The organism is Amycolatopsis melonis (assembly GCF_040064235.1).
GTDB classification, from domain to species: domain Bacteria; phylum Actinomycetota; class Actinomycetes; order Mycobacteriales; family Pseudonocardiaceae; genus Amycolatopsis; species Amycolatopsis melonis.
In genome coordinates, this window is the sequence record NZ_JBDZYD010000001.1 from 592,423 (window position 1) to 650,093 (window position 57,671).

Sequence of the window (57,671 nt, forward strand, 5' to 3'; positions counted from 1 at the left end):
CTGGGCGAGGCCCGGTATTGCCGGACGACGGTCGTGGCGGCAGGCGGATTTGGTCCCCGGCGAAAGGGACTTCGTGCCCTGACCGGCCAGGACGCGCCCCGGCCATGCTGGTCCCGACCCCCGAGGAGGACCTGATGACCGCAACCGCGCACCGGCCCGTGCTGGCCGGGGTGGACGCTTCGGCGGCGTCGATCGCCGCCGTGCGGTGGGCGGCCCGGGAGGCCGGGCGGCGCGACACCACGCTGCGGCTGCTGCACGCCTGCGTCTTCGACAGCGCCTCGCCGCGGGACCAGGACGAACTGCTGCTCGAACACGTCCACCGCTTTCTCCGCCGCGCCGCCGCGGTCGCCCGCGAATGGGCGCCCGGCGTGCGGATCGAGACGGCCGTGCGGCTCGGCCTCGCGGCCGACCTGCTGCTCGCCGACGCGGCTGACGCGGCGCTGATCGTCCTCGGGTCGCACGGCCTCGGCGGCCTGCGTGGCGCGCTGATCGGCTCGGTCGCCCTGCGTGTGGCCGCGGAGGCGTCCTGTCCCGTGGTCGTGGTGCCGGGACACCAGCCGGGCCGGACCGGGCCCGTCGTCGCCGGTGTGGACGCGTCCGAGTCCAGCGAGCACGCGCTGCGGTTCGCCTTCGAGGAGGCCGCCGTGACACGGGCGCCGGTGCTCGTCGTGCATGCCTGGCACGACGGCGACGGCGACGGCGTCGCGGAGCAGCAGGAGCTGGACACGCGCGTCGCGAGCTGGCGTGCCAAGTACCCGGACCTCGAGGTCTTCACCCAGGCCGTGCGCGACCGTGACCCGGCCCGCGCCCTGCGGCACGCCGCGCCCGACGCCCGGCTGGTCGTCGTCGGGACGCGCGGCCGCGGCCCGGTCACCGGCGGGGTCCTGGGCTCGACCGGCAACGCCCTGCTCGCGCACGCGGCCTGCCCGGTCGCGGTCGTGCACTGAAACTCCAGGAGAGGAGCCGTCGTGAAGGCACGCGACATCATGACCAGGCCGGTGGTGCGCGTCGGCCCCGCGACGCCGGTCCGCGAGGGGATCGTGCTGCTCACCGAGCACTGCGTCGCGGCGCTGCCGGTGGTCGGCGAGGACGACACCGTGCTCGGCGTGTTCACCGAGGCGGACGCGCTGCGCAGCGGGATCGCCGGCGCGGCACCGGACGCGCTGGTCGCCACGGCGATGACCGCGCCGGCGGAGACGGTCGGCCTCGGCACCGACGTGGCCGAGATCGCCCGCCGCATGCTGGGCGACCGGCTGCGCAGCATCCCGGTGGTCGACGACGACGGCGTGCTCGTGGGCATCGTCAGCCGCCGCGACATGCTCAGCCCGCTGGTACGCCAGGACGACTCGATCGCCTCGCACCTCAACGCCCTGCTCGCCGACTACAGCGGCCACCGCGACCGGTGGCTGCTTTCGGTGACCGGCGGCATGGTGACGATCCGCGGCGCGTTCACCGACGAGGCCGAGCGCCGCGTCGTGACGGCGCTGGCGAAGACGGTGTACGGCGTGGTCGGCGTCGAGCTGGCGGATCTCCTCCACCAAGAGGACAGGCATGCCCGCGTTCACTGACCACGCGATCGTCGCCGGGATCGACGGCTCCGCGTCCGCGCGGCGGGCCGCCGTCTGGGCCGGTGCCGAAGCCGTCCGGCGCGGGCGGCCGCTGCGGCTGGTGCAGGTCTACGCGCTCCCGCAGGTGAAGGCGCCGGTCGCGTTCGGGGCGCACGACCAGGTGCGGGCCGGCCTGGCCGGGCGGGCCGCGGAGTGGCTGGCCGAAGCGGAAGCCGCCGTGCTGGCCGAACATCCCGGGCTGGAAGTCGTCGCCGCTGCCCGCGAGTGGAGCCCGGTGACGGCGCTGGTCCAGGAGTCGCAGCATGCCGAGCTGGTCGTGCTGGGCTCGCGCGGGCTGGGCGGGTTCACCGGCCTGCTCGTCGGTTCGACGGCCGTCGCGGTCGCGGCGCACGCGCACTGCCCGATCGCCGTCGTCCGCGGCCGCACCCCGGACGCTCCGCCGCCGCACACCGGGCCGGTGATCGTCGGCACCGACGGCTCGCCCGACAGCGAGGCCGCGATCGCGTTCGCCTGCGAGGAGGCGCGGCTGCGCGGCACCGCGCTCGTCGTGGTGCACACCTGGAGCGACGTGCTCGCCGACGGCATGCTGCGCCCGCACCCGCTGGCGGAGGACCCGGTGCGGATCGCGGCGGAGGAGCGGGCCAGGCTCGCCGAGCAGGTCGTGGGCTGGCAGCGCAAGTGCCTGGACCTGCCGATCGAGCTGGAGGTCGTCCGCGGCCGCCCGGTGCGCACGCTGCTGGACCGCGGCGAGGACGCGCAGCTGATCGTGGTCGGCAGCCGTGGCCGCGGCGGGTTCACCGGCATGCTGCTCGGCTCGACCAGCCAGGCGCTGATCGCGCATTCGCCGTGCCCGGTCGCCGTCGTCCGGCCCTAGCAGACGGTCGCCGGGACGTCGGTCCTTTGTGGACTCCGCTCCCGCGAAGGGACGTAAGTCCCCGCGAACGGTGACCGACGCCAGCGGTTCTCCGGCCCTCGCCTCCCTACGTTGGAAGGTGACCCCGAAAGGCAGGAACCCCGATGCGAGCACGCGACCTGATGACCGCGCCGGTGATCACCGTGCATCCCTGGACGTCCGCGAAGGAAGCGGCCGGACTGCTGGCCGCGCACGGTTTCACCGCGCTGCCCGTCGTCGACGACGATGACCGGCTGGTCGGCATTGTCACCGAGGCCGACCTGATCCGCGGCCGCATCCCGGCCGATCCCCGTTACGTCCACGAACCCCGCGAAGCCACGGCGGGCAAGCCGGTGGGCGACCTGATGACCAGCCCCGCCACCGCCATGGACGGCGGCACCGACCTCGCCGAGCTGTGCCAGGCGCTGGTGGACGCCCGGATCCGGGCGATGCCGATCGTCGACGGCGCGGCCGTCATCGGCATCGTCACCCGCGGCGACATCGTGCGCGTCCTCGCTCGCGATGACAGCGAGATCGCCCGGGATGTCAAGCACCGCTTGGAAATCTACGGCGGGAGCGGCCGCTGGCAGGTCGGTGTCCGGGACGGGTTCGTGCACATCACCGACCGGTTCGACGACGACACCGACCGGCACGTCGCCCAGCTGCTGGCGCTCGCCGTGCCGGGCGTCGTCGCCGCCGACACCGCTTACGCGGGTGAGGAGCAGACACGATGACCGCACACGACCCGAGGATCACCGTCGGCGTCGACGGTTCGGCGGGCTCGGCCGCCGCTGTCGCGTGGGCGGCGAGGATCGCCTCGCTGCGGCACCTTCAGCTGAAGATCGTCCACGGCCTGCAGATCGCCGGGCTCTACTACGGCGGCGGCATGACCGGCATCGGCGCGGCGACGCTGTTCGAGGCGGTGCAGGCCGACGGCGAACGGGCCGTCGCCGAGGCCCGCGCGCTCGCCGCGTCGATCGACGAACACCTGGTCGTCGTGACCGAGCTGCGCAACGATCCGCCGGTGCCGACGCTGATCGAGGAGTCCCGGCACGCCCGGATGCTCGTCGTCGGCCGGACCGGCCGCGACGGGTTCGCCGACATGCTGATCGGCGGCACCGCGGCGGCGGTCGCCGGGCACGCGCACTGCCCGGTCGCTGTCGTCCGCGGCACGCTCAGTCCGGGCAGCGGACCGGTGGTGGTCGGCATCGACGGCACGCCCAACAGCGAACAGGCCGTCGCGATCGCGTTCGAGGAGGCTTCGCTGCGCGGTGTTCCGCTGGTCGCGGTGCATGCCTGGAACGACGTCACCTATGAGGACGCCTTCGGCAGCGCGCGCATCCTGACCCAGCCGGAATCCCTCGAAGAGGGGGAGGAACGGCTGCTGGGCCAGCGGCTCGCGGGGTGGCAGGAGAAGTACCCGGACGTGGAGATCCGGCGCCTGCTCGTGCGCGACCGGCCGCGGCACGCGCTGCTGGACCTCTCCGCGGAAGCGCAGCTGGTCGTCGTGGGCAGCCGGGGCCGTGGCGGGTTCACCGGCATGCTCCTGGGTTCGACCAGCCAGGCGCTGGTCCAGCACGCCGGCTGCCCGGTGCTCGTGGTCCGCCCGGAGCCGGCGGCATGACCGCCGTCGACGAACGCCCGGACGTCCTGGACCGCACCGAACTTGCGCAGGTGGATGCCCTCTGGCGGGCCGCGAACTACCTGTCGGCAGGCCAGATCTACCTGATGGCCAACCCGCTGCTGCGCGAGCCGCTGCGGCCCGGGCAGGTCAAGCCGCGGTTGCTCGGGCACTGGGGGACCTCACCCGGCCTGAACTTCGTCTACGCGCACCTCAACCGCGCGATCCTCGCCCACGACCTCGACGCCATGCTGGTCACCGGCCCCGGCCACGGCGGCCCGGCCCTGCTGGCCAACACCTGGCTCGAAGGCAGCTACACCGAGGCGTGGCCCGAGGTGACGCAGGACGCCGCAGGGATGGCGGAGCTGTTCCGGCAGTTCTCCTTCCCCGGCGGGGTGCCCAGCCACGTCGCGCCGCAGGTGCCCGGCTCGATCCACGAAGGCGGCGAGCTGGGTTACTCGCTCGCGCACGCCTTCGGTGCCGCGTTCGACAACCCGGGCCTGCTGGTGGCGTGCGTGGTCGGCGACGGCGAGGCCGAGACCGGACCCCTTGCGACATCGTGGCACGCCAACAAGTTCCTCGATCCCGTCCGCGACGGCGCGGTGCTGCCGATCCTGCACCTCAACGGCTACAAGATCGCCAACCCGACCCTGCTGTCCCGGATCCCACCGTCCGAACTGGACGCTTTGCTGCGCGGCTACGGCTACGCCCCGATGTACGTCGAAGGCAGCGACCCGGCGGCGATGCACCAGGCGATGGCCGCCGCGCTCGACTCGGCCGTCGCCGACCTCGGCCGCCGTCCGATGATCGTGCTGCGCAGCCCGAAAGGCTGGACCGGTCCGTCCGTTGTGGATGGTGTGCCGGTGGAGGGCACGTGGCGCGCGCACCAGGTCCCGCTGTCGGAGGTCCGGACCAACGCGGATCACCTGAAGCAGCTGGAGGACTGGCTGCTCTCCTACCGTCCCGCGGAGCTGTTCGACGAGGCCGGCCGTCCGGTCGCCGACGTCACGGCGATGATCCCGGCGGGACAGCGGCGGATGGGTGCGAACCCGCACGCCAACGGCGGCGTGCTGCTGCGGCCGTTAACGGTGCCGGACCCGGCGGCCCACGCCGTCGCGGTCACTACACCGGGCGCGACAGCCGCCGAGCCGACCCGGGTGCTGGGCCGGTTCCTGCGGGACGTCTTCGCGCTCAACGCCGACCGGGCGAACTTCCGCCTGTTCGGCCCGGACGAGACGGCGTCCAACCGCCTCGACGCGGTCTACGACGTCACCGCCAAGCAGTGGCAGGCGGGCGTGGCGCCGGTCGACGAGCACCTGGCCCGCGACGGCCGGGTGCTGGAGGTGCTGTCGGAGCACCTGTGCCAGGGCTGGCTGGAGGGCTACCTGCTGTCGGGCAGGCACGGGTTGTTCTCCTGCTACGAGGCGTTCGTGCACATCGTCGACTCGATGGTCAACCAGCACATCAAGTGGCTGCGGGTGCACCGGCAGATCCCGTGGCGGCGCCCGGTGGCGTCGCTGAACTACCTGCTGACCTCGCACGTGTGGCGGCAGGACCACAACGGGTTCTCCCACCAGGACCCGGGTTTCGTCGACCACGTCGCGAACAAGAGCGCCGAGGTCGTGCGGGTGTACTTCCCGCCGGACACCAACACGCTGCTGGAGGTCGCGGCGCACTGCCTGCGGTCCCGGGACTACGTGAACGTGATCGTGGCGGGCAAGAACGACACGCCGAACTGGCTCGACGCCGAGCAGGCGGCGCTGCACTGCGCGCGCGGGGTGAGCATCTGGGAGTGGGCGAGCACGCACACCGACCGCGAGCCCGACGTCGTCCTCGCCTGCGCGGGAGACGCACCCACGCTGGAGGTCATGGCCGCTGCGAAGATCCTTCGGCAGCAGCTGCCTTCGCTGGCTGTGCGTGTGGTGAACGTCGTGGATCTCATGCGCCTGCAACCGGAGTCGGAGCATCCGCACGGACTTTCGGACCGGGAGTTCGATGCGCTGTTCACCCCGGACCGCCCGGTGATCTTCGCCTACCACGGCTACCCGTGGCTGATCCACCGGCTGGCCTACCGCCGGGCGAACCACGCCGGGCTGCACGTGCGCGGCTACACCGAGCACGGCACGACGACCACGCCGTTCGACATGCTGGTGCTCAACCACCTGGACCGGTTCCAGCTGGTGATCGACGTGCTCGACCGCGTCCCGGGCCTCTCCGCGACGGCCGGGGTCCTGCGGCAGAAGATGACCGAGGCCCAGGGACGGCACCGGCGGTGGATCCTGGCCCACGGCGAGGACCTGCCGGAGATCCGGAACTGGACGTGGGAAGGCTGACGATAGGTTCTGGTTCGTGACCGAACCTGCGCACGTGACCCGGACCCGGGCTTCCTACGACACGATCGCCGACCGGTATGCCGAGGCGCACCGCGACGCGCTGGCGGGCAACCCGTGGGACCGCGCGATGCTGGCCACGTTCGCCGAGCTGGTCGGCACCACCGGCCCGGTCGGCGACCTGGGCTGCGGCCCGGGCCGGATCACCGGACACCTGGCCTCGCTCGGCCTGGACGTGTTCGGGATCGACCTTTCCCCGGGCATGGTCGACGCGGCCCGCCGGGCGTGTCCCGGACTGCGGTTCGAAGTCGGCTCGCTGGAGGCACTGCCGCTGGACGACGGGACCCTGGCCGGCGCGCTGGCGTGGTATTCGCTGATCCACACCCCGCCGGAGGTCCTGCCGGCGGTGCTGGCAGAGCTGGCGCGGGTACTGGCCCCCGGCGGACGGCTGCTGACGGCGTTCCAGGTCGGGGACGAGCGGCTGAGTGTTTCGCAGGGCTTCGGCCGCGAGGTCTCCCTCGACGCCTACCGCCTCCGGCCGGACTTCGTGGCCGAGCTGCTCACCGGCGCGGGGCTGGAACTGGAAGCCCGGCTGGTGCGGGAGCCACTGCCGTCCGAGAAGGTGCCCCAGGCCTACCTGCTGGCCCGCAAGCCCGCCTGACCCTTGCCACACTCCGCCTTTCCCTGGCTGTGAAGGACACGCGAGGCTAAGCGACAGCCGGGGAGCGGGTGACCGGACGTCATGAACGAGTCGTTCACCTCGTCTGACGTCATGAACGAGTCGTTCATGACGTGGAGGAGCAGGCTCGCCGGGTCCGGTCTCCGGGGCTGCCGGCTCACGCTGAGCTGAAGGGCACCTTCCTCTCATCTGGTGCACTGATGGGCACTTTCCTTGCGTCACATGCAAGGAAAGTGCCCTTCAGCACCTGGGACGCGAGGCTAGGCGACGGCCGGGGCCGCGGTGACGTTCACCGCCGGCAACTCCGCGAACTCCGCCGGCCGGTGGGTCACCACCAGTGCCGACCGGCCCTCGGTCGCCGCGAGGATGTCCGCCGCCAGTGCCGAGGCCGTCGGGGCGTCGAGGTGGGCCGTCGGTTCGTCCAGCAGGAAGATCGGGCGGTCCGACAGCACCGCGCGGGCCACGCCGATGCGCTGGCGCTCGCCGCCCGAGACCGGGGTTCCGTGGGCTCCCAGCCGCGTGTCGAGGCCGTCCGGCAGGTCGGACAGCCACCGCGAAAGCTGCGCCCGGCCGAGCGCCGTCCGCAGCTGCGCGTCCGAAGCGTCCGGGCGGGCCAGGCGGAGGTTCTCCCGCAGCGTGCTGTCGAACAAGTGCGTTTCCGGGCCGCACCAGGCCACCTGCTCGCGGACCGAATCGCCGGTGAAGGTCAGCGTGTCCACGCCGTCGAGCAGCACCCGGCCCGCGGCAGGGTCGAGGTGGCGCATCAGGGCCGCGAGCACCGTGCTCTTGCCCGCTCCCGACCGGCCTGTCAGCGCCAGGCGCGTTCCGGGGCCGATCCGCAGGTTCACGTCCTCGACCGCGTCGACGGCGGAAAACGGCCAGCGCAGCGTCAGCTGCGACGCCGCCAGCTCGGCCGCCGCCGGGGCCGTCGCGCCGGCGGCGGAATGCGGTGCCGGGAGCGCGGACAGCTCCGCCAGGCGGCGCGCGGACGCCGACGCGCCGAGCAGCCGCTGGGCCGCCTCGGGCAGGCCCGCCACCAGTTCCGCGGTCGCGAGCGGCAGCAGCGCCAGCACCGCGAGCGCCGGGCCCGGGACCGCCGCCACGATGCCCAGCACCAGGCACGCCACCGACGTCAGCCCGACGCCCAGCGTGGCGACCCCGGCACCCAGCCCGCGCCAGGCCGCCGAGCGGCGGCGGCAGGCCGTCAGGACCGCGTCGAGTTCGCGCAGCCGGGCGTGACGGCGGGCCGCCGCGTCGTGGCTGATCAGGTCGGGTGACGCCTGCAGCAGCTCCACCGTGCCCGCCGTGAGGTCCGCCTGCAGCCGCGCGGTCGAGCGCTGCGCCCGGCGCGAGGCCGCCGCCGCGACCGCGGGGGCCACCACGCCCGCCGTTACCAGGCCCAGTGCCGCCGGCAGGAAGGCGGCGGGCAGGATGACGCCGAGGGTGGCCGCGGTCGCCGACAGCACCACGACCGCCGACACGCCCGGGACCAGGCCGCGGACCAGCACGTCCTGCTGGCTGTCCACATCGGACACCAGCCGGTGCAGCAGGTCGCCGCGGCGCAGGCGGGCCGTGCCCGCCGGGCCGATCCGGACCAGCTGCTCCCACACCCGCACCCGCAGTTCCGCCAGCGCGCGCAGGGCGACGTCGTGGGACAGCAGCCGCTCGGCGTACCGCAGGATGCCCTTGGCCAGGCCGAACGTGCGCACCGCGACGATCGCCACCATCAGGCTCAGCACCGGCGGGTGCAGGGCCGCGCTCGCGATCAGCCACGACGACGTCCCGGTGAGCGCGACGCCGCAGCCGAGCGCGGCCGTCGCGGCCAGGCACGCCAGCGCCAGCCGCAGCCGGTGCGGCCGCACCGCCTCCAGCAGCGGCCGCCACCGTGGAACGTCCACAATGGACGCGGTGACGGCCGGGGTTGCGGCCGGTCGCGAAACCGGCTGCGGCGCAACGGCATCCGGGACAGCAGGCAAAGCGACCGGCTCGCCCAGGGAGATCACCCGGTCGCAACGGGCCAGCACCGCGGGGTGATGGCTGACGATGACGGCGGTCCGCCCGGACAAGACCTTCGGCAGCCGATCGAGGATCGCCGCCTCGGTCTCCGCGTCGACCCCCTCGGTGGGTTCGTCCAGCAGGATCAGCGGCCGGTCCAGCAGGACCGCGCGGGCCAGCGCGACGCGGCGGCGCTGCCCGGTCGACAGCCCGGCGCCGAGTTCACCGACCACAGTGGACAGCGGGACGTCGAGCGCGGCGGTGTCGGCGGCGGCGAGCACGGCGTCGCCGGGCGCGTCGGGGGAGCCGAGGCGGATGTTCTCCGCGACCGTCCCGGCGACCAGGTGCGGCTGCTGCGGCACCCAGGCCACGTGCCGGTGCCAGGTGGCGCGGCCGATGTCAGCGAGATCGGTGTCGCCGATCAGGATCCGGCCGCGGTCGGGACGTCGCCAGCCCAGCAGCAGGTCGAGCAGGGTCGACTTGCCCGCGCCGCTCGGCCCGGTCACGCCGACGACCTCACCGGGCGGCAGACGAAGGCTGAAGCCGTCGAGGATCGGTCCTGAGCGGCCGTCGACCGTGACGTCTTCGCAGCGCAACGCCACGCGCGCCAAGTCGGGCACCACAGTCGAACCATGGTCGTCCGACGGCGTGTCGGCCAGGGCGATGATCTCCTCCGCGGCGGCGAGGCCTTCGGCGCTGTCGTGGAACCGGGCGCCGACCGCCCGCAGTGGCAGGTACACCTCCGGCGCGAGGATCAGCACCACGAGCGCGGTGCGCAGGTCGAGGCCGCCGGCCAGCAGGCGCAGGCCGACCGACACCGCGACCAGGGCGACCGACAGCGTCGCGAGCAGTTCGAGGGCGAGCGCGGAGAGGAACGCGACACGCAGCGTCCGCATGGTCTGCGTGCGGTACCGGCCGGTGATCTCCCGCAGTGACCGGATCTGCGCGCGGGCCCGGCCGAACGCGGTCAGCTCGGCCAGCCCCGCGACGAGGTCGAGGAAGTGGTGGCCCAGCACCGAAAGCGTCGCCCACTGGCGCCGGACGTCGCGCTGGGTGTAGAGGCCGATGAGGATCATGAACACCGGGATGAGCGGCACCGTGAACCCCACGATGACCGCGGCGGTCCAGTCGGCGAGCAGGATCCGCACCCCCACCACCAGCGGGACGACGGCCGCGATCAGCAGCTGCGGCAGGTACCGCGCGAAGTAACCCTCCAGCCGGTCCACGCCGTGCGTGGCCAGGGCGGCGACCTCGGCGGGGGAGCGGTTCGCCCGCCGGGGCCCGATCCGCAGCGCGGCCGCGATCACCGTCTCCCGCAGCTGCGAGAGGGCCCGAGCGGCGGCGCGGTGCGCGGTCGTTTCGGCGAGCCACGTGATCCCTGCCCGCGCGAGCACGACCAGCAGCAGCATCCCGACCGGCACGAGCAGGGCAGGCAACGGCAGGCCGTCGAGGAAGGCCCACGTGATCGTCTTCGCGAGCAGTTCGGCTTGGGCGAGCACCAGCATCGCGGTGAGCGCGCCGAGTGCGGCGCAGGCCAGGACGAACGGCCGGACCGCGCTCGCGTGGCGCAGCAGCCGCGGATCGAGGGGCTTCACCGCGGCAGTCCCGCGCCGGTCGGGATCGACGCGCGGGTGATCCGCTTGCGGAACACCCAGTACGTCCAGGCCTGGTAGGCCAGCACGATCGGGGTGAACGCGACGGCGACCCAGGTCATGATCTGCAGCGTGTACGGCGTCGACGACGCGTTGGTCGTGGTCAGGCTGAACGCGGGGTCGGTCGTCGAGGGCAGCACGTGCGGGTACAGCGACCAGAACAGCGTGAAGGTGACGGCGATGATCGCCCCGGCGGTGCTGGCGAAGGCGAACCCGTCGCGCTCACCGGCGCCGAACAGTACCGCGGCGACCAGCAGCAGGGCCGCGACCAGCGAGGTCAGCCAGGCCCAGCCGCCGTGCTCGATCGCGGTGTAGGCGAGGAAGATGCCGCCGAACACGATGGCCGTGCCGCCGAGCGCGCGGGCCAGTGTCCGGGCGCGGTCGCGCAGGGCGTCGGTCGTCTTGAGGGTGAGGAACACCGCGCCGTGGAAGGTGAACAGGCTGAGCGTGGCCAGCCCGCCGAGCAGCGCGTAGGGGTTGAGGAGGGTGAAGAACGTGCCGGTGAAGTGGTGCTGGGCGTCGAGCGGGACGCCGTGCACGATGTTGCCGAACGCCACGCCCCACAGCAGCGCGGGCGCGGCCGAGCCGAAGACGATGATCCAGTCCCAGGTGGTGCGCCAGCGCGGGCTGTCGATCTTGCCGCGGAACTCGAACGCCACGCCGCGCAGGATCAGCGCGACCAGCACCAGCAGCAACGCCAGGTAGAAACCGGAGAACAGGCTCGAGTACCACAGCGGGAACGCGGCGAAGGTGGCGCCGCCGGCGACGAGCAGCCAGACCTCGTTGCCGTCCCAGACCGGGCCGATCGTGTTGATCAGGACGCGGCGGTCGGTGTCGTCGCGGCCGAGGACGCGCAGCAGCGTTCCGACGCCGAAGTCGAAGCCTTCCAGGACGAAGTAGCCGGTCCAGAGGACCGCGATGAGCAGGAACCAGATGTCGGTGAGGGCCATGACGGGTCTCCGGCGGTCAGTAGGCGAAGGCCGCGGGGCGCGGCTCGGCGTCGTCGTGCGGGACTTCCGGCGGCGGGGGCCCGGCCTTGGCGTAGCGGACCATCAGCACGCCGTCGACGACCGCGAGGACGCCGTAGAGCACGGTGAACACGATCAGCGAGGTCAGCACGGTCCCGGCGGACACGGTGGGGGACACCGAGTCGGTGGTCTTGAGCACGCCGAACACCGACCACGGCTGGCGGCCCATCTCGGTGAAGATCCAGCCGACGCTGTTGGCCAGGAACGGCAGCGCGATCCCGGCGGTGGCGGCCGGGAAGAACCAGCGGCCGCGCGGGGTCCGCCCGCGGCGGAACAGCCAGAGCCCGACGGCCGAGAGCAGCAGGCACAGGAACCCGAAGCCGATCATCAGGCGGAACGTCCAGTAGCTGACCGGGATGTCCGGCCGGTATTCGCCGGGTCCGTACTGCTGCTGTTCGGCGGCCTGGAGGTCGTTGATGCCCTCGACCCGGCCGTCGAGCTTCCCGGTGGCCATGAAGGAGAGCACGCCGGGCACGCGGATGCTGAACTTCTCCTGCGCGCCGTCGAGCGAGCCGATGGTGAACAGCGAGAAGGACGCGGGCGCGACGGTGTCGTAGAGCGCTTCGGCGGCGGCCATCTTCATCGGCTGCTGCTGGGTCATCAGCCGGGCCTGCAGGTCACCGGTGACGATGACGCCGAGGCTCGCGATCAGCACGGTGACCAGGGCGAGCTTCATCGACGGCCGGTAGACGTCGACGTTGCGCTGCCGCTTGATCTGCCAGGCGCTGATGCCGGCGACGAACATCCCGGCGGTGAGGAAGCACGCGGTGATGGTGTGGGCGAACGCGCCGACGGCGGTCGAGTTGGTGAGCACGGCACCGAAGTCCTTCAGTTCCGCGCGGCCGGTGGTGGGGTTGACCGCGTAGCCGACCGGGTGCTGCATCCAGGAGTTGGCGGCGAGGATGAAGTACGCCGAGAGCACGGTGCCGATCGAGGCGAGCCAGATGGTGGCCAGGTGCAGCCTTTTCGGCAGCTTGTCCCAGCCGAAGATCCACAGGCCGAGGAAGGTCGATTCGAGGAAGAACGCGAGCAGGCCCTCGATGGCCAGCGGCGCGCCGAAGATGTCGCCGACGAAGGTGCTGTAGTCGGACCAGTTCATCCCGAACTGGAACTCCTGGACGATGCCGGTCGCCACGCCCATGGCGAAGTTGATGAGGAACAGCTTCCCCCAGAACTTCGTCATCCGGCGGTACTTCTGGTTTCCGGTGCGCACCCAGGCGGTCTGCATCCCGGCGACCAGGAAGGACAGCCCGATGGTCAGCGGGACGAAGAGGAAGTGGTAGACGGTGGTGATCCCGAACTGCCACCGCGCCAGGTCGAGGTTGCTCATCGGTTCTCCTGCTCGTTCGCGGTCACCCGGCGAGCATCCGGCGCGGAGGCCGTCGCGGCTTAGGGTCCTTGGTCACTTCCGGGACGGTCCCGGGTCCCTGCCACCGGGGGCCCTGTGGTCGTAGGCTGATCTGCGTCGAGCCAGTCAAGGAGGCCGGAGATGCTTCGCGTGTTTCTCGTCGACGACCACGAGGTCGTGCGCCGTGGTGTGGCCGACCTGCTGGACGAGGACGAGCACCTCACCGTCGTCGGCCAGGCGGGCAGCGTGTCGCAGGCGCTGGCCCGCATCCCCGCGCTCGACCCGGACGTGGCGGTGCTGGACGTGCGCCTGCCGGACGGCAACGGCATCGAGCTGGCCCGCGAGCTGCGCTCCAAGCTGCCCGACCTGAAGTGCCTGATGCTCACCTCCTACACCGACGAGCAGGCGATGCTCGACGCGGTGCTGGCGGGGGCGAGCGGGTTCGTCATCAAGGACATCAAGGGCATGGACCTGGTCTCGGCGGTCCACGACGTCGGCGCGGGCAAGTCCCTGCTCGACGCGCACGCCGCGGCGGCGCTGATGGCGAAGCTGCGGGACAGCCAGGCGAAGAAGGGACCGCTGGCCGACCTCTCGGACCAGGAACGGAAGCTCCTGGAGCTGATCGGCGAGGGCCTGACCAACCGCCAGATCTCCGAGCGGATGTTCCTGGCCGAGAAGACGGTGAAGAACTACGTCTCCCGGCTGCTGACCAAGCTGGGCATGGAACGCCGCACACAGGCCGCGGTCCTGGCCACCGAGCTGCGCAACCAGGACCGCTGACCGGCGCTCAGGCGCTCAGCCGGTCCGGCTCCAGCAGGACGTCGGTCAGGGAACGCCGCGGTGTCCACGGCACCGGCGTGCCCCGGCCGAGGCGCAGCACGATCTGCGGCCACAGCCCGCCGCCGAGGAGCTGGCGCAGCTCCGCGCGCACGGGGGCGACCTCGACCGGCTGGGAGATGAACGACGCGTCGAAGCCCGCCGCCGTCGCCGTCAGCAGGACCCGCTGCATGGCTTGACCCGCCCGGAGACGGTCCAGCCGGGTGTCGTCGAACGAGCCGATCACCACCACCAGCGGCTCGGAGTCCTCGCGGCGGCCGCGGGGCCGGGAGCCGAAGTCGCGCAGGACCCAGCCGCCGTTGTCCGACGGCATCGCGCCGGCCGCGTACTCGGGCACGCCGTCGCGGCTGCCCGGGTCGCGGGCGGTCCACTGCCGCCATTCGGCCAGGAACGCCGGGTCGGCGAGCTGGGCGTGGTGGCCCTTGTGGACCAGCTCGCGCAGCCGTTCGCGCTGGACGGCGTCCAGGCGCGGCAGCCACGCCTGCTCGACCTCGGCGGCGTGCCGCAGGCCGGCCACCACCGACGCCGGGATCGGGACGGCGGCGAACGGCGTCCGGTTGGTGTGGCGGCGGGGGATCGCGTCGGCCAGCGCCACCATGCGGGGATCGGGGCGGCGCGCCGCGAACGGCCGGACCACGGCCAGCAGCGTGGGATCGTCGCGCCGGGGGAACAACGTCGTCGCCGGGTGGGCGCCCAGCGCGTGGATCGCGGCGCGCAGGTTGAACAGGGCCGCGCCGCAGGACAGCAGCAGCTCGCGCTGGTCGGCGTCGGCCACCGGTAGCGCCCGCTCCGGATCGGCGTGCAGCTCGAGGCCCGCGGACGTGCAGCGGAACCGCCAGGGCTGCGTATTGTGCGTCGACGGCGCGAGGACTGCCGCGCCGAGGACGGACTTCACCTGATCGGGGTCCAGCAGGCCGATCGAAGTGATGGGTAGTGTCATGGTTTCCCCTCGTGCCGCCGGGCGGGACACTGGTGGTTCGAAAGCTTGGTTCGACGGTCTCTCGCGCCGCAGTCCTGCGGAAAGGGGACAAAGTCACCGATGACGCGGAGGACGTGGTGAGCGAAGCCGGGCAGGAACCGCGGCGGATGGCGGGCACGTTGTCCGGGCTGCGGCTGCGTGAGCTGCTGCGTGACCTGCAGGACCGGATCGAGCTGCTGATCGGCACCCGCGACAAGATGGACGGCCTGCTCGACGCCGTCCTGGCCGTGGCGTCGGGGCTGGAGCTGGACACGACGTTGACGCGGATCGTGCAGGCGGCGATCGAGCTGGGCGAGGCGAAGTACGGCGCGCTCGGTGTGCTCGCGGAGGACGGTTCGCTGTCGGAGTTCCTCTACCTCGGGATCGACGACGAGACCCGGCGGCTCATCGGTGACCTGCCCGAGGGGCACGGCGTGCTGGGTGTGGTCATCGACGAGGCGAAGCCGCTGCGGCTGGAGGAGATCTCTGCGCACCCGGCGTCGGTCGGGTTCCCCGCGCACCACCCGCCGATGCACTCGTTCCTCGGGGTGCCGGTGCGGGTGCGCGACGAGGTGTTCGGCAGGCTCTACCTGACCGAGAAGAAGAACGGGGAACCGTTCACCGACGACGACGAGGTCGTCGTGCAGGCTTTGGCCGCGGCGGCCGGGATCGCGATCGAGAACGCGCACCTGTACGAGCAGGCGCGGGTGCGTCAGCAGTGGCTGGCCGCGACCAGCGAGGTGACCACGGAGCTGCTCGGCGGCACCGACCCGGTCGAGGCACTGAACCTCATCGCGAGCCGGGCACTGGAGCTGACCGGCTCGGACGTCACGCTGCTCGCGCTGCCCAACTCCGGCCGCCTCGACGTCGACGAGGACTGGGGCGAGGACGTCGACGACCTGACGGTCACGGTCTGCGCCGGCACGCGCGCGGCCGAGCTGGCCGGGCTGCACATCGACCTCCACGAGAGCGTGCCGGGCTCGGTCTACCGCGACCGGACGCCGCGCAGCGTGCCCGACCTGACCGTGCGCGAGCACCGCTTCGGCCCGGCGATGGTCGTCCCGCTGCGCGCGGGCGACCGCACCACCGGCGTGCTCATCGCGGCCCGCGAGCGCGGATCGGGCTCGTTCGAGTCGGCCCAGCTGCCGGTGGTGGCCTCGTTCGCCGACCAGGCGGCGCTGGCGTTGCAGCTGGCGGCCCAGCAACGGGCCGCGCGCGAGCTGGACGTGCTGGGCGACCGCGACCGGATCGCCCGCGACCTGCACGACCACGTCATCCAGCGGCTGTTCGCGGTCGGGCTGTCGATGCAGAGCACCCAGCGGCGCACGAAGTCCCCGGAACTGCAGCGGCGGCTGGGGGAGAGCATCGAGCAGATGCACGAGATCGTCCAGGAGATCCGCACGGCGATCTTCGACCTGCACGGCGGCGCGGCGGCCGAGACGGGCCTGCGGCTGCGCCACCGCCTGCACGACGCGATCGCGGAGCTGACCGACGACGCACCGGTGCAGCCGACGGTGAGCATGTCCGGCACGCTCGACACGCTGCCCACGCAGCTGGCCGAGCACGTCGAGGCGGTGGTGCGCGAAGCGGTGAGCAACGCGGTCCGCCACGCGAACGCCACGACGTTGTCGGTGACGGTCGCGGTGAAGGACGACGTGATCCGCGTCGTGGTGGCCGACGACGGCCGCGGCCTGGCCGAGGAGATCTCCCCGAGCGGCCTGGGCAACCTCCGCGACCGCGCGGAGGCCGTGGGCGGCTCGTTCTCGCTGGGCAGCGGGCCCGACGGCGGTGTCAAGGTGGAGTGGACCGCCCCGGTCGGCCGGTGACTTGCTCCGCCCGGGCTCAGCGGTTGGGCTGAAAGGGACTTTCCTGGCGTCTGACGCGACGAAAGTCCCTTTCGCTGCGCGGTATGAGACGAAAGCGCCTTTCAGCCAACCCGGGCACCCCGCAGGCGCCCTGCCTCTCCCGGCCCGGTTGCGGGGCCGCTGCCGGGAGAGGGTCGGGGGGGGGGGTCAACGGGGGTTAGATGTGTTTTTCAACCCCCAAACCCCCCGCCGCCCGGGGGCGGGGGTGGTGAGGAACAACCGGTTTACAAAAATTGTAACACCCCCCCCACAACCCGCGGTCGGCCGGTGACCTAAGTCCTCACGGTTCAGGTAGTCCGGCCGCGGCGCCGGACCCCGTCGGCCAGGTCTCCTTGTGGTGCGGCTTCCGGCTGCCAGACCCAAGGAGCGGCCCGTGCGTGTGCTGACCCTGAACCCCGGTTCGTCGAGCATGAAAGTGTCGCTGGTCGACGGCGGCACCGGCGTCGGCTGGGCGGCCTGGGACATGACCGCTCCCGGCGCGGTCGCTCATGCGGTCGCGCGATGGTCCAATGTGGACGCTGTCGCCGTCCGGTTCGTCCACGGCGGCTCGCAGAAGGCCCCGGCTCGCGTCGACGACGCGCTGCTGGCGAACCTCGAACGGCTCACCTCACTGGCGCCGAACCACCAGCCCCTGTCGCTGCAGGTCACCCGCGAGGTCCGCCGCCTGCTGCCGGACGTTCCGGTGGTCGCCTGCTTCGACACGGCGTTCCACGCCCGGATGCCCGAAGCCGCGGCGCGGTACCCGCTGCCCCGGTCGTGGACCGCGCAGAACCGCTTGCGCCGCTACGGTTTCCATGGCCTGTCGTGCCAGTACGCGCTGCGCCGCACCGGTGAGCTGCTGGGCCGGGACCCGGCGGAGCTGCAGCTGGTCTGCGCCCACGTCGGCGCCGGGGTGTCGGTGACCGCGATCCGCGACGGCCACGGCGTCGACACCAGCATGGGTTTCACCCCGCTGGAGGGGGCGATGATGGCCACGCGGTCGGGTTCGGTCGATCCGGGCCTGCTGCTGCACGTGATGCAGACGGCGCCGATGAGCCCGGCCGAGCTGGCCGACGCGCTGTTCCACCGGTCGGGGCTGGCGGGGATGACCGGCACCGACGGCGACCTGCGCCGCGTGCTTGCCGCTGCCGCCCGCGGTGAGCAGGACGCGTCGGTGGCACTGGAGGTCTACCGGCACCGGCTGTGCCGGGAGATCGGCGCGGCGGCGATGAGCCTGTCGCGGCTGGACGCGGTGGTGTTCACCGGCGGCGTCGCCGAGCACCAGCCGTCGGTGATCACCTCGGTCCTCGACGGCCTGGGTGTGCTCGGCCTGCGGGCCGGGAACGTCCCGCACACCGACGTCGACCGGATCGTGACGGCAGAGGATTCCCCGGTGCCTGCCCTGATCGTCCTGCCCCGGGAAGACCTGGAGCTGGCCCGCGGCGCCGAAGCGGCGCTCGCCCGAGTATCCGTGAGGTGAGAGCATGCACGTCCTGCTGACCGAGGCGTCCTTCGGGGACGCCGACTTCCTCGTCCAGCCCCTGCGTGACGCCGGCTGCCTGGTCAGCCGCTGCCACACCCGCGCCGGGCTCTGCCGCGCGCTCGCCCCAGGGGCCTGCTGCCCGCTCGACGAGCCGTTCGCCCAGCCGGACCTGGTCGTCGGTGTGCGGGGTCAGGAGCCCGAGCTGACTGCCCGGGAGTACGGCGTCGTCTGCGGAGTCCGTGACCGCGTGCCGGTCGCGCTGGTTTCCCCGGACCCGGACGTCCGGCCCGAGGTGCCGCCGGGGCTGGCGAACCGGGTCACCGTGATCGACGTCGAGGGCCTGCTGGCCACCTGCCGGGCCGCGTCGAGAAGTCTCGGCATCCCGGTCGCCGGCGGATGACGCCGCCCGCGTTCCGCTGGGACGGCTCGTCCCGTGCCGTCCTCGGCGACGCGCTGCTGCGCCTCGGCCCGAACCGGTGTGTCGCGGAGGTCCGGCCGGACGAGGTGGTGCTGACCGAGCCGCCCGCCCGGCGCGACCGGGCGGGCACCGCGGCACTCCTGGAATGCGGAGCGGCGCTGTCGACGGTCTGGACGGTCGTGCGGGTGCTGGGCCGCGAACCGCTGGTGAGCTTCCGGGCCGACCCGGACCGGCCCGACGTCGTGGCCGTCGTCGGGGCCGGTGCACCCCGCGGCCCGTCGACCGCCGAGTGGGCGCGCTATGCGGCGCTGCGGAAGGTCGGCGAACCCCCGCCGGACGGCCTGCGGCCGGTCAGCCTGGCTGTCCTGGGTGCGCTGGGCGGCGAGGACTTCTGGCCGGAGACGGCGGTCCGGATCGTCCGTCCGGAATGGACGGCGGTCCTCGCCCAGCTCGGCGCGGACCTCACCGGGCGCTCGGCCCTGCTGGTCACCACGACCGGCGACAGCCGCCGCCACCACGTCCTGGCCGGCGCCGCCCTGCACACGACCCGGCTGGCCGCGGCCACCCGCGGGTTCGCGTCCCGTGCCGTCCCGCTGCCGGTCCTGGCACCCGCCGAACGGGCCCGCCACGCCGAAGTCCTGCCCGGCCTCCCGCAGGGACTGCTGCTGGTCGGCCTCGCCACGGCGAAGCGGAGGAACTCCCGCTGACCACCCCTGAAGCCGCACCCGGCAGCGGTCTTGCAAGTTCGGCTACGTGATCGGGTCAAGCCGGTGCGCCGCTTCGGGAGTGATCACCACTACCGGGCACCGGGAGTACCGCACGCACTCCCGTCCGACGCTGCCCAGCACCAGGTCGGCCAGCGCGCCTCCGCGGTGGGCGCCGAGGACCAGCAGGTCGGCGTCCGCCGATGCCGTCACCAGCTCCGTTGCCGGGTCGCCGTGGACCGTGCGGGTCTCGAGGGTTGCCTTCGTGCCGATGCCCAGGCTCGCGACGTGCCCGGCCAGGGAACGGCCCTCCTCGGGCAGCCTTCCGTGCGGAAGGAACGCGAACGATGTGCCCGGCAGCAGGTTGCCGCGGGGGCGGACGAGGATCGCGCGGACCGTATCGCCGTCGTGGGCGCCCGTCTCCAGTGCCCACCGCAGTGCCGCGTCGCCGCGGGGCGTGCCGTCCGTGCCCACCACGAGCACACGGCCGGTTCCTGTATCCATGATGTGCCTTCTTTCCAACAGGTGCTGGGGCGATCCTGCGGCCGGGGGCGCGGCCGCGGGTAGGGACGAATTCCGCCGGAGCGGGGGACTTTGTGCTCCGGACCTCGTCGAGGTCTTTGGTCCTCACCGGTCGTGACGCGTGGCCGTCGCGGGGGAGCCGGGGCGCCGGTGATGCTGGCAGCGCCCGTCACCCAGGAACCGGAGCCGACGATGAGCCGACCACTGCCCAGCGTGCTCGACCAGGCACTCGCCTCGGCCGTGCGCGCGCCCTCGCCGCACAACACCCAGCCCTGGCGGTTCGCTGTCGAGCACGAGACCGTCGAGGTGTGGCTGGACCGCGACCGCGTCCTCGCCGTCGCGGACCCGCACGGGCGGGAAGCCCGGCTCGCCTGCGGGGCCGCCGCCTTCAACCTGCAGATCTCCTTGCGGGCCAACGGGATCGCCGCCGTCGTGCGACTGCTGCCGGACCCGGCCGAGCCGGACCTGGTCGCGGTGATCCGGCTGGACGGCAACGAAAAGGCGACCGCGGCCGAGCGCCGGCTCGCCGAGTCCGTCTTCCGGCGGCACACCAACCGGCGGCCGCTGCTGGACAAGGAGGTGCCGCCCGCGGTGCAGGCCGCGCTGCAGGCGGCCGCGCTGAGCGAGGGCGGCCGGGTCGAGTACCTCGGCACGTCCGGCCGGTACACGCCGGTGGCGTCGCTGGTCCGGCAGGCCGAAGCACTCCAGGCGGGCGACGACGCCTTCCGCGCCGAAGCCGCCTTCTGGACCCACCGCGCACCGGACAGCCCCGACGGCGTGCCGAAGATCGCCTCCGGGCCGCCGCCGCACGGGCACGGGATCGTGTCGCTGCGCGCGTCCCACGAAAACCGGGACCTGCCGTCCCGCCAGTACGAGCGGGAACCGCTGCTCGGCGCCCTGCTGACCCGCGACCGCGGCCCGCACGCGGAGGTCCGCGCCGGGATGGCGATGCAGCGCGTGCTGCTCACGGCCACCGCCGAGGGACTGGCGACGTCATTCCTGTCCCAGCCGTTCGAAACCCCGCACACCCGCGCGGCACTGGACCGCCTGTTCACCGGGATCGGCCAGCCCCACACGCTGCTGCGCATCGGCTACGGCTACCCGACGCGGCTCACGGCCCGCCGCCCGGTCGGGGAGGTGCTGACCCACCGGGTCGGCCCGGCGAGCTGACCAGGGAACCGGGCAGAGGCGGCCGGTGGCCTCCGGTGGCGCGCAGGACGTCCTGGAACGTCACCATCCCGACCACGTGCCGTCCTTCGACGACCGGGGCCGAGCGCACGCCCGCGCCGGACATCTGCCGCGCCAGCTCGCGCACCTCCGTGTCCGCCGTCGCGACGAAACCCGACGTGCGCATGACCGCCGCCGCCGTGCGGTGGCCCGCCAGCAGCACGCCCGTGTCCGGATCCCCCGGCGGCGGCGGGACGCGCAGGATGTCCTCTTCGGACAGCAGGCCGAGCAGCCGCCCGTCCGCGTCGACCACCGGCATGGTCGTGAAGCCGTGGCCGGTCATCGTCGCGGTCGCTTCGTCGAGCGTGGCCGAGGGGGACAGGGCGAACGTCGGCGTGGTCATGATGTCGCGTGCTCGCATGGTCCGACCATCCCGCCGCGGCGCGCGGTGCCACAGGGTCCTAAGTCCCCGCCCCGGGCGCCGACGGGCCCCGGAACGGGGTCCAACGCCTCTTCGGCGGGACGCCGGTCCCGGTGATCCTGGAGACGGCGGACCCCGGCGGAAGGACCAGCATGAGCACGTCGTCGACCCGAACGGCACGGCTGTGGCGCACGATCGTCCCGCGCCGCGGTTCCGTCGCGCGGCCGTCGGACCGCGTCCAGGGCGGGCTGCTGGCCTTCGTGGTGCTGGTCGCGCTCGCCGCGCTGCCCGTTGCCGCCAGCGTCGGCTCGGAGGTCTACGCCCAGCAGCGCGTGCAGTCCGCGCAGCAGCTGGGGGAGCGCACGCGGGTGACCGCGACCCTGCTCGGCGACGGCCCGCCGCTCGCGGCGAACACGCGCACCGGGGTCGCCGGCCACGGGGCACCGACCGACGCGACCTGGACGCTGCCCGACGGCACCCGCCGCGTCGGCAAGGTCGTCGCCGACCAGGGCACGCTGAAGGGCCACCAGCTGGACATCTGGGTGGACCGCGCCGGCACGCCGACGACGCCGCCGCTGACCGGCGCGGCAGTCGTCATCGACGCCGTCGTCCTCGGGCTCGGCCTGTGGCTCGCCGCACTGGCGCTGCTCGCCCTCGGCTACCGGCTCGCCGTGTTCGCACTGGACCGCCGCCGCTTCGCCCGGTGGCAGCACGAGTGGTTCGCGGAGCAGGACCGCAAAACCCGTTCCTGAGAAGGAGGAATCCCATGAGCACGGCTATCCAGGGCGACATCGTCGTCGGCGTGGACCATTCGGCGGTCAGCGTGGCCGCCCTGCGCTGGGCGGTGTCGGAAGCGGCGGTGAGCGGCCGTCAGGTGGTCGCGTTGCGGGCGTGGACGTTCGAACCGGTCTACGACCTCGGTGCCGCGGTCGCCGGCACGCCACAGGCGGTCGCGGACCGGGAGCGGCGTCAGCTGGAGGAGGTCGTCGCCGAGGTCGCGCAGCCAGGTGTCACCGTCCGCGCCGAGCTGGTCGAGCACTCGGCCGCGGTGGCGCTGGAGGAGGCGTCGAAGACCGCTTCGATGCTGGTGCTGGGCAGCCACGGCCGCGGCAGGCTGCTGAAGCTGCTGGTCGGCTCGGTCGCCGAGCACTGCCTGCGCGAGGCGGGCTGCCCGGTCGTGGTGATCCCGGCGCGGACGGTCCCGGAACCCGAGCGCGAAGCGGAGCCCGCGGCCACGTACTACCCCGGCCCGCTGCTGTGACGGAGAAAGGTGGGGCCGGTCATGACGACCGGCCCCACCTTTGCGGGGAAAGGGATCAGCGCAGCCACGTGCGGTCGCCGACCAGGGCGGCCCAGCGGCGGCCGAGGCCCCACGTGTGCCCGGCCGACGCGGCGGCGAGCACGATCAGGACCAGGGCGTAGATGATGTGGTAGTCGACGATCGGGTTGGTCGAGTGCGTGGCCTCGCCGGTGCTGGTGCTCAGCGCGAACGGCCATTCGGCGGCCCACATCAGCAGCATCATCAGTCCGCCCGCGGCCGCGCTCAGCCGCAGGCCGACCCCCGCGATGACGGCGATGCCGACGGCGGCCAGGCCGAGCATGAACAGCGAGTCGGCCCACCAGGTGCCTGCCCAGGCGTGGAACATCGGCTCGAACGGGCCGACGTGGACGCCGCTGAGGAAGCCCTTGGTCGGGGAGCCGCCGTTGATCCAGGCGCCCTTCTCCGGGGTCGCGTAGCCGAAGCCGAACAGCTTGTCCAGGAACGCCCACAGGAACACGAACCCGGTGGCGATCCGCAGCACGGCCAGTGACTTCCCGGCGACCGCGGGCCCGGCGGCGAACCCGGGAACCGGCGCGGGCTCGGTGGCCCGCTGGGCCGGGATCCGGCTTTCGGTGGTCTTCTTCGCGTCCGGCTGGATGGACATGGTGAATCTCCCGTCTTTCGGTGCTGCGGCCAGTTTCGGCCGGTGCCGCGGGAAGTTCTGGAGCCGAAGGTCACCGGCCGGAAGGCCGTTCGGTGCCCGGAAAGGACCGAAGTCACCGAGGCTTGGGTGGTCTGCCGCGGCTTGTCGTGAGTGGTAATTCGCGTTCTAACCCGAATTTCCACTCACGACCGCGGACCGGCGGCGGACCGCTCGAAGGGACCGAAGTCCCCGCGGGACCCGGTGGACGCCGCGAGCGCGCCGCACGCGAAGGTCGGCGGGGCCGCGCCGCGGCGGGAACCGGCCGCCCCGGATCCGCGACTCCTACGAGCCGGTGCTGACCTTCGGGATGCAGTACGCGATCGCGCGGAGCCCGGCCCCGGTCGGCCTGCCGCTGAGCCGGTTCTTCGCGGGGAAGGCGTTCGGGGTGCTCAAGTTCGCGGAAGCCGTTCAGCGAACCTGAACCTGAGCCACCGTCCGGTGCACGTGGGCGCGGGCGCACGCCACCGCGTCGTCGAGGCTGGTGAACAGGCGGTCGCCGGTGCGCAGGGCGCCCGTTGTGGTCAGCAGGTGCTGGTGGTGGTCCTGGATTCCCTTCAGCAGCACCAGGATTCCCCGCGCCTGAAGTTCCTCGATCGTCTCGCCGAGTGCCTTCGCGCCCGTCGCGTCGAGCAGGTGCAGGCGGGAGAAGCGGAGGATGACCACCTGAACATCGTCGGCCGCGGCCGCGATCTCGGTCATCACCCGTTCCGACGCGCCCCAGAACATCGCGCCCTCGAAGCCGAACACCGCGATGTGCTCGTCGCCCTCGGCCGCCGGGCCGGGGAGGGTGTCGCGGTGGGCGCGGGCCGCGCGGGCGAGGTGGCGCAGCGCGAAGAACGCCGCCGCGAGCAGGCCGATCTCCACCGCGAGGATGAGGTCGGCCGCGACGGTGACGACCGCCGTCACCGCGAACGTGACCGCGCTGGAGCGGCTCGCGCGGACGACTTCGCGGACGGTCGCGAGCGGCACCATGCGCAGGCTGGTGACGAGCAGGACCCCGGCCAGCGCGGCGAGCGGGATCCGCGAGACGAGCCCGGTGGCGGCGTAGATCACCGCGAGGATCACCAGCGCGTGCACCACCGACGCCAGCCGCGTGCGGGCCCCGGACCGGACGTTGACGGCGGTGCGGGCGATCGCGCCGGTCGCGGGCATGCCGCCGAACAGTCCGCTCGCGATGGACGCCAGACCCTGGCCGACCAGCTCGCGGTCCGGCCGGGTGGGACCCACCGGCGGGCCGCCGCGGGTCATCGTCGCGGCCACCCTGGCCGACAGCAGGGACTCGATCGCCGCCAGCGCGGCCACCGCGATGACGGCCCCGGCGAGGTCGTGGACGACGCCGAAGCCGAACTGCGGCAGCGTGGGGACGAGACGGTCCGGCAGGGCCCCGATGCGCGGCACCGGCGCGTGCGTGACCTCCGCGGCGACGGTCGCCACGATCACCGCCACCAGGGACGCCGGAATCCCGCGATGCAGCTTCGGCAGGAGAAGCATGGTCACCGCGACGACGGCGACCGTCGCCACCGTCCAGGCCACTGCGCTCCCGGCGTGCGTGAGGGCGGTGACCGCGCCGAGCAGCGGGTTCCGGCCCGCCGGCACGGTCGTCCCGACGGCGGCGGGGATCTGCTGGAGAAAGATGATGCACGCGATGCCGAGCGTGAAACCCTCGACGACCGGCCACGGCAGGTAGCCCACCAGCCTGCCCAGCCGCGCCGCGCCCGCGGCGAGCACGACCACGCCGCCGAGGATCGAGACCAGCGCGACCGACGCCGTCCCGTGGGCGGCCACGATCGGGGCCAGGACGACGGCCATCGCCCCGGTCGGGCCGGACACCTGGACCGGCGAGCCGCCGAACACCGCGGCCACGATCCCGGCCACCACCGCGGTGATCAGCCCGGCCGCCGCGCCGGCGCCCGAGCTGATGCCGAAGGCCAGCGCCAGCGGCAGGGCCACGACGCCGACGGTGATCCCGGCGAGCAGGTCCGCACGCAGCACCGGCGCACGCAGGTCGAAGTCGTCCCGGCCAGGCAGCAGTGCCCGGGCGGCGGCGAGGCGGCTCACGCGCGCGCCGCGACGGCGTCGAGGAGGGCCTGCGGGCTGGCCCCCGGCAGCGGCGGCAGCGCGCGGGCGGCCCGGAGCCGTCCGGCGTCCGCGCTCAGGTTCGACAGCAGGAAGGCGCGGGCGACGACGAGCAGTTCCGCGACGACCGGCTGGGCCAGCCAGTACTCGACGGCGTTGCCCGTACGCGCCGACGTGACGACGCCGGACCGGCGCAGCACGGCCAGGTGCTGGGACAGGTGCGACGCTTCGCAGCCGGTCACGTCGAGCAGCCGGGTGACCGGCGTGCCCTCCTCCCCGGCGGCGGCGAGCACCTCCAGCACCTGGATCCGGATGGGGTGGGCGAGGCACTTGAAGAGATCGGCTTTGATCCGGTACAGCGGCTCGGTCGTGCGGGTTCGGGCGGGCATCGGCACCTCCTGGTTTGACGATTCTATCAATCCATCAATCCGTGGTGACTTTGGTCCCCGGCATCCGGGCAGTCCGGCCGCGTCGCGGCGGGGCCACGGTGCGGTGAGCTGGACACCGCTGCGGTCCGCCGCCGGCGGACCGGCGAACGTTGCGGAGGAATCCCATGAAGGCTGCTGTCGTCACCGAACTCGGCGCTCCGCTGGAGGTCCAGGAGGTGCCGGCGCCGGTGCCCGGGCCGGGACAGGTGCTCGTCCGGATGGAGACCTGCGGCGTCTGCCACACCGACATCCACGCGGCGCACGGTGACTGGCCGGTCAAGCCGTCGCCGCCGTTCGTGCCCGGGCACGAAGGCGTCGGCATCGTCGAAGCGCTCGGCGAGAACGCGGGCCCGCGGCGGGTCGGGGAGCGGGTCGCGATCCCGTGGCTCGGCTCGGCCTGCGGATCGTGTTCCTCCTGCGTGTCCGGCTGGGAGACGCTCTGCGAGTCCCAGTCCAACAGCGGGTATTCGGTCGACGGCGCCTACGCCGAGTACGCGGTCGCCGACGGACGTTACGTCGTGCCCGTCCCGGCAGGCGTCAGCCCGTTCGACGCCGCGCCGCTGACCTGTGCCGGCGTGACGACGTTCAAGGCGATCAAGGTCGCCGGGGTCGCGCCCGCCGAACGGGTCGCGATCTTCGGCGTCGGCGGGCTCGGCCACCTCGCCGTGCAGTACGCGCGCATCGCCGGCGGCCTGGTCGCCGGGGTCGACGTCGAACCGGCGAAACTCGAGCTGGCCCGCGAACTCGGCGCCGAGCTGACCGTGAACGCCCGCGAGCAGGACCCGGCCGAGGAGATCCGCCGGTGGGGCGGCGCGGACGTCGCGGTCGCGCTGGCGGCGTCACCGCAGTCGTTCGGCCAGGCGTTCCGCTCGCTGCGCCGCGGCGGCAGGCTGGTGTGCGTCGGCCTGCCCGCCGAAGGACGGCTCGACCTGCCCATCTTCGACACGGTGCTGGGCGGGATCTCGGTCATCGGCTCGATCGTCGGCACCCGCAAGGACCTCGCCGACGTCTTCGCGCTGCACGCGAGCGGGCGCACCCGCGTCATCGCCGAGCCGCGCAAGCTGGAGCAGGTCAACGAGTCCTTCGCCGACATCCTCGCCGGCACCGTCCCGGCCCGGCTGGTCTTCGAGTTTTGATTCCCCGCCGGGCTGCGGGTGCGGGCCCACAGTGGCCAGTTCGGCGGGCGGGCCGGACCGTCGCCGAGCGGCCGCACGGACTGCGCCACCCCGGTCGCGCCATTACCGTCGACGCAGGAGCAGCGGCGGGAAGGTAGGCGATGACCATGCACCAGGACGTCACCCAGGTCGACGCCGTCGCCGCCGAGCTGGTGGAGGAGGCCCGGCGGCACGACTCGCGCCGCGCGTCCCGGACGCTCGTCACGGGCACCACCCAGCGGGCCACGCTGATCGCCCTGACCGAGGGTGCGGTTCTCGCCGACCACGATTCGCCTCCGGCCGCGACGCTGTACGTCGTGACGGGCAGCGTGCGCCTGCACACCCACGACCAGAGCTGGACCCTCGGCCGCGGCCAGCTCGCCCGCGTCCCGCCGCAGCGGCACGGCCTGACCGCCCTCACCGACAGCGCGGTCCTGCTCACCGTGGCCCTGCACTAGCGGCCGGGAAGGTGGTGGCCTGCCGGGGCCGGTCCGGGGCACTATGTGTCTTGACCGATTCACCTGGCATGAGGAGCGAAATGACCGCGATTGTGCGCGTCGTGGGGCGGCAGGTCCTGGACAGCCGTGGCAATCCGACCGTCGAGGTCGACGTCGAGCTGGCCGACGGCTCGACCGGCCGGGCCGCGGTGCCCTCGGGGGCGTCGACCGGCACCAACGAGGCGGTCGAGCTGCGGGACGGCGACCAGTCCCGCTACCACGGCAAGGGCGTGCGCAAGGCCGTCGCCGCGGTGAACGGCGAGATCGCCGACGCCGTGCGGGGCATGGACGCCGAGGAGCAGTCCGTCGTCGACCGCACGATGATCGAGCTGGACGGCACTCCGAACAAGGCCCGGCTCGGCGCCAACGCCACCCTCGGCGTCTCGCTCGCGGTCGCCAAGGCGGCCGCCGCCGCGCACCGGCAGCCGCTGTACCGGTACGTCGGCGGGGTGTTCGGGCACGTGCTGCCGATGCCGATGATGAACATCGTCAACGGCGGCGCGCACGCCGACAACGCCATCGACTTCCAGGAGTTCATGATCGCGCCGGTCGGGGCGGAGAGCTTCGAGGAGGCCGTGCGGGTCGGCTCGGAGGTCTTCCACACGCTGCGCAAGAACCTGCACGACGCCGGGCACAACACCAACGTCGGCGACGAGGGCGGGTTCGCGCCCGACCTCAGCTCCGCGGACGAGGCGCTGCAGTTCGTGGTCGACGCGATCGAGAAGTCCGGCTACACCCCCGGCGATGACGTCGCGCTGCTGCTGGACCCGGCGGCGTCGGAGTTCTACGCCGACGGCGTGTACGACTACCGCGGCGAGGGCCGCAAGCGCTCGGTCGAGGAGCACGTCGGCTACCTGACCGAGCTGGTCGCGAAGTTCCCGATCGTCTCGATCGAGGACGCGATGGCCCAGGACGACTTCGACGGCTGGAAGCAGATCACCGACGCCATCGGCGACCGCTGCCAGCTGGTCGGCGACGACGTCTTCTGCACCAACGTCGACCTGCTGCGCAAGGGCATCGACCTCGGCATCGCCAACTCGATCCTGGTCAAGGTCAACCAGATCGGCACGCTCAGCGAGACGCTGCTGACGGTGGACACGGCCCTGCGCGCCGGCTACTCGGCGGTCATGTCGCACCGCTCCGGCGAAACCGAGGACGCGACGATCGCCGACCTCGCGGTGGCGCTGAACTGCGGCCAGATCAAGACCGGCTCGCTGTCCCGCTCCGACCGCACCGCCAAGTACAACCAGCTGATCCGCATCGAGCAGGAGCTGGGCGCCCAGGCGGAGTACGCGGGCGGCAGCACCCTCAGCGGCCGCCACTGAAAACGACATGAACGACTCGTTCATGTCGCCTGACGACATGAACGAGTCGTTCACTACATCGCTTCCAGCAGGGACTCGACCTCCCGCTCGATCGCCTTCGCGAGCACGTCGGTCTCCGGGACCGCGTCGGCGTCCGAGGTGATGCCGAACGTCACCTGGCCCGCGTAGCTCAGCATCGCCACGCCCACCCGGACCCGCAGCGCGATCGGGACGTACGGGTAGATCTCGAGAATCCGCCGTCCCAGCGCGAACAGCGGGTCCGCCGGGCCGCGGACGTTCGTCGTCACCGCCGCGATGTTCCGCTGCGGCAGGTGCGCCGCCGCGCGGATCGCCCACGCCACCGGCGCGAACGGCTCGTGGGCCGCGGTCGCCGTGAGGATCGCGCCCGCGTCGGCCTCCTTGCCCGCCTTCAGCCTGCCCAGCCGGTCGCGGACCCGCAGCAGGCGCTGCGCCGGGTCGGCCAGGTCCACCGGGAGCAGCGGCAGCAGCAGCGAAACCTCGTTGTCCAGCGCCGTCCCGGTCCGCACCGACACCGGCACCAGCGACCGCACGCTGTCCGCGGCGGGCGTCTCGCCGCGGTGCAGCAGCAGTTCGCGGAACCCGCCGGCGACCGCGGCGAGCAGGACGTCGTTCACCGTGACGCCGAACGCCGCGGCGATCACCTTGACGTCGGCGAGCGGCACCGCCGCGGTCGTGTAGCGGCGGTCGCGGCCCAGCGGCCCGGTCAGCGGGGTCGGCGACACCGGCAGCAGCGCCGACGTCAGCGCCGCCAGGCCGCGCGCGGCGTCGCTGACGCGGCGGGCCAGCCGGTTCGGGTGCAGCAGGGCACCGGCGGCCAGCCGGGCCTGATCCCACGGGAGGCGCAGCAGCGCGCCCGCCGCGTCGCGCAGCAGCCGTCCCGCGCCGGGGTCGGGAACCTCCTCGGCGGGCCGTGGCTCAGCCGGGGCGTCGCCGAACAGGATGGTCTGCAGGCGGGTCGCGGCCAGCCCGTCGGCCAGTGCGTGGTGGACCTTGGACAGGATCGCCCAGCGGCCGTCCGCCAGGCCTTCCAGCACCCACAACTCCCACAGCGGACGGTCGCGCTCGAGCCGTTCGCCCATCAGCAGGGCGACCAGCCCGGCCAGTGCCGTCTCGTCGTGCGGCGCCGGGACCGCCATCCGGCCGAAGTGCGCGGGGGCGTCGAACGCCGGGTCGTCCACCCAGGCGGGCGGCCCCAGGTCGAACGGGACCGGGCGGACTTTCTGGCGGTGACGCGGAATCGCCGCCAGCCGCGCCAGCACGGCAGCCTGGAACTCCTCCTGCGCCGGGGCGGGTCCTTCGGCGATCGCCACCGAAGCGATGGCCATCGACGAGGCGGGATCTTCGTCCTCGATTTCGAGGAAGGCCGCGTCGAGCGGGCTGAGACGGTCCATGACGTCCTCCCGGGGGACTTTCAGTGGGCGATGTCGACGACCACCCGGCGGACCTGGTCCCCCGTGAAGACGCGGAACGGCAGCTTCGTGCGGACGCCGGCGGCGAACGTGCTCAGCCCTTCGAAGGAACCGGCGAAGCGTCCCGGCGGGTGCCCGGCATCGTCGGTGCCGAGCGGGCGCCCGGACGACGATCTCCAGCACCGCGCCATGGTCAGCCTGCTCCGGTGAGGGCGTCGCGGCGGCGTTCGTACTCCTCCTGGTCGATCTCGCCACGGGCGAACCGCTCGTCGAGGATCCGCCGGGCGTGCTCGCCCGGGGACGGCGGCCGCGGTCCGCGCCGCGCGAGGACCACAGCGAGGGCGGCCAGTGCGGACAGGATGAGCGCCATCAGCACCAGCATGCCGATGCCGCCCGCCCAGCCCATCGTTCCGGGGTAGTGCCAGTAAGGCATGGCCTGCTCCTTTCTAGCGGCTCTGGTAGTGGTTCGGGGCCGCTTCGAGCGGCTGCAGCACGTCGGCCAGGTCGCGGCGCGGGGTGGCGGGCAGCGGGTCGGCGTTGGCCGGCGCCCAGCCGACGCGCAGCACCATCTGCGGGTACGACCCGCCGGTGACGTGCTCGGTCACCAGGTCGCGGATGTCGGGCAGCTCCAGCGGCTCGGTCAGCGGGCACGAGGACAGCCCGAAGGCGTTGGCGGTCAGCAGCACGGCGCTCGTCGCCTCGCCCGCCCGCAGCCGCGACTTCCGGTCGTCGGAGGCGGTGCTCAGCACCAGCAGGACCGTCTCGTCGTCTTCGGCCTTGGCGTCGGGCGGCTGGGCCAGCAGCGGGTCGGCGAACGGGCGGGCCCGCAGCGCGCCCGGGGTGTCGTCCGGTGGCGGGGTGTTGCGCGCCGGGACGCCGTCGGGGGACAGGTGCCGTCCGCTCCAGGCCGCCAGTTCGGTGCGGTAGGCCGGGTCGCCGTCGTGCCGCCGGGAAGCCTCTTCGATGGCTGTCGCGAGGTGGTAGCGCGCCGAGTTCTCGACGGCCAGCAGCACGGTGCCTTCCAGCGCCGCGGCCCGCGACATCGCTTCGACGTGCCCGCGCGGCACGGTCCACGAGCTGTGCCGGCGCCGGTCGGTGCGCCGCCGGGGGATCGCGGCCGCCATGGCGACCTCGTCCTGCGTCGGCTCGTGCCGGTTCAGCGTGATCGCCGCGAGGTGGTCCGGCTCGTCCGGGTTGGGCAGCCGGTGGACCTCGGCGGCCCAGCCGAGCGCGGCGAACGCGATCCGCAGGTGGTGCAGGGCCGCGCCGCAGCTGAGCACGAGGTCCCGGCCGTCCGGGTCGGTCTCGTGCAGCAGGCGCCCGGGGTCGGCGTACAGGTGCAGCGAGCTGTGGCCGATCCGCCAGTACCACGGCTGGGTGTTGTGCACCGACGGCGCGCGGACCGCCATGGCGACGGCGGTCTTGACGGTGAAGTCGTCCGGGAATGCTCGGTCCATCATCGGCCTGCCTCGGGTCGCGTCGGTCTTCCCGATCGACCTTCGCACCGCTACGCCCCTCGTGGGCAGGGCCGGAATGCCTTTGCGCCGCCGCACTCGCTGACGGTTCAGAGGGCGAAAGTCCCTGTCGTCAGGGCCGAACGACGCCATCCGGAGGCCGCGACGAGGCCGTACGGTCGAACGCCCAGGGGGAAGCAGTCCGAAGCGATGGAGGGTGATTCCCCTGCTGACCGGTATCGACCGTGACCACGGCCTGCACCGCGGGCTGACCGGCTACCTGGCCGCGGTGAGCGCCGCGGTCGGCGTGGGCGAGGAGTCCTGCACCGTCGACCTCGACGACCCCGCGTCGGCGTACGTCGCCCTCGACCTGCGGCTGGCCCGCCACCCCGGCCGGGACACCGCGCTGCTGTGGGACGAGTGCCACGGCTGGTCGCTGGCGATGGAAACCCACTCCGGCGAGGACCTGCTGGTGCTCGCCTACCTCGGCCGGGAGCTGGTGCCCGCGCCGTCCCGCGTCGGCGCGTTCGTCGCGGCGGTCCGGGCCGCGGGCGGTGCGGCCGCTCCGCCCGCTCCGCCGGACCTGCGCGGCGACCGCGGCGAGCTGCTGGACCGCCTGCTGCGGCACCGCCGCGACCGGTGGGACACGACCGTGCCGTTCCTGACGAGGACGGGGTGAGCGCGGTGTCCACAGTGGATTCCTGGACCCGTGCCGAGACCGAGGTGCTGACCTGGTCGATGCGGCGGGCGCCGTCGGTGCACAACACCCAGCCGTGGCTGCTGGAGGTCGCCCCGGGCGAGCTGGTGGTGCGCGAGCGCAGCGGGCCGGTTCTCCCGCACCACGACCCGGACGGCCGCGACCGCGCGGCGTCCTGCGGCGCGGCGGTGGCCAATCTCGAACTGGCGGTCCGCACGCTCGGCCGGGCAGCGGAGGTCGCCTTCCTGCCCGGCCGCGCGCAGCCGGACGTCGTGGCCCGGATCGCCGTCGGCGGGCAGGCGGCACCGTCCACAGAGGAACTCCGCCGCCACGGGGCGATCGCCCGCCGGGCGAGCCACCGCGCGCCGTTCGAAGGGGTGGCGGTCCCGGCGCCGGTGACCCACCGCATCGTCGCGGCGGGCGGCGCCCCGGGCGTCGAGGCACGCCCGGTCCGGCCCGGCCGCGAGGTGGCGACGGTGGCGCGGCTGCTGCGCTTCGCGGCGGAGAGCTTCCGGCGCGACGGCGCCTACCAGCGCGAGCTGTCGTTGTGGACGATCCGCGACGAACACGCCCACCACCACGGCGTCGGCGTCCCGGCGAGCCGGATTCCCGCCGGGTCGCTGCCGTGGGCGGGCCTGGTCCGCCGCGCGACCGAGATCCCGGAGCAGCCGGAACTGGAGCGCCGGCTCGCGGCGGAGACGCTGCTGCTGGTCGTCACCGCGGACGACGCCCGCCTCGACCACGTCCGTGCGGGATACGCACTGGAAAGGGCCTGGCTGGCGGCGGTCGGCCTCGGCCTGGCGGCGGCGGTGCTGACGCAGCCGCTGCACCTGCCGGAGGTCCGGTCCGCGCTGTGCGAGGACCTCGGCCTCACCGGGTTTCCGCAGGCCCTGATGCGGATCGGCTACGCGGCGGAGGAGGACCCGGAATCGCCGCGCCGGGCGGGCGAGGAAGTGCTGCGCCGCCGGTGAAGCGTGCTTGGGCGGTGCACCAGGGCCCTGCGACCGGGGACGGTGTGCCCTGCTCACTGCCGGTGCGCGCCCGCGATGCTTGGCGCACGGCACCGGCGACCGGGAGGGCGGGAGCGATGTACACCAGGATGTGGTTGACCCGGCTGCGGCACAGCCTGCTGCCCGGACGCGGCTCGGTGGCCCGCCCGTCGGACCGGGTACAGGCGGCCCTGCCGGCGTCGGTGCTCCTGCTGTCCCTGGCGGCGGCCGCAGGAGCGGTGCTGCCGGGCATCGGCATCCACACGCGGGAGGCCGCCGAGTCCCGGGACCAGACGGCAACCCGGTACACCGCGACGGCAACCCTGCTCGACGACGGCCCCACGGCCACGACGGGCGGCCGCGGCACGTCCCCCGGCGAACCCGGCCCGGCGCGGGCGCGCTGGCTGACCCGGAACGGCCAGTGGCGGACCGGAGAGGTGGCGGCCCCGGCCGGAACGGCCGCCGGCAACGAGATCGCGATCCGGCTGGACGCCTCGGGCACCCCGGCCGAACGCCCCCTCACCCCGGCCGCGGTGGCCGTCGACGCACCGGTCATCGCCGCGGGTCTCTGGGCGGGCGTGGTGTTCGTGCTGGCGCTGGCTTACTGGGCCGTGGTGTACCTCCTCGACCGGTTCCGCCTGGCAGACTGGCAACGGGAGTGGGCACAGCTCCCGGCCGGACGGCCGCGGCGAGACTAGAGCCCTGCCGGTTCGTGATCCGGTCCGCCGTCAACGGCATGCGCGCTGAAAGGGACTTTCCTTGCGTCAGACGCAAGGAAAGTCCCTTTCGCTGCACCGGATGAGACGAACGTCCCTTTCAGCCCACCCCGGCACCGCAAATGCCCCGGCCCGGCTGAGCGCGCTGAAGGGCACCTTCCTGACGTCACATGCACGGAAAGTGCCTCAGTGTCAGGGTGGGTGTTGCTGCTCGTGGTGGGTGGTTATGGTCCGGTCTTGGTCGCGTGGTGACTCTGAAAGCGCCTGCCCCGTTGGGTGGCCTGTGAAGGAATTGTCCTGCGTGATCAAGACACGGGTCCGGGCTGGCCTGACTTGATAGAAGCGTGGGCATACGCCATCAACCTCGACTGAGGTGTGTCCGACCAGCCCGGCCCGCAACAGTGCACATGCTTTCCGGGCATGGAAGGAGCACGCGCGGTGTCCATGGTGGTCATCGGGATCGATCCGCACAAGTCCAGCCACACCGCGGTCGCAGTCGACCAGCTGGGCCGCAAACTCGCCCAGCACACCACCAAACCCGACCCCGACGGGCTGCTGCGCCTGCGGATCTGGGCATCGAAAATCGCCGCCGGCACCCAGCTGCTGTGGGCGGTCGAGGACGGCCGCGGCGTCGCCGGGGCCCTGGTCCGCACCCTCATCGGCACCGGCGCCCGCGTGGTCTGGGTGCCCACCAGGCTCATGGCCGCCGCCCGGGCCTCGGGCCGCGAACGCGGCAAATCCGACCCGATCGACGCCCTGGCCGTGGCCCGGGCCGCGCTACGCGAACCCGGCCTGCCCACCGCACACCTGGACCAGACCGCCCTGGACCTGCGGCTGCTGACCGACCGGCGCGAGCAACTGGTCCGCCAGCGCACCGCAGCGATCAACCGGCTGCGCTGGGCACTGCACGACATCGACCCCGCCCTCGACCCCGCCGGCGCACTGACCCGCCCGGCCCGGCTGGCCGAACTCACCACCGCCCTGACCGCTCTGCCACCCACCGTGCGCCGAGACCTGACCCTCGACCTCGTCACCGAGATCGCCGCCCTGGGCACCCAGATCACCGAGCTGGAACACCGGCTCAGCGCCCTGGTCACCCCCATCGCCCCCAACCTGCTCGCCATCGTCGGGGTCAGCGTGATCACCGCCGCGAAAATCATCGGCGAAACCGCCGGGATCACCCGGTTCCGCTCCACCGCCGCCTACGCCGCCCACACCGGCACCGCACCCATCCCCGTCTGGTCCAGCGGCAAACCCCAATACCGGCTCAACCGCGGCGGCAACCGCCAGCTCAACACCTGCCTGCACCGCATCGCCATCACCCAGCTCGCCCACCACCCACCCGCCCGCAACTACCACGACAACTGGACCCGCCACCACCCCCACGCCACCACCAAAGCCGCACTCCGCGCCCTCAAACGCCACCTCGCCAACACCATCTACCACGCACAACGAGCCGACCACACCCACCAACAACACCCACAACCCCACCCCGCTTGACATAGAAGCTTCCTTCAGTGCACGCCCGATCGGTGGATCCAGGTCTGGTGCACTGAACGGACCTTTCGTCGCGTCAGCCGCCAGGAAAGTCCCGTTCAGCCCACCGCGGCAGACCGCGCGGTGGGTCACGTCCAGTCGAGGCCGTCCGCCAGTTCGTCCAGCTCGTCCTCCCCGAGGCCGGAGAAGGTCAGCTCCGGCCGCCCAGCGCCCAGCGCGGCCACTGACGCCGCCCAGCCGTCGGCGAGTTCGCGGGCTTCCTCGTCGGTCAGGGCGTTTGCGGCCCAGATCCAGTGGGCGACCAGGCGGAGCCCGGCCGGGGTCTCCTCCAACGCCGCGTTCACCGTGAGCACCGCCGGGACCGCCATTCCCGGCCCGGTTTCCGGGACCGGGGACGGTTCCGGGGCCACCGCCCAGTCCGCCGCAGCACCTGCGGCGTAGCGGCCGAGGTAGTTGAACGCGATCGGCGGATCGGGCTCGGCGCCGAGGATCCGGCCGTGCTCGGGGTGCAGGAACCGCAGTACGCCGTAGCCGAGCCGGTCGGCCGGGCCCGCCTGCAGCTGCTCGCGCGTCCGGCGCAGCACCTCCGTCACCGCTGCCGGATCGGTCCACGGCCGCGGGCCGCCCGCCGGGCCCGGGTCGAGCCGGAGCGGGGACACCGTCGTGAACCAGCCGACCGTGCGGGACAGGTCGTGCTCGTCGCGGCCGTGGCCTTCGAGCGTGACCGTCAGCGCGCTGTGCCGGTCGCCGCGGCGCCGCCGGAAACCCGCCGCCGACAGCGCGAGCGCCGCCAGCAGCGGCTCCAGGATGCGCTGCGAGCCCTCCGTGAACGGCAGTTCCAGCCGCAGCCGCCGCAGCGTTGCCGCCGTGTCGCGGGCCGGGTCGAGCGGCTTCCCGAGCCACGGCCGGACGTCCCGCGTCACCGCCAGCCACTCTTCGACGTCGGCGGCTTCCGGCACCCGCTCGGCGACGAGCCGGGCCCACTGCCGCACGGACGTGCCGACCGGGTCCAGTGCCGGGACGCGGCCCGCGCGCACCGCCGCCCACGCCGTGGCCAGGTCCTCCAGGAGGATCCGCCACGACACGCCGTCCACCGCCAGGTGGTGCACCACCAGCAGCAGGCGGCCGCGCTCGCCCGCGCCGGCGTCGAACCAGACCGCCCGCACCAGTTCGCCCGCCGCCGGGTCCAGTTCCGCCTGTGCGGCCGCGCCGTGGCGGGCCAGCTCGGCCTGCCGGGCGTCCGGGCCGAGCCCGGTGACGTCCACGCCGGTCAGCCGCAGCGGCACCGTCCCGGGCGGGCGGACCTCCAGTCCGGACGCGGTGGCGATCATCCGCAGCGCGTCGTGGTGGTCGAGCAGCGCGGTCAGCACGGTGGTCAGTTCCGGCAGGCCGATCCCGGCCGGGGTCTGCACGACCATCGACTGGTTGAACCCCGCGGTGTCCCCGCCGAGCTGCCGCAGCCAGACGGCCATCGGGGTGTCCTCGACCGGGCCGACGGGATCGATGTCCGGCACGGAAACCCCGCGCACCGGCTCGGCGGCTTCGGCCATCTTCGCCGCCGTCCCGCCGAGCAGGACGTCCCGCGGATGCAGCGTCCACCCGGCCTTGCGGGCCCGGCTCACCACCTGCAGGGCGACGATGCTGTCGCCGCCGAGGTCGAAGAAGCTGTCCTCGACGCCGACCGAGTCCAGGCCGAGCACTTCGGCGAGCACCGCGCAGAACACCCGCTCGGCCTCGGTGCGGGGATCGGTGGCACCGCTTTCGAACCGCGGGGCGGGCAACGCGTCCCGGTCCAGTTTCCCGTTCGGCGTCCGGGGAAACTCCGCCAGCCGGACGACGGCGGCGGGCACCATGTGCTCCGGCAGGCGCTCGCGCAGGTACTCGCGCAGCGGGACGTCGTCGCCGACGTAGTAGCCCACCAGCTGCCGCCGTCCCGGCCGGTCCTCGCGCAGCAGCACGGTGGCCTGCCGGACCGCGGGGTGCCCGGCCAGCACGGCCTCGACCTCGCCGGGCTCGACCCGGAAGCCGCGGATCTTGACCTGGTCGTCGGCGCGGCCGAGGTAGGCCAGCGTGCCCTCGGGCGTCCACGCGGCGAGGTCGCCGGTGCGGTACAGCCGCGCGCCGGACGGCGCCGCGACGAACCGGGCCGCGGTCTGCCCCGGCCGGTCCAGGTAGCCGCGGGACACCTGGGCGCCGCCGAGGTACAGCTCGCCGGGCACCCCGGGCGGGACCGGCCGCAGCCACTCGTCGAGGACGTGGGCGGTGGTGTTGTCCAGTGGCCGCCCGATGGTGAGCCGGGCACCGGCGGTCAGCGGGTCGGTGACGGTGACCGTGATGGTCGTTTCGGTCGGCCCGTAGGCGTTGACCATCACCCGGCCCGGCGCCCAGCGGTCGGCCAGCTGCGCCGGGCAGTCCTCGCCGGCGGACATGAGCGTGATCCCCTCGGGCAAGCTGCCGGGCGGCAGGGTCGCCAGTGCCGTGGGCGGCAGGACGACGAAGTTCGCCCGCGTGCGGGCCACCAGCCGCGCCAGCGGCTCGCCCGGCAGGCGCTGTTCGGCCGGGACCATCAGCAGCACCCCGCCCGCGAGCAGCGTCACGAGGATTTCCCCGGCGGCGGCGTCGAAGCCGAGCGGTGCGAACTGCAGCAGGCGGGTGCCGGGGCCCATGCCGAACCGTCCGATGTGGTCGGTCGCCAGTGCCACGACGTTGCGGTGCTCGACGACGACTCCCTTGGGTGTCCCGGTCGAACCCGACGTGAAGACGACGTAGGCTGCGTGGTCCGGGCGCAGCGGGACATCCGGTGCCGTCGCGGGCCCGTCGCCCGCGAGGTCGCCGGGCGTCAGCACGACCGTGGGGCGGGCGGATTCCAGCAGGTGCGCGATCCGCTCGGCCGGGTAGCCGGGGTCGACGGTGAGGTAGGCGGCCCCGGACTTGAGCACCGCCAGCAGCGCCACGACCAGCTCGGCCGACGGCGGCAGCTGCAGCGCGACGACCTTTTCGGGGCCCGCGCCCTTCCCGATCAGCTCGTGGGCCATCCGGTTCGCGCGCTCGTCGAGTTCCCGATAGGACAGTTCGGCGTCCTCGAAGACGACGGCCGGGTCGTCACCCCGCTCGGCCGCCACGGCCGCGAACAGCTCGGGCAGCGTGACGTCCGGGACGGGCCGCACGCGGCCGCGGGACGCGGCGAGCACGAAGTCGCGCTCGGCGGCCGAACGCACGTCGATCGCGCCCGCCACCGCGTCCGGGGCCGCCACGGCGGCGGCCAGCACCTGGACCAGCCGGCCGGCCAGCGCCTCCGCCGTCGAGCGGTCGAAGAGGTCGGTGGCGAATTCGAGGTAGCCCTGCATGCCTTCGCCGTCCCGCGGGACGAGGGCGAAAGACAGGTCGAACTTCGCGGTGCCGGTGCCTGAAGGCACGATCTGCGCGGTCAGGCCGGGCAGGTCCAGCCGCGGCTCGGCCGTGGTCTGGAACGCCAGCAGCACACCGAACGGCCGCCGCCCGTTCGTCACCCGCGCGAACGGGACGTCCTGGTGGGCCAGCGCGGCGACGTCGGCTTCGCGCACCCGCTCCAGCAGCTCGCGGAACGTCGGCCGCCCGGACAGGTCCACCCGCAGCACGAGGGTGTTGACGAACAGGCCGACGACGTCGTCGAGCGCGGTGTCGCCGCGACCGGCCACCGGGGTGCCGATCGGGATGTCCGTGCCCGCGCCCAGCTTGCCGAGCAGGGTGGCGAGGGCCGCGTGCACCACCATGAACTCCGTCGCCCCGGTCGTCGCCGCGAGCCGCGCGATCCCGCGCCGCAGGCCCGCGTCGACGGCGAATTCGACGACGTCGCCGCGGTGGGACGGCGTGGCCGGCCGCGGCCGGTCGGTGGGCAGCGGCAGCTCCTCGGGCAGGCCGTCGAGGGTCCGCCGCCAGAACGCCACCTGCTCGTCGTCCGGCCGTTCCCGTTGTGCCAGCACGTAGTCCGCGTACTGCAGCGGCAACGGTGTCCAGCCGGGCGCCTGTCCGCGCAGCCTCGCCGCGTAGGCGCGCGAGAGGTCGCGGGCGAGCGGGTCCAGCGACCAGCCATCGGCGGCGATGTGGTGCAGGACAAGGGAAAGCACGTGCTCGTGCGTGCCGAGGACGAACAGGTGGGCGCGCAGCGGCAGGTCTTCGGCGAGGTCGAACGGTTCCCGCGCGTGGGCCGCGACCGCGTCGCCGAGCGCGTCGGCGGAGACCTCGGTGACCGGCAGAGCGGGCTCGGCGTGGTCGCGGATCCGCTGGTACGCCACGCCGTCGGCGTCGGCGACGACCGTCCGCAGGCTCTCGTGACGCGCGACGACGTCCGTCAGCGCGGCGCGCAGGGCGTCGCGGTCGAGCGGGCCGGACAGCCGGACCGCGGCCGTGATGTTGTACAGCGCGGACGGCCCGGAAAGCCGCTGCTCCACCCAGATCCGTTCCTGGGCGGGGGAAAGCGGCAGGCGGTCGGGACGCGGCCCGCGCACCGCCGGGAGCGGGGCCGAAGCCGCCTGGCCGATCGCCGTCAGCAGCTTCGCCACGGTCCGCTCTTCGAACACCGCCCGGACGCTCAGTGCCACGCCGAACTCCGCGTGGATCCGGCCCACCAGCCGCGCGGCCAGCAGGGAATGCCCGCCGAGGGCGAAGAACTCGTCGTCCGGCGACACCCGGTCGACGCCCAGCACGTCGGCGAACAGCGCACACAGCTTCGCTTCGGCCGCGGTCGCGGGCTGCCGTCCCTGCCCGCCCGGGAAAACCGGGTCGGGCAGCGCCCGCCGGTCGAGCTTCCCGTTGGGTGTCAACGGAAGCTCGCCCAGGACGAGGAACGCCGACGGCACCAGGTACGCGGGCAGCTGCGTCCTGGCCCAGGCACGCAGCTCCTCGACGTCGAGCACGGCCCCGGCCGCCGGGACGACGTAGGCGACCAGCTGGTCCCGGACCGCACCGGCCGCGACCCGGCCGACCGCGGGGTGCGTGGCCAGCACGGACTCGACCTCGCCCGGCTCGATCCGGTACCCGGAGATCTTGACCTGGTCGTCGGCCCGGCCGACGTACTCCAGCTCGCCGGTGTGGCTCCGGCGGGCGAGGTCGCCGGTCCGGTACATCCGCTCGCCCGGCCCGCCGGACGGGCAGGCCACGAACCGGGAGGCGGTCAGCCCGGCGCGGCCGAGGTAGCCGCGGGCGAGTCCCGGCCCGGCCACGTACAGCTCGCCGGGCACCCCGGCCGGGACCGGCCGCAGGCCGCGGTCGAGCACGAACACCCGCAGGTCGGGGATCGGCACGCCGATCGGGCTGCCGTCGTGGGTCACCGAGTCCGCGGTCAGCTCCCGGTAGGTGACGTGCACGGTCGTCTCGGTGATGCCGTACATGTTGACCAGCCGCGGGCCTTCGCCGGAGTGCCGGGCGTACCAGTCCGCCAGCCGGCGTGGTTCGAGTGCCTCGCCGCCGAAGATCACGGTGTGCGGCCCCGGCTCGGCCCCGGTGTGGTCCGCGGTGAGGTGCAGGAAGGCCGACGGCGTCTGGCAGACGGTCGTGACCTGCTCCTCGGTGAGCAGCTGCCGGAACTGGTGCGGGGTACGGGCGGTGTCCAGCGGGACGACGACCAGGCGGCCGCCGTGCAGCAGGGCACCCCACAGTTCCCACACCGAGAAGTCGAACGCGTAGGAGTGGTAGAGGGTCCAGACCTGGTCCGGCCCGAAGCCGAACCAGCGGGCAGTCGAGGCGAACAGGCGGGTCACGTTGGCGTGCGAGACGAGGACGCCCTTCGCCCGCCCGGTCGAGCCGGAGGTGTAGATGACGTAGGCGAGCTGACCCGGCAGGATCCGCTGCCCGGGCGCGGTGGGTGGGTACCCGGCGAGCCCGGGGTCGTCGAGTGCGAGGCAGGGCAGCCCGGTCTCGACGGCGTGCGGAGCGATGACCAGCGACGGTTTCGCGTCGCCGAGCACGTAGCCGAGGTGGCCGGTGGGGTGGTCGGGGTCGAGCGGCAGGTAGGCGCCTCCGGCCTTGAGCACGGCCAGGACGGCGGCGACGAGGTCTGCCGAGCGGGGCAGCAGCAACGCGACCAGCTTGTCGGGACCGACGCCGCGGGCGATCAGCGCGTGCGCGAGCCGGTTGGCTCGTGCGTCGAGGTCCCGGTAGGTCACCTGCTCGCGGCCGCAGGTGACGGCGATGCGGTCCGCCGAGGCGGCGACCTGTGCTTCCCAGAGGTCGACCAGCGTTGCCTGGGTCGCTTCGTGCGGGGTTGCGGTGGCCGCGGTCCCGCCGCCCAGGTCCACCGCAATGGCCGGGCCGTCCGGGTCCGCCAGCACGCCGTCGACGGCCGCGGCGAAGCAGGCGCGCAGCTCGGCCGGTCCGGCCGGGCCGAACAGCCCCGCTTCGTAGTCCAGCTCGCCGTCGACGGTGGCCTGCCGGAGCAGTTCGCGGACCGTCATCGTGCCCGGCAGTGGCGGCACGTCGTCACCGAGACCGAGCTTGGCGACCACGATCGTCCACACCGCCCGCAGCGCGGCCTCGGCGGGCACCCCGGCCTCCGCCGCGAGGGCAGCCAGCCGTTCGCGGGCTCCGGCGGGCAGCTCGACCGGCACGCGTGCGGGAGTCTCCGCGCCGGACGGCACCCGCGCGGGGCGGGGCAGTGCCGCGCGGTCGAGCTTGCCGTGGGCGGTCACCGGGAACTCCTCCAGCGCCACGACCGCGGCGGGCACCATCACGGCGGGCAGCCGCTTCGCGGCGTGGGCGCGCAGCACCTCGGCGTCGCACACGGCACCGGGTGCCGCGACGACGTAGGCCACCAGCTCGTGGTCGCCCGCCGGGTCGGGGAGGGCCAGCACCACGACGTCGGCGACGGTGTCGTGGCTCCGCAGCACCGCCTCGATCTCGCCCGGCTCGATCCGCACCCCGCGGACCTTGACCTGGTGGTCGGCCCGGCCGAGGTACTCGATCTCGCCGTGGCGGTTCCAGCGGGCCCGGTCCCCGGTGCGGTACAGCCGCTCGCCGTCGCCGAACGGGCTCGCCACGAACCGTTCCGCGGTCAGTCCCGGCCGGCCGAAGTAGCCGCGGGCGAGCTGGACGCCCGCGAGATACAGCTCCCCGGGCGCGCCCGGCGGCACCGGCCGCAGCCGGTCGTCCAGCACGTACAGCCGGGTGTTCCACACCGGCCGCCCGATCGGCACCACCGGCAGTTCCCGGCCTGCCGGTGACGCCCACGCCGTGACGTCGATGGCGGCCTCGGTCGGGCCGTAGAGGTTGTGCAGCTCGGCGCCGAGCTTCGCGTGGAAGTCCTCGCGCAGCGCGGGGGAAAGCGCTTCCCCGCTGCAGTAGACGCGGCGCAGGCCGGTGCACGCGGCGGCGTCGGCCACGCGCAGGAACTCGCGCAGCATCGACGGCACGAAGTGCAGGTCGGTCACGCCCTCGCGCCGGATCACCTCGGCCAGGTACCACGGGTCGCGGTGCCCGTCCGGGCGGGCCACGACCAGCGTCGCCCCGACGACCAGCGGCCAGAAGAACTCCCACACCGACACGTCGAACCCACAGGAGGTCTTCTGCAGCACGCGGTCGCCGGCGGAAAGGCCGTAGGCGCCCTGCATCCACAGCACCCGGTTCGCCAGCGCCGCGTGGGACACCACGGCACCCTTCGGCTTGCCGGTCGAGCCCGAGGTGTAGAGCACGTAGGCGGCGTTGTCCCCGCGCAGGCGGATATCCGGCAGGGGCCGCGACGGCGGGAGGTCGTCGTCGAGCGACAGCACCGGACTGTCCACAGTGGCCGGAATCAGCCCGGCCGCGGCGGCGTTGGTGACGACCAGGACGGGGTCGGCGTCGCCGAGCAGGTGCCCGATCCGCTGGGCGGGGTAGTCCGGGTCGACCGGCAGGAACGCCGCGCCCGACCGCGCGATCGCGTGCAGCGTCACGACGAGGTCCGCCGAGCGCGGCAGCACCACGGCCACCACCCGCTCCGGCCCCGCCCCGGCCGCCGCGAGTGCCCCGGCCAGCCGGTCGACGCGCGCGGCCATGTCCGCGTACGTCACGGTTTCGCCCTCGAACACCAGGGCGGGAGCGTCCGGCGTCGCGATCGCCTGCGCGGCGAACAGTTCCGGCATCGTCACCGCCGGGACCGGGTGCGCGGTGTCGTTCCACGCGGTCACCACCTGGTGCCGCTCGTCGTCGGCCAGGACGTCGATGGCGGAGATCGCCCGGCCGGGCGCGGCCGCGACGGCGTTGAGCACCCGGGCCAGCCGTCCGGCCAGCCGCTCGGCGGTTTCGGCGTCGAACAGGTCCGCGCGGTACTCCAGGGCTCCCGTGAGCCCGGCCGGTGTGGTGCCGTCGAAGGACTCCGCGTAGTCCAGGAGCAGGTCGAACTTCGCGGTCGCGGTGGGCAGCTCCTCCACGGTGGCCTGGACGCCTGCCAGGTCGCCGTGCCGGTCGGCCTGGGCGCGGGAGACGACCATGACCTGGAACAGCGGGTTGCGCGTGAGCGAGCGCGCCGGGTTGAGCGCGTCGACGACCAGCTCGAACGGCACGTCCTGGTGGGCGAACGCGGCCAGGTCGGTCTCCCGGACGCGGGCCAGCAGCTCGTCGAACGACGGGTCGCCCGAGACGTCGGTGCGCAGCACCACCGTGTTGACGAAGTAGCCGACCAGGTCGTCCAGCGCCTGGTCCGGCCGTCCCGCGGAGGCCGTCCCGATCGGGATGTCGGTGCCCGCGCCCAGCTTCTCCAGCAGGACCGCGAACGCCGCCTGGACCACCATGAACACCGTCGCCCCGCCGCGCTGGGCGAGGCTCGCGAGCCGGTCGTGCGTGGCGGCGTCCACCACGAACGGGACCCGGCCGCCGGCGGGGGAGGCCGCGGTCGCTCGTGGACGGTCGAACGGGAGCGCCAGCTCGTCCGGCGCTCCGGAGAGGGTCGCCCGCCAGAAGTCCAGCTGGCGGCGGACCAGGCTGTCCGGATCGGACTCCGAGCCCAGCATTTCCCGTTGCCACACCGCGAAGTCCGCGTACTGGGCGGGCAGTTCCGCCGCCGCGGGGATCTCGCCGCGGGCGCGCGTCTCGTAGGCGGCGGTGAAGTCACGCCACACCGGGGCCCACGACATCGCGTCGCCGGTGATGTGGTGCATGACCAGCAGCAGCACGTGGCGGTCCGGGGCGAGGCGGAACAGCCGGGCCCGCAGCGGCAGGTCCGTGGCCAGGGCGAACGGCCGCTGCACGGCCACCGACACCGCGGCGTCGAGGTCGGCTTCGGCGATCGGCACGGTGTCGAACGCCAGGCGCTGCAAGGCCGTGTCCGGATCGAGGACGTGCTGGTAGGGCACCTCGTCGTGGGTCGGGAACACCGTGCGGAGGCTCTCGTGCCGGGCGAGCAGGTCGCCGAGCGCCAGGTGCAGCGCGGCCGTGTCGACCGCGCCGGAAAGGCGCACGAGCACGGGAACGTGGTAGGCGGACCCGGCTTCGCCGTACTGTTCGAGGAACCACAGCTGCTGCTGGGCATAGGACAGCGGCACCCGGTCCGGCCGCGGCGCCGTCCGCAGCTGCGGCCGGGCGTGGCCGCCGTTCGCCGCGATCGCCGCGGCCAGTGCCGCCACCGTCGGCGCCTCGAACACGGCCGAAACCGGCAGGTCGGCCCCGAAGACCTCGCGGATCCGCCGGACCAGCCGGATGGCGAGCAGCGAGTGCCCGCCGAGGGCGAAGAAGTCGTCCCCGGCACCGGAGCCGGGCCGCCCGAGCACTTCCGCGAACAGCTGCGCGAGCGCTTCCTCCCGCTCGTCGCGGGGCTGTTCCCCGGGCGCCGCGGGCCACGGCGGTTCCGGAAGGTGCTCGCGGTCGATCTTTCCGTTGCGGCCCAAGGGAATCCGATCGACGGGCGCGACCAGGACCAGGGGTGCCACGGCGGCCGGGAGCCCGGCGGTCATCACCTCCCGCGCGCGGGAGAGGTCCGGCTCACCCTCGACGTACCCGATCAGGAACGGCTCACCGCCCGGGCTGGGGCGCACGACCGCGACCGCGTTGCGCACGCCGTCGAGTTCCCGCAGTGCAGCGCCGACCGCGCCGAGGTCGACGGGGACCCCGCGGATGCTTGCGGTGTCGACGATCTCCAGTTCGCCGGTGGGACTCCAGCGACCCCGGTCACCGGTCCGGACCATTCGCGAGCCCGGCGGCCCGGCCGGGTCGGCGACGAACCGGAGCGCGGTGGCCGCCGGGTCACCGGCGAAGCCGCGGGCCACCCCGGCCCCGCCGACGTACACCTCGCCGGTGACGCCGTCGGGTACCGCACGCAGATCCGGGCCCAGCACGGCGATGCGGGTGCCGGGCACCGTCTGTCCGATGTGGACGTCACTGGAGCACTCGGCGATCCGGCCGTCCACACTCAGCGCGGCGAACAGCTGCCAGAACGCGTTCTGCGGCACGGCGTCGGCTGCCCGGAGCTGATTCATCAGCCCGGCGTCGCACACCACTGTCCGCTTCGGACCGGTCAGGACGGCGGCGTTGCCGGGATGTCTTGCCACGAAAGCGAAGTCCGCGGCTTCGGGAAGATCGTCAACGACGATCACCCGCTGGCCGGCCTCTTCCCGCTTCCGGCACGTGACGAGGAATTCGGCGTCACCGGGGACGGTCTCCTCGACCGCCGCGCCCGCGCCCCACACGCCCAGCACCGCGGCCGCGAACGCGCCACCGGGCTCGACCGCGACGCCGACTACGGACTCCGCGCCCGCCCCGGCGGCCACGAGACCGGCGGAAACCTTGCGCGCGACGGCCAGCAGCTCGCCATACGACCAGGTGCGGCCGTCCTCCACCACGGCGACCGTGTCCGGCGCGGTAGCGGAAACGGCGTGCAGCAACGCGCCCAGGTCCTCGGGGCCGGGATACGGCTCGCCCTGCCCCCACTGCGGGCGGGCCGGTCCGGTCTCCAGCCGGGCCAGCGGCCGGTCCCCGGGAAAGTCCGCGAACTCGGTCAGGAAGTCCACGAAGAGCGTCAGCAGCGCGTCGAGTTCGTCGCCGGTGTACAGCGCCGGGTTGGCGTTGAGGTCGACGGACAGCCCGTCGCTTTCGGTCTCGCCGATGATGAACTCGATGTCGTCCACCGGCCCGGTGGACAGGATGTGCCCGATCGCCTCGCAGCCGCCGAACCGCGGCTGTCCCACGCCCAGGACGTTGACCGCCGGGCCGAACGGGCGGACGTCACCCGGCAGGCCCATGTGGCCGCGCACCAGCCGTCCGCGGTAGCGCTGGTGCCGCAGCGTGAGCCGGGTTTCCTCGGCGGTGTGCCGGAGCAGCTCGTCGCGGGTCATGCCCGGGCGGACGGTCAGCGGCAGCGGCAGCTGGTTGGCGACCATGCCGGGCACCCGCCGCGCGGCGCCACCGCGGCGCGCGGCCGTCAGCAGGGTCAGGAGTACGTCCGGGGAGGCGGTCATCCGCTGCACGAAGGCCGCCGTCGCCGCGACGACGATCTCCGGCAGCGCGACCCGCGCCTGCCACGCGGCCGCCTTCAGCCGCTCGGCCGTGGCCGGGGACACCCGCGCGGACCGCCGCACGAGCCCGGTGGCGAGCGCCGGGGCGCGGCCGGTGAGGCTGGTGAACGCGGGTGCGGACGGAAACCGCGTCGTCCACAGTGCACGGTCCTTTTCGAACTCCGCCGAGCCGTCGTGGTAGGCGCGGTCGTCCTCGACGAGGCGGGCCAGCGGGAGGAACGCGCCGTCGCCGGCCGGGCGGCCGGCCACCAGCGCGTCGTAGACCTCGGTGATGCGCTGCAGCAGCAGGCCCTGGCTGAAGCCGTCGTCGACGAGGTGGTGGGCGCAGAAGGAGAAGTACCACCGGCCGCCGCCGAGCCGGTAGACCCGGCAGCGGGGCACGAGCGGCACGGAGACGTCGAACGGGGTCCGCAGGTCGGCCCACAGCGCCGCGTCGGCCGCCGCGCGCGGATCGGGTTCCCGGCTCAGGTCGACCACCGGGACGTCCACCCCGGCGGGCTCGACCACCTGGCGCGGCTCGCCGTCCACCACTTCGAAGCGGACCCGCAGCGTCTCGGCCTCGCGCACGACCTGCCGCACGGCCGCGGTCCACAGCTCGGGGTCGAACGGGCCACGGATGTCGAAGGACCCGGCAACGTTGAAGACCGCCTTGTCCTGCGCTTCTTCCCAGCGGTACCACAGCTCGGTCTGCGCGGCGGTCAGGGGCAGGGCGACGCGGCTGGCCATACGCGGTGCTCCTCGGGACGATGGGACGCCAGTATCGCCACGGGCGGACTGGCAATCCGCAAAAAGCGTCCCGTCAGTGGGCCAGCAGCTTCACCGCCACCACGGCGAGCGCGATCGCCATCTCGACGACGAACAGCAGCAGCTTGACCGGCCACCGCACGGCGGTGCGCCGCGTGGCGAGCAGCGCCAGCGCGGCGATCGTGAGCACCAGCGACAGGGCGGCGAGCCACAGCGCGGTGCGCAGCGGCAGCCAGCCCAGCACGGCGGCGCCGACGCTGAGCAGGGGGAGCAGGGCGGTTTCCAGGACGTGGCTCGCCGCCTTGACGATGTGGCGCAGGTCGTGGCCGCGGGGGAAGCGGCCGTGCGCGATGCGGTGCGCGCTCACGTCGGCGAACCCGCCCGCCAGGCACAGGGCACCCATGGCGGCCGCGACGTCGGCGAAGGCCTCGGTCGCCGACGTCTCGCTCGCGTAGTTCACCAGCAGCAGCACGGTCGACAGGCCGACCAGCGTCGCATACACGCGTTCCCGCAGGGCGGACACGACGGCTTGAGTCATGGGAGAGACTCTAAACGCCGTTGCGTGCCTTGATCCGGCGGACCACGAACAGTCCGATTGCGACGGTGAGCCCGGCGAACACGACGTACTGGAAGAACGTGGCATATCGCTCGACCAGCGGCCAGTTCTCGCCGAGCAGGTAGCCCGCGACGACGAACACGGTGTTCCAGATCAGGCTGCCCGCGGTGGTGAAGAGCAGGAAGCGCCCGAACGGCATCCGTTCGACGCCGGCGGGAACGGAGACGAGGCTGCGGAAGACCGGGATCATGCGGCCGAAGAAGACGGCCTTGCCGCCGTGCTTGGCGAACCAGGCGGCGGTGCGGTCGAAGTCGGCGGTCCCGACCAGCGGGAGCCGCCCGGCCAGCCGCCGCATGCGGTCGTGCCCCAGCAGCGCCCCGGCGAGGTAGACGACCACGGCCCCGGCGACGGACCCGAGCGTCGTCCAGAAGAGGGCGGCACCGAGGCTGAACGACCCCCGCCCGGCGGCGAACCCGGCCAGGGGCAGCACCAGTTCGCTGGGCAGCGGCGGGAAGAGGTTGTCGAGCCCGACGACGAGCGCGGCGCCGGGGCCGCCGAGCGATTCCATCAGCCCGACGGCCCAGCCGGCCACCCCGGTGAGTTCGGTCATGCAGTCCTCTCGTGAAGGGAGGTCGCCCAGCCGAGCGTCAGCCGGCGCAGGCCTTCGTCAGCGCCGACACCTGGTCGGCCTTCTTCTGCACCCAGTTCGCCGGGGCCGAGACGAGGTCCTCGACCGTCGTCTCGCGCAGCGTCGCCGCCAGGCTGTTGATCGCTTCGCCGACCGTCGTGTTGCCCGCACGGGACGCCAGGCCGGTCAGCTCGCCTGCCGCCTCGTGGGCGCGGTCGGCTGCCGCCTTCGGGTCGGCCGGGTCCGCGTTGGCCGTCGCGATGCGGATCGCGTCCGCGCAGACCGCCGCGGTCGAGGCGGCGTTGCTCACCTGGCCTGCCGTTTCGGCGACCCCGCAGCCGGTGAGGACCAGGCCGGCGGTGAGGACGGCCGCGGCGAGTTTCGTCGAGCGCATGGTGATCGTTCCTTTCGACGGTTCAGGCTTTGACGCGCGTGCGGAGCAGGCCCGCGGCGATCGCCGTGGCGAGGATCGCGGCCACCACCGCCAGCGACAGCGGGGTCGGGATCTTGACGACCTCCAGCAGCAGCATCTTCACGCCGACCCAGACCAGCACCAGTGCCAGGCCGATCTTGAGGTAGACGAACCGGTGCATCAGGTCGGCGAGCAGGAAGTACATCGCCCGCAGGCCGAGGATCGCGAAGGCGTTCGAGGTGAACACGAGGAACGGCTCCTGCGTGACCGCGAAGATCGCCGGGATCGAGTCGACCGCGAAGACGACGTCGGTGACCTCGATCAGCACCAGCACGGTGAGCAGCGGCGTTGCCACCCAGCGGCCCGCCTCGCGGACGAGGAACTTCTTGCCGTGTAAGCGATCCGTGGACGGGACGATCCGGCGGAACGCCCGCAGCACGACGTTCTTGTCGTAGTCGACGGTCTCGTCGCGGTGCAGCGCCATCCGGATCCCGGTCAGCACCAGGAAGGCGCCGAAGACGTACAGGATCCACGCGAAGCTCGCGATCAGCACCGAGCCGGCGGCGATGAACACCGCACGGAACACCAGCGCGCCGAGCACGCCGTAGAACAGGATGCGGTGCTGGTATTCGCGGGGGACCGCGAAGTAGCCGAAGATGATCGCGAAGACGAAGACGTTGTCGACGGCCAGCGACTTCTCGATGACGTAGCCGGCGAAGTACTGGCCCGCGAACTCCCCGCCCCAGACCTGCCAGACCACGAGGCCGAAGGCCACGCCGAGCGCGACCCACACCGCGGACCACGCGAGGGCTTCCCGGACGCCGACCACGTGCGCACGGCGGTGGGCGAGCAGGTCGACGGCGAGCATCAGCAGGATCACGCCGAGCACGGCGGCCCAGGCCCAGATCGGGACGGTCACGACAGACTCCTCTGGTTCGATGGCGAACCAGAGGTCTCCCCGGCCACGCGGACGTGGCGCCGGCACCGGGCTGCGCGGGCAGCCGGACTGACGATGCCGGACCGGGCGGGTACTCCCCTCCGTGCCTCCAGAATGACGAACTCCAGTTCGTCTGTCAAGTTCGGACGGCCGGGCTACCGTGTCCGGTATGGCTTCGTGGACGTTCCTCAGCAACCACGCGCACGTCCTGCTGTGCGTGGCCGCGGACCCCGACCGGACGCTGCACGACATCGCCGAGCGCGTCGGCATCACCGAACGCGGGGTGCAGCTGATCCTCGCCGACCTGATCGCGGAGGGCTACCTCGAGCGCGAGCGCGTGGGACGGCGCAACCACTACCGGATCCACCCGGAAGGCCGCCTGCGGCACCCGCTCGAAGCCCACCACCGGGTCGCCGACCTGGTCGCCGCCCTCGGCCTCGACACCGGCGAGCGTTCATCCCCGTGAACGACGCGGACGAGGCCACGTGAGTGGTCTGCCGCGGCTTGTCGTGAGTGGTAATTCGCGTTAGAACGCGAATTACCACTCACCGCCCGCCCCCCGGCGGGGGTCCGCCGGGGCGGGGCGGTGGTTTTTAAGCCGCCCCCCCCCCCCACCCCCCCCCCACGACCGCGGACCGGCGGCGAGCACGCTCACCCGGCCGGTCCCGGCACGTTGCCGGGTGGGCTGGGACGTGCGCTGAAGGGCACCTTGCTTGCATCTGGCGCAGCGAAGGGCACTTTCCTTGCGCCACAGGCAAGGAAAGTGCCTTCAGTGCGGTCAGGTTTCCGAGAACTGGCCGGTGAGGATCGCCGTCGCCAGTTCGACCCGGGACCGGTAGCCCGTTCGCTGGAACAGCCGGGTCAGCCTGCCCTCCACGCTCTTCTCGCCCGTCTGCAGCAGGGTGGCGATCTGCTTGTTGCCCAGCCCCTCGGCCACGAGCACCGCCAGCAGGCGCTCGTTCTCCGCGAGCGTTGTCTGGCGGCCCGGCACCTGGACCCCGTACTGGCGCATCAGCGTGCGTGACCAGGACCGGCTCATCAGCGCGTCCATCTCGCCGAAAATGGCGTAGGACTCCGGCAGCAGCGCCGCGGGCTCGCCCAGCCCGTAGCGCACGAACCGTTCCAGGGCCACGGCCTGCTCCAGTGGCTGGTCGCGCAGGCGCAGCAGTTCCATCGCGCCCTTCGCCGCCGCGTTGTCGGCGTGCACCAGTGCGTGCAGCGTGAGGCGGTTGAACTCCGCGCGCTCGGTGCCCATGCGGGCCGCCACCTGCTCGAGCTTGCGCAGGTACTGCGGGAGGGGCTCGGTCCGCTGCGTGCGGACGGCGATGTCGGCCAGCGCGATCCACAGCAGGTCCGCGTGCGCCACCACGCCGTTCTGCTCGGCCTGGTACACCGCCGACCGCAGGATCGACTCCGTGCGCCCGAATTCGCCGTGCGCCCGCTCGTACAGCGCCTCCGGGATCGCCAGCAGGTGCGGCATGGCCGGGCCGCGGGCGCGTGCCGTGGCGAGCAGCTCGCGGGCGCGGGACAGCCGGCCCCGGCACAGCTGGATGGTCGAGACGAGCTGGAACAGCACCGTCTCGACCGGGTCGCAGCCGCCCGCCGCGCTGGCGGCGATGTGCTTGCGGGCCAGCTCCATGGCGTCGTCGAACCGCCCGGCGCCCACCGTCAGGATCATCCGCTCCGGCGTGCTCAGCCGGACCGGCACCTGCGGCGCGTCCTTCAGCAGCTGGTCCGCCTGACGCAGTTCGCTCAACGCCACCAGCGCGCCGACGTGGGCGTCCAGCTCCGCGGACGGCCGCTCGCCCGCCTCGATCCGGCGGCCCAGCTCGGCGGCGTCGTGGTCGAACGCCGTGCGGTCGCCGAGCCACAGGTCCACGACGGAACCGAACAACCGGACGGCGCCCGCGACCTTGGGGTAGCAGGGGTCCGCGCCGATCCGCCGCACCAGTTCGTGCGTCTCCCGCCAGCGGCCGAGCAGCGACAACGCGAACGCGCGGGCGACCAGGCCTTCGAGCGGGCCGCCCGCGGTGACCGGTGACGCGCTGCCGCCGGCGATTTCCGCCAGCTCGTCGCGTCGTCCGGCTTCGGACAGCGCGGTCAGGTAGACGAAGCAGACGTCGAGCAGCTCGCCTTCGGGGATCTCCGCGGCGTGCGAGCGCAACACCGTTTCGGCCGACTCCAGCGCCTGCACCGGGTCGCCGCCGCCGAACGCGGTCCGGGCGTGCAGCAGCAGGATCCGGGCCCGCTCGGCCGGGTCGGCGGTGAGCTCGGCCGCCGCCCGCAGCCAGGGCAGGGCCTGCTCTTCGCCGCCCGGCGGCACGGCGCGGGCGTGGGCGAGCAGTTCCGCGGCCGCCCGGCCGGGGTCGACCAGCCGTCCCGCCTTGACCAGCTGGTCGGGCAGGTAGGCAGGCTCGGCGGTGCGCGCGGTGCCCGACCACAGTGCCTGGACGGCGATCTGGGCCAGCCGCCGCCGCTCGTACGGGCCGAGCGCGGCGGTCAGCGCGATCGCCACCACCGGCTGCCGGAACGTCCAGGTGTCCCGGGCGCGGGAATGCCGCAGCACCCCGGCCCCGGCCAGCAGGTCCAGCTCGTGCCGGGCCTGCGCCTCGGACGTGCCGAGGGCTTCGGCGACCAGCCGCGTGGCGGCCGGGCCGAGCAGGCGCAGCACCGCGATCGCCTTGGCCGCGGCCCACGCGGTCGCGCCCCGGCGGCGGATCGCCGTGAGCAGCTCGTGCTGCCCGGAGATCCGGGACGGCGGCGGCGCGCCGGTCGTGTAGGCGTGCCGGTCGACCACGCGCACGAGGTCGTTCGCCTGGCCGAGCCGCAGCGCCGTCTCGACCACGGCGGGCCAGCCGCGGGTGACCTGCCACAGGCGGTCGGTGAGCAGCGGCTCGGGCACCGCGCCGAGCAGGCCGGTGGCGAGCGCGGGCAGCTCGGCGCGGGGGAGCGGGCGCAGGGTGACGTGGTGGAGCAGGCCGTCGCGGTGCAGCCGCGCCGCGCTCTCGTGGAAGGCTTCGCGGGCCGCCGCGGGCAGGGGCAGGCCCACGGTGCACACGCAGGCGGACTTCGTGGTGGCCAGCTGCCGGACCAGCGTGTCGAGCGAGCCGATGCCGTCGGCCGGCATCAGGTGGACGTCCTTGAGCAGCAGCAGCGTGCCTGCCGCCGCGCGCAGCAGTGCCGACGGCGGGATCCGCTCCAGCTGGGCCGCCCCGGAGGCGGAGCCGGCGAACGCGAGGTCGACCACCCGCACCTGGGCGAACCCCGGCGGCGGGTCCTCGGTGAGGTGCCGGGTCAGGCAGGCCTCGACCGCGGTGAGGTCGGGGCCTGCCGGTCCGCTGAGGACGGTCAGCACCGGACGGCCGGGCGTGCGGAGTGCCTCGACGACTTCGAGGGCGATCCGCTCCGACGGCGGGACGAATCGGTCAGGCTGCACGCTTCTCGCTCTGCTCGTTCCGGGGTGCCCGCGGACGGGCTCCGGCCAGACTAGCGGCAGCGCTCCCGGACGCGCCCGGCGCCGTCGGAGCCGGTTTGCTTGGCACACCGGGCTTTCCGGCGCGAGCGACGCGGGACCGGCGCGACGAAGATCACTCGTCAGGGTGATGCACGTTCACCCGGCGCGGTAGCTCTCCGGCGGTCCGAGATAGCTGTCGGCGAGCCCGCCGGTGTCGACGACGAACTTCTGCGCCACCACGGTCGGGTCGACCATCCAGAACTTGAGGGTGTGGACGCCGGGCGCGGCCACCGTGAAGGTCGCCGAGGTCCGGTTGACCGCGTCGGCCGTGACCATGCCCCACAGCGCGTTCATCGTCAGGTCGTCCACGCCCGCCGTGGTGTTCACCGTCTTGGGCGGCTGGTCGTCGAGCGAAACCGCGTACCGGATGCCGCTGCCGGGCAGGACGTTGTTGCGCGGCGACAGGTACGTCCAGACGGTGACCGGGCCCGCGGTGGTGAGGTTCATCCGGTACTCCAGCCGCGGCCCGGAGCCCGGGGTCTGCGCGGGCGCGGTGGGCGGCACCGGCGTCAGCGCGGAGCCGGTCCGCCCCGCGTCCGGGATGCGCTGCCACGACACGCCGGAGCCCCCGGCCGCGGCGGTGTAGTGGTCGGCCTCCATCGACACGTACCCGTTCGCCTCGACGAACCCGGACGGCGGCAGGCTCGCCGGGTTGTCCACGACGGCCTCGACCGTGACGGTGCGGCCCGCGCCGGTCACGGTGACCGGCACCCGGGTCGTCCCGCGGGGCGCCTGCGCCCAGTCGACGGTGAGCGTGGCGCGGACCTGCTTGCCCACGCTCCCCTCAGCGGGGGAGACCTTCAGCCACGGCACCGGCGCGGCGATCCGGTAGGCGAACGCCGTGGCACCGCGGTTGAAGACCTCGATGTACTGCGCCGCCTGCGTCTGGAACGGGCTGAACGCCGGCAGCACCGCGGCCGAGCCGGCGGCGGGCCACCACTCCCGCGACCCGGCGATCGCGACGCCCATCTCGGCCGCGTCCGGCACGGTGATGCGGTGCAGCGCGGGATAGATCTGGTCGGGCTTCGGCGGTTCCTGCCAGCTCGCGTTGCTGCCGTAGCGGTCCTTGTCGCCGTAGCCGAACTTGGTCTGCGTCTGCCAGCCACGCCACTTCCCGCCCGAGAGCGTGGTGTTGTAGTAGGCCGACATCGCCTGGTCGTCGGCGAGCCGGGCCTCCGCCGTGGCGGCCAGGTCGTTGGTGGCCGCTCGGCCCTGTGTCCAATAGCGACGGTTGAGGAACTGCGCCTGCCGCAGCGCGTAGAGGTTCGCCGTCGCCTTCACCGGATAGAACACCAGCTGGTGGAACGCGGCCTGGTCGGCCTGCGGCAGCGACGCCCGGACCGACTCGGCGCGCGCGGCGAGGGCCTGCCACTCGGCGGTCACCCGGTCCAGCTCCGCGTAGTTCTCGATGCTGAACGGCGTCGTCGTGTCGTCCGTCGAGACGGCGCCCGAGGCGCTGCGCGTCATCTTCCGGTTCGTCGACTCCGGCTTGCGGCGTGCCTGCAGCTGCCCGTAGGTGTGCAGCAGCCCGGCGACGGCCGGGGCGGCGGTGGTGCCGAAGTTCTGCGCGGCGTACTGCTGTTCCCAGCCCGCGATGCCCTCGGCGGGCAGGGCGGCCGGGTTCCACGCGTAGTCGAGGAAGAACTGCGTGGCCCGCTCGTTGTTCTTCAGGTCGCCGGCGTTGGCGACCCAGAGCCGGTCGATGCCCGAGACGTACGACGTGTGCAGCTGCTCCCAGGTGTTGCCCAGGTTCGCGGTGTCGGCCCACTTGTAGTTGCGGCTGCCGCCGACGTAGTCGAAGTGGTAGTACAGGCCGTAGCCGCCGGCGCGGGCCGGGAGCGTCCGGTCCGGCACCTTGCGCATGTTGCCCCAGTTGTCGTCGGTGAACACCACCGTGACGTCGTCGGGCGCGCGCAGGCCTTCGTCCCAGTAGTGCTGGACCTCCTTGTAGAGCGTCCACACCTGGGGCGCCTTGAGGGCGCCCTCCTCGCCGAGGATCTGGCGCTGGGCGGCGATGATCTGCTTCATGAGGTCGATGCCGCCGCCGTCGGGCAGGCTGGTGTCGCCGTTGCCGCGCATGCCGAGGGTGACCACGCCCTCGATGTTCTGCTGCCGCATCCGGCGGATGCCGTCGCGCCAGTAGGCCTTGACCGCGTCGGCGTTGCGCACGAAGCTCCACTCGCCGGTGCCGCCGTAGGCCTTGGGGTGCCGGTTCCACTCCTCGATGCCGCGCATCATCGGCGCCTCGTGCGAGGTGCCCATCACGACGCCGTAGCGCGTGGCGGTGGCGTGGTTGTCCGGGTCGTCCTCGGCGAAGGCCCGGCCCCACACCGCGGGCCACAGGTAGTTGGCCTTGAGGCGCAGCATGACCTCGAAGATCTTCTCGTAGTACAGGTGGTTGAGGCCCTGCGGGAAGCCGGAAGCCTTGCCGGGGCCGAACACGCCGGGCGCCCAGGTGCCGGTCTGCGGGTTCTCGTCGTTGACGAAGAAGCCGCGGTAGCGCACCGCGGGCGTGCCCTGGGTGTGCCGTCCGGGCCGCACGTAGAGCGCGTCGTGGTGGCGCGCGGGGACATCGTCCCACCAGTACCACGGCGACACCCCGATCCGGCGGGAGACGTCGTAGACGCCGTAGATCGTGCCGCGCGGGTCGCTGCCCGCGATCACCAGCGCTCTGTCCACAGTGGGCAGGGGATTGTCGACCACCTGCTGGAGCGAGGTTTCCCACTTCCCGGAGACCCCGGAGACGTCGAGCTTGCCGTCGGCGGCGAGCCGGTCGATCACCGGGCTCTTCCCGAGCGTGCCGACCAGGACGACCTGGCTGCGCTGCGGAACCGTGCCGGTCGACACGGCGGGGCGGACCCCGGTCACGCGTTCGACGTCGTCGCGCAGGTCGTTCACCACCCGGACCACACCGGGGTGGTCACCGCCGTCGACCACCAGCGGCGCGGCCGACCCGCCCGCCGCGAGGGTGAACCCCCCGGTCACCGGGGCGAAGCTGACGTAGTCGTCATCGGCGGCGGCCTGGTCGGCGGCGACGGGCACCGGGTGCAGCAGGGCGGCGGCGGTCATGGCCGCCACCGCGAGGGAAAGCCTCGGGAACCGCATTCGGACCTCCGCCGCAGCAGCTGTTCACAACCATGAACACGGGCATTTCCGGATCCGGGGAAGCATACCCGCAAAGCGGACGTCCGTAAGGGACGAAAGTACGTTTCCCGAATTTGCGGAGGATGGTCCGGATTTCGATTGTTTCGCCGCTCCACGCGCCCGTCGGGAGCCGGTGACGCACGCCTGGCCGGTCACCGCGTCCGGCCCTGGCTCGCGCGCCGGGTCCGTGACCGTGCCCGTCGTGGCCGGTGTCACTGAAGGGTCATGCCATCGCCCCGGCCGGGTGATCGCAGCGGCCACCGTCCCATATGCGTGATCGACTATTTGAGAACCGACCCCCGAATGGGGTACATCTCATCCCACATTGGGCCGGGCAGCGTAAGGAGTGTGGCGCCCACTCGTCACACCCGCGAACGGCAGCCACGGACGGGAGGAGGCGGCCGATGATCCGGGACTGCGGTGCCTTGCCGGGCCGGGGCGACGAGGTCGCCGCCGTCGAGAAGGTCGCGGGGCGGCCCGTTCTCGTCGTGGTCAGGGGCGCGGCCGGGGCGGGCAAGACGGCGGTGCTCGATGCGGTGCGGCAGAAGTGGCGCGACCGCGGAATGAAGATTGTTCACGTTTGTTT

45 protein-coding genes (1 of these 45 running past the window's edge) are annotated in these 57,671 nt (G+C 73.3%); 25 read left to right on the plus strand and 20 right to left on the minus strand.

Going from position 1 to position 57,671, the window contains the following annotated elements:
- Nucleotides 1–134: 134 nt before the first annotated feature.
- The 7 genes from ABJI51_RS02760 (at nt 135) to ABJI51_RS02790 (ending at nt 7,072) form a co-directional block, all read left to right on the plus strand.
- On the plus strand, nt 135–947 hold the full coding sequence (locus ABJI51_RS02760) for a universal stress protein (protein WP_348947307.1): 813 nt from the start codon (nt 135–137) through the stop codon (nt 945–947).
- A gap of 21 nt (nt 948–968) precedes the next feature.
- A complete protein-coding gene (locus tag ABJI51_RS02765; RefSeq protein ID WP_348947308.1) occupies nt 969–1,568 on the plus strand; it encodes a CBS domain-containing protein in 600 nt (199 codons plus the stop codon).
- Nucleotides 1,552–2,442 carry a universal stress protein gene (locus tag ABJI51_RS02770; RefSeq protein ID WP_348947309.1) on the plus strand — a complete coding sequence of 297 codons (891 nt, stop codon included), beginning with the start codon at nt 1,552–1,554 and terminating at the stop codon, nt 2,440–2,442. Before ABJI51_RS02765 ends, ABJI51_RS02770 begins: the two co-directional genes overlap by 17 nt.
- Before the next feature lie 143 nt (nt 2,443–2,585).
- Entirely contained in the window at nt 2,586–3,194 is a 609-nt protein-coding gene (locus ABJI51_RS02775; protein WP_348947310.1) for a CBS domain-containing protein, read from the plus strand.
- Nucleotides 3,191–4,084: a universal stress protein gene (locus ABJI51_RS02780; RefSeq protein WP_348947311.1), complete on the plus strand. Its 894-nt coding sequence runs from the start codon at nt 3,191–3,193 to the stop codon at nt 4,082–4,084. The genes ABJI51_RS02775 and ABJI51_RS02780 overlap by 4 nt, the downstream gene beginning before the upstream one ends.
- Nucleotides 4,081–6,414 carry a phosphoketolase family protein gene (locus ABJI51_RS02785; protein ID WP_348947312.1) on the plus strand — a complete coding sequence of 778 codons (2,334 nt, stop codon included), beginning with the start codon at nt 4,081–4,083 and terminating at the stop codon, nt 6,412–6,414. The genes ABJI51_RS02780 and ABJI51_RS02785 overlap by 4 nt, the downstream gene beginning before the upstream one ends.
- A gap of 16 nt (nt 6,415–6,430) precedes the next feature.
- Entirely contained in the window at nt 6,431–7,072 is a 642-nt protein-coding gene (locus ABJI51_RS02790) for a class I SAM-dependent DNA methyltransferase (RefSeq protein ID WP_348947313.1), read from the plus strand.
- Nucleotides 7,073–7,350: 278 nt separating this feature from the next.
- Here the strand turns inward: ABJI51_RS02790 and cydD are convergent, their stop codons facing one another.
- The 3 genes from cydD to ABJI51_RS02805 are packed head-to-tail and all read right to left on the minus strand — an operon-like array spanning nt 7,351 to nt 13,095.
- A complete protein-coding gene (gene cydD / locus ABJI51_RS02795; RefSeq protein WP_348947314.1) occupies nt 7,351–10,680 on the minus strand; it encodes a thiol reductant ABC exporter subunit CydD in 3,330 nt (1,109 codons plus the stop codon).
- Entirely contained in the window at nt 10,677–11,687 is a 1,011-nt protein-coding gene (gene cydB / locus ABJI51_RS02800) for a cytochrome d ubiquinol oxidase subunit II (RefSeq protein ID WP_348947315.1), read from the minus strand. Before cydB ends, cydD begins: the two co-directional genes overlap by 4 nt.
- Before the next feature lie 16 nt (nt 11,688–11,703).
- Complete coding sequence (locus ABJI51_RS02805) at nt 11,704–13,095, minus strand: cytochrome ubiquinol oxidase subunit I (RefSeq protein WP_348947316.1); 1,392 nt, start codon at nt 13,093–13,095, stop codon at nt 11,704–11,706.
- Between the two features lie 159 nt (nt 13,096–13,254).
- On the opposite strand from ABJI51_RS02805, the gene ABJI51_RS02810 reads away from it, so the two are divergent.
- Entirely contained in the window at nt 13,255–13,893 is a 639-nt protein-coding gene (locus ABJI51_RS02810; protein ID WP_348947317.1) for a response regulator transcription factor, read from the plus strand.
- Nucleotides 13,894–13,900: 7 nt separating this feature from the next.
- Here the strand turns inward: ABJI51_RS02810 and ABJI51_RS02815 are convergent, their stop codons facing one another.
- Nucleotides 13,901–14,890 carry an Acg family FMN-binding oxidoreductase gene (locus ABJI51_RS02815; protein ID WP_348947318.1) on the minus strand — a complete coding sequence of 330 codons (990 nt, stop codon included), beginning with the start codon at nt 14,888–14,890 and terminating at the stop codon, nt 13,901–13,903.
- Nucleotides 14,891–15,036: 146 nt separating this feature from the next.
- On the opposite strand from ABJI51_RS02815, the gene ABJI51_RS02820 reads away from it, so the two are divergent.
- The 4 genes from ABJI51_RS02820 to ABJI51_RS02835 all read left to right on the plus strand — a co-directional run bounded on the left by ABJI51_RS02820 (nt 15,037) and on the right by ABJI51_RS02835 (nt 19,360).
- Entirely contained in the window at nt 15,037–16,734 is a 1,698-nt protein-coding gene (locus ABJI51_RS02820) for a GAF domain-containing protein (RefSeq protein WP_348947666.1), read from the plus strand.
- Between the two features lie 412 nt (nt 16,735–17,146).
- Nucleotides 17,147–18,232 (plus strand): acetate/propionate family kinase, encoded by a 1,086-nt coding sequence (locus tag ABJI51_RS02825; RefSeq protein WP_348947319.1) that lies wholly within the window; start codon nt 17,147–17,149, stop codon nt 18,230–18,232.
- A 4-nt stretch (nt 18,233–18,236) separates the two neighbouring features.
- A complete protein-coding gene (locus ABJI51_RS02830) occupies nt 18,237–18,635 on the plus strand; it encodes a hypothetical protein (RefSeq protein ID WP_348947320.1) in 399 nt (132 codons plus the stop codon).
- On the plus strand, nt 18,632–19,360 hold the full coding sequence (locus ABJI51_RS02835; RefSeq protein WP_348947321.1) for a hypothetical protein: 729 nt from the start codon (nt 18,632–18,634) through the stop codon (nt 19,358–19,360). The genes ABJI51_RS02830 and ABJI51_RS02835 overlap by 4 nt, the downstream gene beginning before the upstream one ends.
- A 42-nt stretch (nt 19,361–19,402) precedes the next feature.
- On the opposite strand, the gene ABJI51_RS02840 is transcribed toward ABJI51_RS02835, so the two are convergent.
- Nucleotides 19,403–19,861 (minus strand): universal stress protein, encoded by a 459-nt coding sequence (locus tag ABJI51_RS02840; protein WP_348947322.1) that lies wholly within the window; start codon nt 19,859–19,861, stop codon nt 19,403–19,405.
- A 210-nt stretch (nt 19,862–20,071) separates the two neighbouring features.
- Between ABJI51_RS02840 and ABJI51_RS02845 the strand changes: the two genes are divergently transcribed.
- Complete coding sequence (locus ABJI51_RS02845; protein ID WP_348947323.1) at nt 20,072–21,049, plus strand: Acg family FMN-binding oxidoreductase; 978 nt, start codon at nt 20,072–20,074, stop codon at nt 21,047–21,049.
- On the opposite strand, the gene ABJI51_RS02850 is transcribed toward ABJI51_RS02845, so the two are convergent.
- On the minus strand, nt 20,991–21,467 hold the full coding sequence (locus ABJI51_RS02850; protein WP_348947324.1) for a CBS domain-containing protein: 477 nt from the start codon (nt 21,465–21,467) through the stop codon (nt 20,991–20,993). The genes ABJI51_RS02845 and ABJI51_RS02850 overlap by 59 nt on opposite strands.
- A gap of 152 nt (nt 21,468–21,619) precedes the next feature.
- Between ABJI51_RS02850 and ABJI51_RS02855 the strand changes: the two genes are divergently transcribed.
- Both ABJI51_RS02855 and ABJI51_RS02860 read left to right on the plus strand, forming a co-directional pair.
- Entirely contained in the window at nt 21,620–22,219 is a 600-nt protein-coding gene (locus tag ABJI51_RS02855; protein WP_348947325.1) for an Rv1733c family protein, read from the plus strand.
- A 14-nt stretch (nt 22,220–22,233) separates the two neighbouring features.
- Entirely contained in the window at nt 22,234–22,728 is a 495-nt protein-coding gene (locus ABJI51_RS02860) for a universal stress protein (protein WP_348947326.1), read from the plus strand.
- Between the two features lie 55 nt (nt 22,729–22,783).
- On the opposite strand, the gene ABJI51_RS02865 is transcribed toward ABJI51_RS02860, so the two are convergent.
- Nucleotides 22,784–23,392: a hypothetical protein gene (locus tag ABJI51_RS02865; protein ID WP_348947327.1), complete on the minus strand. Its 609-nt coding sequence runs from the start codon at nt 23,390–23,392 to the stop codon at nt 22,784–22,786.
- A 331-nt stretch (nt 23,393–23,723) separates the two neighbouring features.
- On the opposite strand from ABJI51_RS02865, the gene ABJI51_RS02870 reads away from it, so the two are divergent.
- A complete protein-coding gene (locus ABJI51_RS02870; RefSeq protein ID WP_348947328.1) occupies nt 23,724–23,852 on the plus strand; it encodes a hypothetical protein in 129 nt (42 codons plus the stop codon).
- Here ABJI51_RS02870 and ABJI51_RS02875 read toward each other — a convergent pair.
- Complete coding sequence (locus ABJI51_RS02875) at nt 23,840–25,489, minus strand: SulP family inorganic anion transporter (protein WP_348947329.1); 1,650 nt, start codon at nt 25,487–25,489, stop codon at nt 23,840–23,842. The genes ABJI51_RS02870 and ABJI51_RS02875 overlap by 13 nt on opposite strands.
- Entirely contained in the window at nt 25,486–25,896 is a 411-nt protein-coding gene (locus tag ABJI51_RS02880; RefSeq protein ID WP_348947330.1) for an ArsR/SmtB family transcription factor, read from the minus strand. The genes ABJI51_RS02875 and ABJI51_RS02880 overlap by 4 nt, the downstream gene beginning before the upstream one ends.
- 164 nt (nt 25,897–26,060) lie before the next feature.
- On the opposite strand from ABJI51_RS02880, the gene ABJI51_RS02885 reads away from it, so the two are divergent.
- The 3 genes from ABJI51_RS02885 to eno all read left to right on the plus strand — a co-directional run bounded on the left by ABJI51_RS02885 (nt 26,061) and on the right by eno (nt 28,911).
- Nucleotides 26,061–27,071, plus strand: a complete 1,011-nt coding sequence (locus ABJI51_RS02885) for a zinc-dependent alcohol dehydrogenase (protein ID WP_348947331.1) — start codon at nt 26,061–26,063, stop codon at nt 27,069–27,071.
- Between the two features lie 140 nt (nt 27,072–27,211).
- The gene (locus ABJI51_RS02890) at nt 27,212–27,547 is read left to right on the plus strand and encodes a cupin domain-containing protein (protein WP_348947332.1); all 336 of its coding nucleotides are present in this window, start codon (nt 27,212–27,214) and stop codon (nt 27,545–27,547) included.
- Between the two features lie 80 nt (nt 27,548–27,627).
- Nucleotides 27,628–28,911, plus strand: coding sequence for a phosphopyruvate hydratase (eno, locus tag ABJI51_RS02895; protein WP_348947333.1), 1,284 nt, complete (start codon nt 27,628–27,630; stop codon nt 28,909–28,911).
- A 53-nt stretch (nt 28,912–28,964) separates the two neighbouring features.
- On the opposite strand, the gene ABJI51_RS02900 is transcribed toward eno, so the two are convergent.
- Genes ABJI51_RS02900 through ABJI51_RS02915 form a run of 4 tightly spaced genes read right to left on the minus strand, consistent with a single transcriptional unit; the run spans nt 28,965 to nt 31,798 of the window.
- The gene (locus ABJI51_RS02900) at nt 28,965–30,323 is read right to left on the minus strand and encodes a wax ester/triacylglycerol synthase family O-acyltransferase (RefSeq protein WP_348947334.1); all 1,359 of its coding nucleotides are present in this window, start codon (nt 30,321–30,323) and stop codon (nt 28,965–28,967) included.
- Between the two features lie 20 nt (nt 30,324–30,343).
- Nucleotides 30,344–30,532, minus strand: coding sequence for an AMIN-like domain-containing (lipo)protein (locus ABJI51_RS02905; RefSeq protein ID WP_348947335.1), 189 nt, complete (start codon nt 30,530–30,532; stop codon nt 30,344–30,346).
- 2 nt (nt 30,533–30,534) lie between these two features.
- Entirely contained in the window at nt 30,535–30,774 is a 240-nt protein-coding gene (locus tag ABJI51_RS02910; protein ID WP_348947336.1) for an SHOCT domain-containing protein, read from the minus strand.
- A gap of 13 nt (nt 30,775–30,787) precedes the next feature.
- Nucleotides 30,788–31,798 (minus strand): Acg family FMN-binding oxidoreductase, encoded by a 1,011-nt coding sequence (locus ABJI51_RS02915; protein ID WP_348947337.1) that lies wholly within the window; start codon nt 31,796–31,798, stop codon nt 30,788–30,790.
- 214 nt (nt 31,799–32,012) lie between these two features.
- Here ABJI51_RS02915 and ABJI51_RS02920 point away from each other — a divergent pair, with 214 nt between their 5' ends.
- The 4 genes from ABJI51_RS02920 (at nt 32,013) to ABJI51_RS02935 (ending at nt 35,697) form a co-directional block, all read left to right on the plus strand.
- Entirely contained in the window at nt 32,013–32,474 is a 462-nt protein-coding gene (locus tag ABJI51_RS02920) for a DUF6292 family protein (RefSeq protein WP_348947338.1), read from the plus strand.
- Between the two features lie 5 nt (nt 32,475–32,479).
- Nucleotides 32,480–33,463 (plus strand): Acg family FMN-binding oxidoreductase, encoded by a 984-nt coding sequence (locus tag ABJI51_RS02925; protein ID WP_348947339.1) that lies wholly within the window; start codon nt 32,480–32,482, stop codon nt 33,461–33,463.
- A 116-nt stretch (nt 33,464–33,579) separates the two neighbouring features.
- Nucleotides 33,580–34,179: an Rv1733c family protein gene (locus tag ABJI51_RS02930; RefSeq protein ID WP_348947340.1), complete on the plus strand. Its 600-nt coding sequence runs from the start codon at nt 33,580–33,582 to the stop codon at nt 34,177–34,179.
- A gap of 438 nt (nt 34,180–34,617) precedes the next feature.
- On the plus strand, nt 34,618–35,697 hold the full coding sequence (locus tag ABJI51_RS02935; RefSeq protein WP_348947341.1) for an IS110 family RNA-guided transposase: 1,080 nt from the start codon (nt 34,618–34,620) through the stop codon (nt 35,695–35,697).
- Nucleotides 35,698–35,822: 125 nt separating this feature from the next.
- Here the strand turns inward: ABJI51_RS02935 and ABJI51_RS02940 are convergent, their stop codons facing one another.
- The 5 genes from ABJI51_RS02940 to ABJI51_RS02960 all read right to left on the minus strand — a co-directional run bounded on the left by ABJI51_RS02940 (nt 35,823) and on the right by ABJI51_RS02960 (nt 50,409).
- A complete protein-coding gene (locus tag ABJI51_RS02940) occupies nt 35,823–47,876 on the minus strand; it encodes an amino acid adenylation domain-containing protein (protein WP_348947342.1) in 12,054 nt (4,017 codons plus the stop codon).
- Nucleotides 47,877–47,949: 73 nt separating this feature from the next.
- Nucleotides 47,950–48,432 carry a hypothetical protein gene (locus ABJI51_RS02945; RefSeq protein WP_348947343.1) on the minus strand — a complete coding sequence of 161 codons (483 nt, stop codon included), beginning with the start codon at nt 48,430–48,432 and terminating at the stop codon, nt 47,950–47,952.
- A gap of 10 nt (nt 48,433–48,442) precedes the next feature.
- Nucleotides 48,443–49,060, minus strand: a complete 618-nt coding sequence (locus ABJI51_RS02950; protein ID WP_348947344.1) for a DedA family protein — start codon at nt 49,058–49,060, stop codon at nt 48,443–48,445.
- Between the two features lie 37 nt (nt 49,061–49,097).
- Nucleotides 49,098–49,472, minus strand: coding sequence for a bacteriophage spanin2 family protein (locus ABJI51_RS02955; protein ID WP_348947345.1), 375 nt, complete (start codon nt 49,470–49,472; stop codon nt 49,098–49,100).
- Nucleotides 49,473–49,494: 22 nt separating this feature from the next.
- A complete protein-coding gene (locus tag ABJI51_RS02960) occupies nt 49,495–50,409 on the minus strand; it encodes a TerC family protein (RefSeq protein WP_348947346.1) in 915 nt (304 codons plus the stop codon).
- A gap of 187 nt (nt 50,410–50,596) precedes the next feature.
- Between ABJI51_RS02960 and ABJI51_RS02965 the strand changes: the two genes are divergently transcribed.
- Complete coding sequence (locus ABJI51_RS02965) at nt 50,597–50,893, plus strand: helix-turn-helix transcriptional regulator (protein WP_348947347.1); 297 nt, start codon at nt 50,597–50,599, stop codon at nt 50,891–50,893.
- A 312-nt stretch (nt 50,894–51,205) separates the two neighbouring features.
- Here ABJI51_RS02965 and ABJI51_RS02970 read toward each other — a convergent pair whose 3' ends face one another.
- Nucleotides 51,206–53,863 carry a helix-turn-helix transcriptional regulator gene (locus ABJI51_RS02970; RefSeq protein ID WP_348947348.1) on the minus strand — a complete coding sequence of 886 codons (2,658 nt, stop codon included), beginning with the start codon at nt 53,861–53,863 and terminating at the stop codon, nt 51,206–51,208.
- 174 nt (nt 53,864–54,037) lie between these two features.
- Nucleotides 54,038–57,046 carry a glycosyl hydrolase 115 family protein gene (locus tag ABJI51_RS02975; RefSeq protein ID WP_348947349.1) on the minus strand — a complete coding sequence of 1,003 codons (3,009 nt, stop codon included), beginning with the start codon at nt 57,044–57,046 and terminating at the stop codon, nt 54,038–54,040.
- A 443-nt stretch (nt 57,047–57,489) separates the two neighbouring features.
- On the opposite strand from ABJI51_RS02975, the gene ABJI51_RS02980 reads away from it, so the two are divergent.
- Nucleotides 57,490–57,671 carry the 5' portion of a helix-turn-helix transcriptional regulator gene (locus tag ABJI51_RS02980; RefSeq protein WP_348947350.1) on the plus strand. 2,446 nt of this gene lie beyond the right edge of the window, so 182 of the gene's 2,628 nt are visible here — the first part of the coding sequence; the start codon lies at nt 57,490–57,492; its stop codon lies off the right edge, out of view.

Bases quoted from the DNA above. Each gene is read 5' to 3' on its own strand.
- ABJI51_RS02830 (WP_348947320.1), top strand. From the start codon at position 18,237: ATGCACGTCCTGCTGACCGAGGCGTCCTTCGGGGACGCCGACTTCCTC.
- ABJI51_RS02905 (WP_348947335.1), bottom strand. From the start codon at position 30,532: ATGGCGCGGTGCTGGAGATCGTCGTCCGGGCGCCCGCTCGGCACCGAC.
- ABJI51_RS02805 (WP_348947316.1), bottom strand. From the start codon at position 13,095: ATGAGCAACCTCGACCTGGCGCGGTGGCAGTTCGGGATCACCACCGTC.
- ABJI51_RS02945 (WP_348947343.1), bottom strand. From the start codon at position 48,432: ATGACTCAAGCCGTCGTGTCCGCCCTGCGGGAACGCGTGTATGCGACG.
- ABJI51_RS02940 (WP_348947342.1), bottom strand. From the start codon at position 47,876: ATGGCCAGCCGCGTCGCCCTGCCCCTGACCGCCGCGCAGACCGAGCTG.
- ABJI51_RS02975 (WP_348947349.1), bottom strand. From the start codon at position 57,046: ATGCGGTTCCCGAGGCTTTCCCTCGCGGTGGCGGCCATGACCGCCGCC.
- ABJI51_RS02890 (WP_348947332.1), top strand. From the start codon at position 27,212: ATGACCATGCACCAGGACGTCACCCAGGTCGACGCCGTCGCCGCCGAG.
- ABJI51_RS02950 (WP_348947344.1), bottom strand. From the start codon at position 49,060: ATGACCGAACTCACCGGGGTGGCCGGCTGGGCCGTCGGGCTGATGGAA.
- cydB (WP_348947315.1), bottom strand. From the start codon at position 11,687: ATGGCCCTCACCGACATCTGGTTCCTGCTCATCGCGGTCCTCTGGACC.
- ABJI51_RS02955 (WP_348947345.1), bottom strand. From the start codon at position 49,472: ATGCGCTCGACGAAACTCGCCGCGGCCGTCCTCACCGCCGGCCTGGTC.
- ABJI51_RS02965 (WP_348947347.1), top strand. From the start codon at position 50,597: ATGGCTTCGTGGACGTTCCTCAGCAACCACGCGCACGTCCTGCTGTGC.
- ABJI51_RS02935 (WP_348947341.1), top strand. From the start codon at position 34,618: ATGGAAGGAGCACGCGCGGTGTCCATGGTGGTCATCGGGATCGATCCG.
- ABJI51_RS02885 (WP_348947331.1), top strand. From the start codon at position 26,061: ATGAAGGCTGCTGTCGTCACCGAACTCGGCGCTCCGCTGGAGGTCCAG.
- ABJI51_RS02770 (WP_348947309.1), top strand. From the start codon at position 1,552: ATGCCCGCGTTCACTGACCACGCGATCGTCGCCGGGATCGACGGCTCC.
- ABJI51_RS02880 (WP_348947330.1), bottom strand. From the start codon at position 25,896: ATGCCCGCCCGAACCCGCACGACCGAGCCGCTGTACCGGATCAAAGCC.
- ABJI51_RS02910 (WP_348947336.1), bottom strand. From the start codon at position 30,774: ATGCCTTACTGGCACTACCCCGGAACGATGGGCTGGGCGGGCGGCATC.
- ABJI51_RS02850 (WP_348947324.1), bottom strand. From the start codon at position 21,467: ATGCGAGCACGCGACATCATGACCACGCCGACGTTCGCCCTGTCCCCC.
- ABJI51_RS02780 (WP_348947311.1), top strand. From the start codon at position 3,191: ATGACCGCACACGACCCGAGGATCACCGTCGGCGTCGACGGTTCGGCG.
- ABJI51_RS02840 (WP_348947322.1), bottom strand. From the start codon at position 19,861: ATGGATACAGGAACCGGCCGTGTGCTCGTGGTGGGCACGGACGGCACG.
- ABJI51_RS02900 (WP_348947334.1), bottom strand. From the start codon at position 30,323: ATGGACCGTCTCAGCCCGCTCGACGCGGCCTTCCTCGAAATCGAGGAC.
- ABJI51_RS02820 (WP_348947666.1), top strand. From the start codon at position 15,037: ATGGCGGGCACGTTGTCCGGGCTGCGGCTGCGTGAGCTGCTGCGTGAC.
- ABJI51_RS02930 (WP_348947340.1), top strand. From the start codon at position 33,580: ATGTACACCAGGATGTGGTTGACCCGGCTGCGGCACAGCCTGCTGCCC.
- ABJI51_RS02775 (WP_348947310.1), top strand. From the start codon at position 2,586: ATGCGAGCACGCGACCTGATGACCGCGCCGGTGATCACCGTGCATCCC.
- ABJI51_RS02815 (WP_348947318.1), bottom strand. From the start codon at position 14,890: ATGACACTACCCATCACTTCGATCGGCCTGCTGGACCCCGATCAGGTG.
- ABJI51_RS02855 (WP_348947325.1), top strand. From the start codon at position 21,620: ATGAGCACGTCGTCGACCCGAACGGCACGGCTGTGGCGCACGATCGTC.
- eno (WP_348947333.1), top strand. From the start codon at position 27,628: ATGACCGCGATTGTGCGCGTCGTGGGGCGGCAGGTCCTGGACAGCCGT.
- ABJI51_RS02785 (WP_348947312.1), top strand. From the start codon at position 4,081: ATGACCGCCGTCGACGAACGCCCGGACGTCCTGGACCGCACCGAACTT.
- ABJI51_RS02915 (WP_348947337.1), bottom strand. From the start codon at position 31,798: ATGGACCGAGCATTCCCGGACGACTTCACCGTCAAGACCGCCGTCGCC.
- ABJI51_RS02810 (WP_348947317.1), top strand. From the start codon at position 13,255: ATGCTTCGCGTGTTTCTCGTCGACGACCACGAGGTCGTGCGCCGTGGT.
- ABJI51_RS02835 (WP_348947321.1), top strand. From the start codon at position 18,632: ATGACGCCGCCCGCGTTCCGCTGGGACGGCTCGTCCCGTGCCGTCCTC.
- ABJI51_RS02760 (WP_348947307.1), top strand. From the start codon at position 135: ATGACCGCAACCGCGCACCGGCCCGTGCTGGCCGGGGTGGACGCTTCG.
- ABJI51_RS02865 (WP_348947327.1), bottom strand. From the start codon at position 23,392: ATGTCCATCCAGCCGGACGCGAAGAAGACCACCGAAAGCCGGATCCCG.
- ABJI51_RS02845 (WP_348947323.1), top strand. From the start codon at position 20,072: ATGAGCCGACCACTGCCCAGCGTGCTCGACCAGGCACTCGCCTCGGCC.
- ABJI51_RS02860 (WP_348947326.1), top strand. From the start codon at position 22,234: ATGAGCACGGCTATCCAGGGCGACATCGTCGTCGGCGTGGACCATTCG.